The sequence below is a fragment of the Romboutsia sp. 1001713B170131_170501_G6 genome (assembly GCF_015668195.1).
Classification (GTDB): Bacteria; Bacillota; Clostridia; order Peptostreptococcales; family Peptostreptococcaceae; genus Romboutsia_C.
Genome location: NZ_JADPFC010000008.1, coordinates 1 through 57,671 on the forward strand (window position 1 = coordinate 1; position 57,671 = coordinate 57,671).

Below are 57,671 nucleotides of genomic sequence, written 5' to 3' on the forward strand. Positions count from 1 at the left end.
TTATCCCGTATTAGCATACCTTTCGGTATGTTATCCGTGTGTACAGGGCAGGTTACCCACGCGTTACTCACCCGTCCGCCGCTCTTCACCGAAGTGAATCGCTCGACTTGCATGTGTTAGGCACGCCGCCAGCGTTCATCCTGAGCCAGGATCAAACTCTCAAATAAAAGTTGTTACCTGCTCAGACTATCATTATTTGAATATCTGGCTTGGTTGTATTCGATTCTTTAAAGAATCATTTTAGTTATATAAATTAACCTACTGTTTAATTTTCAAAGTTCATTTTAAGCGACTGTGTCGGCGCTACTCTTTTTACAACTTCTTCAGTTTACCAAAGTAATTTTACTTTGTCAACTTTTTTCTGTTGTTTTTCTTTTTTGTTTGCCCTTTGCTCAAGGACAAGTATAACTATACCATCTCAAATTTATTTCGTCAATGCTTTTTTTATTTTTTTCTAATTTAATTTATCTTTTCATTTAAATTACTTTATATACTAATGTTTACATATATATTATCCACGATGTTGAATATTAATTCTTAAATTTCATAAAATATTAAATAAATACAACTTTATATACTTGTATAAACTCTAAGAAAGGAGATGCTATATATAATTATAGCTAACAAATTTTATGTCTACTTTCAACAAAATCAAAGATTTATATGAGGATGGTTACAGATGTATTTACCATAATTGTACAGATAATAATTATACTATATATCTTAAGAATTTTGATTCTGAGGACTCCCAAACCATTGAGATATCAGATGAAAATGAATTCAATCAATTCCAAGGATATATCAATGATTTAAAGATGTCATAACTAATTTTATTTTTCATTTTAAATTTTAAAATTAGTTATTAAACTACAAAAATAGAGAGTTTTCACACTCTCTATTTTGTAGTAACTAGCTTCTTTATAAGGTTTAATAATTCCACTCTATCTACTTCCATTTGTTTTTTATGCGCTTTATATTCATTGAAGTTAACAACTTTCCCTCTGTTTTTCTTCATAATAACCACTTCCTATTTTAATTATAAACTTAATATATTAATTCTATATTTAATTAATATTCCCTTCTATATAATATACAAAATTTCTTAAATATATTCATATTTTATATTTTAATTCTTTATAATATGTTATATTTTTACATTATATTTTCTTATAAATTTTAATTATATTTTTCATTAAAAAACAGGCACTTTTTATATTTTATGCCTGTTTTTATTGGTATATTCTATTTTATTTCCTTTTTCATCCAATCAATAGCTGCATCTAATTGCTTTTCAGTATCTTTGACTTCTATAGTTGGTTTTATTCCTTTTTCATTTATATAATCTCCATTAGGAGTAAAATATTGAGCAGTGGTTAATTTAAAACCTGTACCATCTTTAAGCTCTCTTACACTTTGTACTAAACCTTTACCAAAAGTTGTAGTTCCTATTGAAATACCAGCTTTATTATCTATAATAGCTCCTGTTAATATTTCTGATGCTGATGCACTATTCTCATTAGTTAAAATAGCTATTGGCAATCCTAGCTTATCTTTATCTGATTTTAAGTATTCTGTATTTCCTTTATTGTCTTTAGTATAAACTATAGTTCCTTCTCCTATTAACTCATCGGCTATATCTTTACATATATTTAATAGTCCTCCACCATTATCCCTTACATCTAATATTAAACCCTTCATTCCTTCTGATTTCAATCTATCTAGTGCAGTCTTAAATTCTTTATATGTATTTTCACTAAAAGAAGTTATTCTTACATATCCTATCTTATCTTCTAGCATCTTACCCTCTACGCTTTTTGAAACAATTTCTTCTCTTTTAACTTTAACATCAAATTCCTTACCATCTCTTTTTAAAGTTAATTCTACAGTTGTACCCTCTTTACCTTTTATCATACTAATTGCTTCATCTGAATTTTTAGCAAAAACATTCTTTCCATCTACCTTTACTATCTTGTCTCCCGCTTCTACTCCACTTTTTTCTGCCGGAGAACCTTGTATAGGAGATACTACTGTTAAGTAGTCATCATCTGGAGAAGGACTTATTATTACACCTATACCAACAAAGGACCCACTTGTTTGTTCCTTAAGCCTTTTAAACTCCTCTTTTGTGTAGTACTGAGAGTATGGATCATCTAATCCCGAAAACATTCCTTTTATAGCCCCATTAACTAATTTATCATCTTTAGTTTTTTGATAGAAGTCTTCTTTTATAGCTCCTTCTAGCCCTATCATCTTATTGTACTTACTATATTTTTCATATAAATCTTTCGACACTACAACCTTATTACCCAATCCTATTTGCAAGGTAGAGGTAAATAAAGCCGTTACTATTACTAAAACTATTCCATACACGATAGCTCTTTTCTTTGATATCATTCTAGGCATCTCCTTTATCTAATCTAGTATATATTATATGACTAGCTATTCTTTTTATTACCATTTCTATTTTTGTTGCTTAGTTTTTAGCTTATGTACTAAAATTTATAATGGGTACATATCCATATTATATCATAGTAAAAGGGGTAGATTTTATGAAAAAGGAATTTAGAAAGAAAGTTATTTCTGATAGAAATAACCAAAGTTATGAATCTTTATGTAAAAACTCATCGATAATAACTCAAAAAGTATTAGCTTTAGATTGTATAAAAACAGCTAAAAATATTATGCTTTATCTTGATTTTAATAATGAAGTTAAAACAGATGAACTTATAATTAAGCTTCTTTCTTTAGGTAAAACTGTCTCATCTCCTATAACGATTAAAGAAGAAAAAAAATTAATACCATCTCAAATAATTGATTTAAAAGATGGAGTAAAAATCGGTGCTTACGGAATAAGAGAACCAAAGCCTGAGTGCTCCCCAGAAGTAGAGGTTAAAGATATAGATGTAGTAATAGTTCCAGCTGTCGCTTATGATAAAGATTGCTATAGACTCGGATATGGCGGTGGCTTTTATGATAGATTTATAGAAAGGTTAAGAGAAGATGCTATCACAGTAGGAATTGCTTTTGATTTACAAATTTTTGATTCTGTTCCTAAGGAAGATCATGATGCTCAACTTGACTATATAATTACAGAAAGCCAAATACTTACACCTAATAGATTTTAAATAAAATTAATTTAAAAAAATACTAAGGGTTAAAACATTAATGTTTTAACCCTTAGTATTTTTTATTCCTTTTTATCATCTCCATCTTTTTTATCTATTTGTCTTAAACTCTCAAGCTTATCTTTAACTATATTATCTATTTCATCTATAGTCTTACCTGTAAGTATCTCTAAACCTTCTTCTATACTGCTTATTGCATATATACTAAAAGTTCCAGCTTTTACAGCTTCCACTATCTCATCTTTTAGTATTAAATTCTTAACATTTTGTATCGGAATCATAACACCTTGTTTTTGAGAGAAGCCTTTTAGCTTACATACATCAAAGAACCCTTCAATCTTTTGATTCACTCCACCTATAGGTTGTATCTCTCCTTTTTGACTAACAGAACCTGTTACTGCAATACTTTGTTTTATAGGTATATTAGCTATACTAGATATTATAGCGTATAATTCAGTACTAGATGCACTATCTCCATCTACACCACTATAGTTTTGTTCAAAAGTTATTGATGTAGTTATAGATAATGGTCTCTCTTTTCCATACCTTTCTCCTAAATATCCACTTAATATTAAAACTCCTTTATCATGAATACTTCCACTTTGCTTTATTTCTCTTTCAATATTTATTACACCTTGTCTTCCCCTATAAGTAGATGCTGTTATTTTTGACGGCTTCCCAAATGAATATTCACCTGTTCCCATGACAGCTAATCCATTAATTTGACCTATTTTCTCTCCTTCTATATCAATTAACAGAGTTTTGTCTTCAAACATCTCATTTAATTTTTCTTCATATTTATTATTTCTATATACTTTTTGCTCTATTGCATTTTGAACATCTTTTGCAGTGACATATAACTCACTATCGTCACTTATAGCCTCTGACTCATATACTAAATCTATTATATTACTAACTCTTGCTGTTAATTTATCCTTACTGTCACTTAACTTAATACTATATTCTATTACCTTTTCAACTGCATCCTTTTTGAAATGTTTTAATTTTTCATTGTTACAAGTATTAGCTATTAGCTCAATTGTCTTATATATATTTTCATCATTTTTATCTATTTCTATATCAAAGTCAGCCATTACTTTAAACAGATTTCTAAAATCTTCTTCATATGAGTATAAAAGTCCATAATAACGACTATCTCCTATTAATATGACTTTCACATCTAAATCTATTGGTTCTGGCTTTAATGTAGATGTTACTAAATATCCATATTGTTTATTAAGAGATTCTATTGATATCTTCCCTGTTTTTAAACTTCTCTTTAGGCAATCCCAAGAAAAAGGATTTGATAATAAATCTTTTACATTTATGATTAAGTATCCTCCATTTGCCTTATGTAAGGCTCCTGGCTTTATTTCCGTAAAACTGGTTGTTAAAGCTCCTATCTCATTTTTATACTCTATACACCCTATCAAATTATAGTATGTAGGATTACTTTCTATTATTATCTTACAATCTTCACACTCACTATTATCTATAAATAAATTTACTTTGTATTTATTAAAAAACTTATCATCATTTTTATGGCCCATCATATTAAATAATGCCATAGGATTTTGTTGATTATCTTCACTTTTATCCTTAAATTTATCTATATTATTAACTATATCATTACATAAATCATTTATATATCTTTGTGTTTTTTCTTCTTTTCCATACTTATCTAGTAAGTATTTACCGTAAAATCCAACTAAACTTCTTCCTACATTCTTATCTAAATCAATAGTTTTATTTTTATAATCATCTTCACAATTTTTTATCTTATCTATATAATCCTTGCTATCTTGATTTAGCTTAAGCCCCTCTTCTCTTAATTTATTGATTTCTGTAGGAGTTAATTTACCTAGTTCTTGTTCTTGCATTAACGTTCCATCTTCTTTTATTGGAATACTAACAAGTCCCCTTTCTGTAACTTCAAACTTAAATCCTCTAGGCTTGGCAAATTCATTTAACTCTGATATTATTACTTGAATATTATTTTCAAGTTCACTCATAAGTATTCTACTATGATATTCATATTCTTTTGAATTAAATAATTTAGGTATGTCACTCTTTAATTTTTGAATTATTTCTTCTATATCTTCTTTAAATATTTTTCCTACACCTGCTTTGAAAGATAAAGCTGTAGGTTCATTAAAGTTTTTGAAGTTATTTACATATACCCAATCTCTATTATCATTTTTTTTATTATTGCTAGCATACTTTTTTATAAGTTCACTAGTGTAATTAACCCTTCCTAAACCACTTGTACCTGAAACATATATGTTATATCCACTTTTTTTCATCTTAAGTCCAAATTCAATTGCCTTTACCGCTCTATCTTGACCTATTATTTCCCTTTTAGAATCTATCTCTTCTGTAGTACTAAATGATAGATTCTCTATCAATGAACTGGGCTTTAAGTCTTCTATTCTAACTTTATATTTATCTATATTCAACAATCATTCACCTCTTCATATTATGTTAAATTTTATTTTTCCCCGCTTATTGATAAATAATTAGTTAATACGCAATAATAATAATTTTTTTAATGAATACTTCTAATTTAATTATTTTATTTAAAATTAAAAAATATATTTTAGGTATAAAAAGTCACCTTAAAGTATTTTAAGGTGACTTTTATTAGTTTATGTACGTGTTTATTTTTCTAAATTTTATTAATATAATGTGTAATATGTTATTCCTCAGTTGCATTTAATTCAATATTATCAGGAAGGTCAGTTAAATTAGTTTCTACAACTATGTACGGATATGATTTTTCTTTTTCTTTATATGAAATTTTTACTTTCATTAAATTTTTATCATCCTCTTGAACCATTTCTATTTTATTCATCTCTATTCCCTTTTCATTATCTTTACCTCTAGTTACAATAACATATATCTTTTCGTTTAACTTTACAGCCAAAGCTCTTTCTTCATCTGTATATTTGTCCATCATGTCCAGTATCTTTTCTGGTATAGATTCTCTTTGTACTATAGTGTAATCTACTGGCTTTGATTTTTCCATGAACATATTTGGGATTACTATAAAACCACCTATTACTAGTATTAATAGAAGTACTCCATATATAACTCCCTTTACATTAAATTTTATATTCATTTATTTCACCCCCATATATTTTAATATATGAAATTTATACGAGCCTTAGAATATTATTTATTAGTATACTTCAAAAAGTCTCATAAAAATTCGCTTGCTCAATTTACGTATTGGCAAATATATTCATACCTCCAAAAGCCATATTTATTACTAAAATACAACATTTTAAAGTTTATTGAATTATTTAAGATACAAAACTAATTGGATTTTACCTTCTATTTTATAAGGAATGTTATTATATGATATGTATTTAGTGAAATATAACAAGAATATAAAATCTTTTATAGTAGATAAATTTGATAATATAAAAAGGATATAGCATATGCTATATCCTTTTTGTATTATTTCTTAGCTATCGCTTCCTTAGCAGCTTTAACTATATCATCAGATGTTAATCCGTATTTTTTTACTAATTCAGCAGGTGTACCTGATTCTCCGAAAGTATCATTTATACCTACTTTTTTAACTACAACTGGACATTCTTCAGTAACAACTTCACTTACTGCTGAACCTAGTCCACCTAATATACTATGCTCTTCAGCTGTTACTATTGCACCAGTTTCTTTAGCAGCAGTTATTATTAATTCTTTATCTATAGGTTTTATAGTAGACATGTTTATAACTCTAGCATTTATGCCTTCTGATTTTAAAACTTCTGATGCTATTATAGCTTCATTAACCATTATTCCACAAGCTATTATAGTTAAGTCATTACCCTCTCTAACTATTGTACCTTTTCCTATTTCAAATTTATAATTTTCATCAAATATTGTAGGAACTGCACTTCTTCCTAAACGAACATACATAGGCCCGTAAACTTTAGCTGCTTCAAATATCATTTGTTCTGCTTCTACACCGTCAGCTGGAACCATAACTGTCATATTAGGTATACTTCTCATTATAGCTATATCTTCTACACTTTGATGTGTTGCTCCATCTTCTCCTACTGTTATACCAGCATGAGTAGCACAAACCTTTACGTTTAACTTTGGATAACAAGCAGAGTTTCTTATAACTTCGAAAGCTCTTCCTGTAGCAAACATAGCAAAGCTACTTGCAAAAGGTATTTTACCAGCTGCAGCAAATCCACAAGCTGCACCTATTAGGTTTTGTTCAGCTATACCCATATTAAAGAATCTATCCGGGAATGTCTTGTAAAAATCATTTGTCTTAGTTGATTTTGATAAATCTGCATCTAATACTACAACATTATCATTTACTTGTCCTAATTTAACTAATGCTTTTCCATATGCTTCTCTAGTTGCTATCTTACTCATTATCTGCACCCCCTAATTCTTCTAAGGCTTTTTCTAAGTCACTATCACTTGGAGCTGTTCCATGCCATCCAGCTTCATTTTCCATAAAAGATACACCTTTACCTTTTATAGTCTTTGCAATTATCATTGTTGGCTTTCCTACTGTTTCTTTAGCCATATCTAAAGCTGCAAAAATTTGATCGAAATCATGTCCATCTATTTCTATTACATTCCATCCGAAAGCTTTAAACTTATCTACTATAGGACCTATGTTCATAACTTTCTCTACTGCTCCATCTATTTGAAGACCATTGTAATCTAAGAATGCTACCATATTATCAAGTTTATAGTGGGCTGCACTCATAGCAGCTTCCCAAACTATTCCTTCTTGAACCTCTCCATCCCCAAGTATAGTATACACTCTCCATGGTGCATTATCTAATTTAGATGCCATAGCCATACCACAAGCTGCTGAAAAACCTTGTCCTAATGAACCAGTTGACATATCAACTCCAGGTATTCCCTTCATATCAGGATGCCCTTGTAGCATACTATTTATTTTTCTCAGCTTCATTAATTCTTCTCTAGCAAAGTAACCCTTTTGAGCTAAAGTTGCATAAAGTACTGGTGCTGCATGCCCTTTAGATAAAACAAATCTATCTCTATCTTCCATCTTGCTATTATTAGGATCTATATTCATTTCATTAAAGTAAAGAGCTGTTAATATTTCTACAGCTGATAATGATCCTCCTGGATGTCCAGATTTAGATTCATGTATCATAGAGACTATATCTTTTCTGATAATACGTGCAATCTCATTTAATCCCTTATGGTCTCTCATGTAATTACCTCCCTGTTTTTTATAAAGTAAATATTACTTATGTAATATATTTTTGTAATCTCATATTATTATATCACTTTTATAGATTTTTTTTACTTTATTTTTTTAATTTGGATATATTACGTATACTTTTTATGCATTTTGATATATTTTTTAGATAATTATAATTATTATATATCAAATTTTATATGAAAAACTATTTATAGTACACTTTTTTAATTATTTAATATATAACATTTCATTTTTAGCAAAAAAAATTATTGATATTAAAAATAATACCAATAATTTTATAACGCAAATAGTCCTAGACTTATCTGAAGACTACTGTCAACTTTTACCATCATATTATCATCTAGACAACCAATTTTTTCTCTTAACCTTTTTTTGTCTATAGTCCGTATCTGTTCTAAGAGAATAACAGAATCTTTATTAAGCCCATATTCGTTCGCACTAATTTCTATATGTGTTGGTAATTTCGCCTTGTTAATCTGTGATGTTATAGCAGCTATTATTACCGTTGGACTATATTTATTTCCTATATCATTCTGTATAATTAAAACAGGACGAACTCCACCTTGTTCCGATCCGACAACAGGGCTTAAATCAGCGTAGTACAAATCTCCTCGCTTTATGTCTAGGTTAATACTCACCCTGGGCTATCTTCCCTTCCATACAATCCTCAGAAGATACTTCATCTGTCATACCTAGTTCAGCCAGCGATAGATTAATTTGCCCCATTTCTTTATAACCTTTGATCATAGACTCTTTTATGTCTATTTTTCTCTTTTGAGTTATATAAAATTGAAAGGCAGCCTTTGCAAAATCTTCTCTATTACTATTCTCCATCTCAACGATATGGTCTACCTCAGAAACGAGGGAATCCGGTAAAGTAAATACTATCTTTTCCTTACTTTTTTTGTGCACAAAATCGCCTCCCGGGGTATACTATCATTATTATTTTATCAAATAACTATCTGATTGTAAAATTGCATTTCTTTCCATATAGATTCTATCTACTCTTCTTGATACCATACATAAAACTTCATAGTTTATAGTCTCTAGGCTTTTTGCTACATCTTCTGCTGTCAATTTCTCTTCCCCAAATATTATAACCTCATCGCCAATTTTTATGTCTATATTCTTGTTAATTTTGACCATACACTGATCCATACATATTCTACCTATAACATCAAATATACTTCCTTTAATCATCACCTTAGGATTTTTTTGTATTCTAGAAAATCCATCTGCATATCCTATAGGTATAGTTGCGATTTTTTCTGTTTTATCACTTCTATACTTTAATCCATAACTTATCCCAGTACCTTTATCCACATCTTTTATATGAGCTACTCTCGTTTTTAAAGTCATTGCAGGCTTTAATTGAATAATTTCTCTATCTACTTCTTCTGATGGATAATGACCGTATAATATTATTCCACATCTTACCATATTAAGATTCAACTCTGGTATATCTATAATTGCAGCACTATTTGATACATGTTTTATAGGTATGTTTATATCTACAGCTTCTAACCCTTCAACCATATATTTAAATCTTTGTACTTGAAGTTTAGTGAATTCCTTACTTTTTTCATCTGCTGTAGCAAAGTGTGTAAAGATACCTTCAATATCTACAAACTCTAAATCATTTATCGATTTTATATCATTTATTGATTGGGAGTTAGATATAAATCCTATCCTTGACATACCTGTATCAATTTTAATATGGATTTTAGCATGTTTACCTATATTCTTGGCGATATCATTAAGTTTTTGAGCCATTTCTACTGAGTAAATAGTAATAGTTATATTATTGTTTATAGCAGTTGCTAATGCTTCTTTAGGAATATATCCTAGACAAAGTATAGGAAGCATTATTTTGTTTTGTCTTAATTCTATCCCTTCTTCTAATCTAGCTACTGCTATATAATCAACATTTTCTTTCTCTAATAATTTTGCAATCGGTACTGAACCGTGCCCATAGGCATTAGCCTTTAGCACACCACAAATTTTTGTATTTTCCTTTAAGGATTTTTTTATATTATCAAGGTTAAATTTGATATTGTCTAGATTTATCTCTGCCCATGTTGGCGCTGTTATTTTGTTCATTTCTTTAGTTCCCCCTTACTTTTCATATTGAAAGTCTTGGTAAGTAATAGTGAATCTAATCATTCCTTTAGAATCTATTATTTCCATTTTTTCTGGTTGTTTAGTCTTAATATTAATATACAATATTTGTTTATTAAAATATTCATCTTCACCTGGTATGTACGTTTCTAAGGCAAGACTACCATCAGATAATTTTATATCAACTTCTTCACTTTGCAGGTAATTTTTTATAAAATCCCCAATAAACATATTTTGATCATTTTCACCTACATTAGGTAGTTCAATTTCATCTTTTATTCCGGGGTTTTTTACTATTATTTTATCTGATTTGTATTCAATAGTTTTACCTTTTAAATGTTCTGGTGATACTAACTCTAATTTATAATTATCTGGCTTATTATAATTATGAATAAATACGTAATTATGTGAACTCTTATTGCCAACTACTTCTACTTCAGCCCTACATGTGTATGAATCAATTTCAGCTATTACCTTTTGAAATTCTTCATAGGCCTCTTCTTTAGTTAATTGCCTTTTTTGGCAACCTACAATAATAACTAGCATACTTATCATAAGCACTGCTAGTAGCGTTAGCTTACTTCTCACAAAATCCTCCTATATTAATTCTTATTCATTATACATAGCTCTGATTATATCGTATCTACATATAATTCCTTTTAATTTATGTTCTTTATCTACTACTGGAACTCTATTTACCGATTTCTTTATCATAATGTTAGCTACATCATCAAAGTTATCTTCTTCATTTACAGTTACTATATCAGTTGACATTAAGTCCTTTACTTTGTATGCTGCTACTTCTTTAAATTCTTCTTCCATTTTTTTGTAATCATCTAAAAATATTAACCCTTGGAAAAAGTTAATTATATGAGGAGCTTCTACATGCTGTTCTTTCTTCATTATATCTGTCTCAGAAATAATACCTACTACCTTATTATCTTCATCTACTACAGGTACCCCTCCTATTCTTTCTTTAATTAGTAACTTTGCAACATTAACTATACTTTCTTCTCTATTTACTACTATTACATCTGTTGTCATTATGTCCTTAGCTATTTTATTGTTCATAATATCACTCCTTAATTATAGTTATAGCATTAGCTACCGCATATTCTTTACAATGAGATATAGATACTTTTATTTCTAAAACATTATAGTCTATGCATATCTTCTCTAAATTATTATAGGTTTTAACTATAGGCTTTCCTATTTCATTCCTTAATATTTCTATATCTTTAAAATTAAAATTTCTTATCCCTGTCCCTAAAGACTTGCTTATAGCTTCTTTTGCTGAAAAATTCCCTGCTATACTTTCAACTCTAAAATTATTAGATTTAAAATACTCTATTTCATTTTCCGTAAATATTTTTTCTAAAAATCTATTATTTTTATTTATAGCTTCTTTTATTCTTCCTATCTCCACTATATCTATACCAATATCTAATATATTCATAGATGCCTCCGGTTCCTATTATAGTATTATTTTATTGCGTATATATAAATATATTCAACTCAACATTATAAAATCCTGTCATATGCCTATTATAATACTACAGTAGAATTATTTTTAATAGATTTATTAGAATTTTCTATTAGTACTGATGTTTTTCAAAATAAAAAGACTAGAGTTTAACTCTAGTCTTTTTTTATAACCACTCTGCAGATTCAGTTAAAATAACAGCTTGTTCTTTTTCAACTTGCATGAATCCCCCAGATATTTTTGCTTCTTTAAATTTACCTTCTTTTTTTAGACGTAGAGTTCCATCAGATAATCCTGCAACTAAAGGTCTATGGTTTTTTAATATACCTCTGTCTCCTTCAGTAGTTCTAACTATTATCATCTCTGTTTTATCTTCATAGAAGATTTTATCAGGAGTAACAATTTTAACCGCAAATTCGCTTGCCATTATTATCTACTCTCCTTCGCTTTTGCAACTGCCTCTTCTATACTTCCTACGAATAAGAATGCTGATTCTGGTAAGTTATCATGCTTACCTTCTAATATTTCTTTGAAACTTCTTACAGTTTCTTTAACAGGTACATACTTACCTTCAAATCCTGTGAATTGCTCAGCAACTGTGAAAGGTTGAGATAAGAATCTCTCTATCTTTCTAGCTCTTTGTACTGTTATCTTATCTTCATCAGATAATTCATCCATACCAAGTATAGCTATTATATCTTGAAGTTCTTTATACTTTTGAAGTATAGATTGAACAGCTACTGCAACTTCATAATGTTCTTTTCCAACTACAGCTGGATCAAGTACTCTAGATGTAGACTCTAATGGGTCAACAGCTGGGAATATACCTAGAGACGCCTTTTGTCTAGATAAAACTGTTTTAGCATCTAAGTGTGTGAATGTTGTAGCTGGTGCTGGGTCAGTTAAGTCATCGGCAGGTACGTATACAGCCTGAACTGATGTTATAGACCCTTTATTTGTAGATGTTATTCTCTCTTGTAATTTACCCATCTCAGTAGCTAGTGTTGGTTGGTATCCAACTGCTGATGGAGTACGTCCAAGTAATGCTGAAACCTCAGATCCTGCTTGAGTGAAACGGAATATATTATCTACGAATAATAAAACGTCTTGTCCTTCTTGATCTCTGAAGTGCTCAGCCATTGTAAGACCAGTTAAAGCAACTCTCATTCTTGCTCCAGGTGGCTCGTTCATTTGTCCGAATACTAGAGCAGTCTTGTTTATAACTCCAGATTCGCTCATCTCACCGTAAAGGTCATTACCTTCTCTTGTTCTTTCCCCAACACCTGCGAATACTGATATACCACCGTGTTGAGTAGCTATGTTGTTTATAAGCTCTTGTATAAGAACTGTCTTACCAACTCCGGCTCCACCGAATAGACCGATTTTACCACCTTTTAAGTATGGTGCTAGTAAGTCAACAACTTTTATTCCTGTTTCTAGTATTTCAACACCTGGCTTTAATTCGTCAAATGCTGGAGCTTCTCTATGTATAGGACTCTTAGGAGCATTTTTTGGTGCTTCCTTACCATCAACTGGTTCACCTAATACATTGAATATTCTTCCTAAAGTTTCGTCTCCTACAGGTACACTTATTGCAGCTCCTGTATCAACAACTTCCATACCTCTTACAAGTCCATCAGTAGAACTCATCGATATACATCTAACTGTGTCATCACCAACATGTTGTGCAACTTCTATAACTATTTTTTTATCTCCGTGCTTTATCTCTAATGCATTTAATAGATTAGGTAAGCTTTTTTCATCATCGAACTTTACGTCAACAACTGGACCGATAACCTGAACTATTTTACCTACATTTGCCATGTCCTAACCTCCTTATTATTGAGCTGAAGAAGCTCCCGCAACTATCTCAGATATTTCCTGAGTAACTGCCGCTTGTCTTGCTCTATTGTATTGTAACTCTAAATTAGATATCATTTCATTAGCATTGTCTGTAGCTGATTCCATAGCAGTTCTTCTTGCTGCTTGTTCTGAAGCATAAGCTTCAGCTATACCTCCATATATTCTTCCTGAAACATACTTAGGTACTATAAAACCAAGTACAGCATCTGGAGAAGGTAAATATTGAACAGAAGCTCTACTATTCTTCTCTTCTTTATCTTTATCTACTGCTATTGGTAACAATCTAGTTACTCTTGGCTCTTGACTTAATGCTGAGACAAATTCTGTATATATTAACTTAACTTCATCTATATCTCCGTTTTGATAAGAATCCATTATAGTATTAGATATTTCGATTATATCTTCATACTTAACATCTTCAACAGAATCTATTGATCCGACTAAATCAAAAGATCTCTTGCTAACAAATTCTTTTGCTTTTTTTCCTATAGCTACAACCTTAACATTATTAGAACCTTGAGTTTCTGCAACTAATGCTTTAAATACATTCGAGTTGTATCCTCCTGCAAGTCCTCTATCTCCTGCTATAACTATATAACATTTATTTTTAACTTCTCTTTCTTTGAGAAATTCACTTTTAACTCCACTCGTATTCTTAGCTATATTTTGAACAGCTTCTTGTAAAGTATTAAAATATGGCTTAGAACTTTCTGCTCTTTCCTTAGCTTTTCTAAACTTTGAAGAAGCAACTAATTCCATAGCTTTAGTTATTTGCTTAGTATTTTCAACACTGGCAATACGAGTTTTAATTTCTTTCATTCCAGCTCCTGCCAATTGGGTTACCTCCTTTTTTAAAAAGGATTACGCTTCTATAACAAATTTCTTCTTGAAATCGTTTATAGCGTTTGTTAATTCTTGAGTGAAATCTCCATTCGCAAGAATTTTTTCTCCTATTTGTGGATAATTAGCATCTATGAATTCAATTAATTCTGCTTCAAATCTCTTTACATTGTTTACAGGTATATCTGCTAATAAGTCGTTTACAACTGCAAATATAGCTATTACTTGGTCTTTAACGTCCATAGGTTGATGTTCACCTTGTTTTAGAACCTCAACTATTCTTTCCCCTTGAGCAAGTCTCTTCTTAGTATCTTCATCTAAATCAGATCCAAATTGAGAGAATGCTGCAAGTTCTTTATATTGAGAGTAAAGAAGTTTTAATGGTCCTGCAACTTTTTTCATTGATTTTATTTGAGCAGATCCACCAACTCTTGATACTGATATACCAGGGTCAACTGCCGGTCTTATTCCTGAGTAGAATAATTCTGGTACAAGGTATATTTGTCCATCTGTTATTGATATAACGTTAGTTGGTATATAAGCAGAAACGTCTCCACCTTGAGTTTCTATTATAGGTAATGCAGTTATAGATCCTGCACCTAACTCATCAGATAATTTAGCTGCTCTTTCAAGTAATCTTGAGTGTAAGTAGAATACATCCCCAGGATAAGCTTCACGTCCTGGTGGTCTCTTAAGTAATAATGACATTTCTCTGTATGCAACTGCATGCTTAGTTAAGTCATCGTATACTATTAATACATGTTTTCCGTTGAACATGAATTCTTCACCCATAGCAACTCCTGCATATGGTGCTAAGAATTGAAGTGGTGCAGATTCAGATGCTGTAGCAGATACTACTATTGTATAGTCCATAGCTCCGCCTTTTTCTAATGTATTAACAACTTGTGCAACTGTTGAACGCTTTTGTCCTATTGCAACGTATATACATATAACATCTTTACCTTTTTGGTTAAGTATTGTATCTATACATATAGATGTTTTACCTGTTTGTCTGTCACCTATTACAAGCTCTCTTTGTCCTTTACCTATTGGTATCATGGCATCGATAGCTTTTATTCCTGTTTGTAGAGGCTCATGAACTGACTTTCTAGCCATTATTCCTGTAGCTTCTGATTCAACTGGTCTAAATTTATTAGTGTTTATAGGTCCTTTTCCATCAACTGGTTGCCCTAGTGAGTTTACAACTCTACCTATCATAGCATCACCAACTGGAACTTGAACTATATTACCAGTTCTCTTAACGATATCTCCTTCTTTTATTCCAGAGTCGTTACCTAATATAACTGCCCCAACCATGTCTTCTTCAAGGTTAAGAGCCATTCCGTATACTTCTCCTGGGAACTCTAATAATTCACCAGCCATAGCTTTCTCTAGCCCGTAAACACTAGCTATACCGTCCCCAACTTTTAAAACACTACCTGTATCTGTTAATTCAACTTTATTCTCATAATTTTTTATTTGCTCTTTAATTATAGAACTTATTTCTTCAGGTCTTAAGTTCATGGGTTCACCACCATTCTAAGATATTACTTGAGATAGTATATTTTTCATTCCTGCTAAACGAGTTTTAACAGTTCCGTCTATCTCTTCGTTTCCAAGTCTAACTAGAACTCCTCCTAGTATAGATTCATCAACGTTGTTTTCTAAAGTAACATTTTTGTTGTATTTTTTTGAAAGTTTTAACTCAAGTTCTTTAATTTCTTCTTGAGACATAGGTACTGCAGTTATTGCAGTTCCTTCTAAAACATTGTTCTTTTCATTTAATAATGCTTTAAATGAGTTTTGTACAGCTTCTATAGCTGAAACTCTATCTTTATCTATTATTAATTTTAAGAAATTGCTTAAATTTTCACTCAACTGATTTTGAAAAACTTTATCTAATAAGTCTTTCTTTTCTCCTTTTCCTACAAGAGGAGATTTTAAAACATTATAAAAATCTTCGTTAGATTTTAATATGTTCACAACTGCCACTAATTCTTCGTTTAAGCTAGCAGTTGTGTTAGTTTCTTCTCCTACTTGAAATAAGGCTTCAGCATATCTACTCGCGACTACATTCATCATTTAGCTTCGCCTACCTCTTTTATAAAGTTATCTATTAAATCCTTGTGCTTAGATTTATCTATATCTTTCTCAATAACTTTAGATGCTGCTAATAATGCTATATCAGATATATCGTTTTTGATTTCATTCATAGCTTTTTGTCTTTCTTGTTCTATATCTTTATTAGCTTTTTCTCTTATATTTTGTGCTTCATTTTTAGCATTAGCTATCATTTCAGATTCTTTTTGCTCTGCTCTTAATGTAGCTTGTTTTATTATTTCTTGACCTTCATTTTTAGCTGAGATTATCTTTTCTTCATATTCTTTCTTTAAAGATAAACCTTCTGTCTTAGCAACTTCTCCTTGTGCTAAGTTTTCTCTGATGTCTTTTTCTCTAGCTTCGATTATTCCTAATACCGGTTTGAATAAAAGTTTCTTTAATATTACAAATACTAGGAATGTATTTATAAGCTGGAATATTAATTCATATGATATGCCTATAAGTGGCTTAAATTCCATATGTTATCCTCCTTCCTACTAATCACAATTCGTAAGTAGGAGATGGCTCTCCCCATCTCCTATTTACAAAATTTCTTAATATTCATTCATAATTTCCTTACATTAATGGATTAGCAAATAGAAGGATTATTGCTATAACTAGTCCGTATATTGCTGAAGACTCTGCTACTGCTGCTCCAAGTAACATTGTTTTTATTATATCACCTTGTGCTTCTGGTTGGTTTCCAACTGCTTCTGCACCTTTACCTGCTGCGAATCCTTGTCCTATTCCTGCTCCTATACCTGTTGCAACTGCGATACCTGCTCCTATAGCTGAAGCTGCTGCTATTATAGCTGTTTCCATAATTACTTCCTCCTTAGAAATTCTAATTTTTTAAAATTTTGACTATTTAATATTTTTTTATTCTGTTGCTGCACTTCCTACGAATACCATCGTTAACATTATGAATATAAATGACTGTAATAATCCAGCAAATATATCAAAATATAAGTGCAGTGGTACTGGTATTATTAACTGACCAAAAGGTATTGTAACACCTGGGATTAATGTTGATAGATATCCCAAGAAGTCATATAGTAAAGCCATTATAACGGCTCCACCAAGTATATTACCAAATGGACGGAAACTTAGTGAAACTGGTTTCGCTAATTCTCCTATTAAGTTAAGTGGTAATAACAGTGGGTTTGGTTCTAATAATCCTTTGAAGTATCCTGGACCATTAAATTTAACACCTGCATAATAAATCATAACGAATGTTATTAATGACCATGCTAATGTAGTATCTAAATCTGTTGTAGGTGATCTAAATCCTAATAATCCTATTAAGTTAGAAACCGCAAAGAATAAAAATAAACTTCCTATGTACGGAACCACATTTGGCATTCTTTTTACAGTTTCCTTACCCATAGTATCTTCTACTAATTTAGCAAGCCCACCTATAGCAAATTCTAAGAATATTTGCAATTTACTTGTTGGAACTTTCTTTAGGTTTCTTGTCATTAAGTAAGAAGCTAAAGCAAGCCCTGCAAGTATTAACCAACTTGTTACTACGGTTTCACTTAATTTAAAGTTACCGAAAAATATAACCCATTTTGCTTGGCTCATACTTACGCCTCCTTTCTTTTGAGTTTGTCTATTAAGAATGTTTTTGTTAATATAACAAACTTAGGACTTAATAACCCTATTGCAACCCCTAATACATGTATGTATGGGGCTTTTACAGAGACAAATAGCACTACTCCTGTCACAGTCATCCTCAGCAAATATTGACCAGCTGAGTATATTTGAGCCTTAGAAACAGGCATAGTTACCGATTTTTCTATTGTTATAGCTAACAATCTAAAATTAAGTACAGCTATTATTGTACCAAATATCAACCCTAAAAGCATTTCTTTGCTAAATGTTGAAGTTATCAACAATAATATAATAGCTATAAGATCGTAAACTATAACTCCCTTTGTTACGTAGTTTATTTCATCTTGTAGTTTTGTATGCATATAATCACTTCCTTTTTGTGTATACTATTAAAGTTTTATAAACTCCCATAAATGCTCCACCAACTCCTAATAATAAAAATACTATCATAAATATTGGTTCTGTATTGAATTTGGAATCAAAAAACTTTCCTAAAAAGGTACACCCAAATATAGGAATTAATATCATCAATCCTACTTGACTTATCAAAGAAAGCATCTTAGCTATTTCCATGTATATCTTGTGTTTACTCATACATTAGATACCTCTCTATGAATAGTTTCTTATATATTCATTAATTTTACTTATGTACATGATTTATGAGACCCACTTAGAGCCCTTTATATAAAAAACCATATACCCTATATTACCACTTTTTCAGCAATTTTTAAACATTTTTTTATTAAATTTGATTTTTTTTGAATTCATTTGAAGTTTTGTGAAAGCACCAATTTAAGCCATTATAGGTATATAACTTGAATAAAATGTTTTCATAAATATATTATTCAAACTAAACAATTTCTATCCTATTAAAATAATATTTAATATATTTTTATAATATTATAATTGTTTTTGTATATTATTCTACCTATTCACTCATTTATGCATGTTTCAAGATTAATAATTAAATATTCTGATTCTCAATAATAATTTAAACTTACTAACATAATTTATAAAATTTTTCATTCAAAAGTTAACATTGTTATTTTTTATTTTTCTTTTAATAGATATCCTTTTCCTTACTCGTTATTAAAAAGGCATCTATAAATTTTATAGATACCTTTCCATGTTGTCTTATTACTTTGTACCGTATAATCTATCTCCTGCATCTCCTAAACCTGGAACTATATAACCATGCTCATTTAATTTTTCATCTACTGATGCAACATATATATCTACATCTGGATGATATTTTTGAACTTCTGCTATACCTTCTGGAGCAGCAACTAAGTTAACTAATCTTATAAACTTAGCTCCTCTTGCTTTAAGTACATCTATAGCTGCAACTGCAGACCCACCTGTAGCAAGCATTGGATCTACAACTATCATTTCTCTTTCTTCTATATCTTGTGGTAATTTACAGTAGTATTCTACTGGTTGTAATGTTTCTGGATCTCTGTATAAACCTACATGCCCAACCTTTGCAGCTGGTGTTAAACTTATAAGTCCATCTACCATTCCTAAACCTGCTCTTAGTATTGGTACTATTCCTAACTTTTTACCTGCTATAACCTTAGATGCAGTTTTTACTACTGGTGTTTCTATCTCCACCTCTTCTAATTGTAAGTCTCTTGTTATTTCATATCCCATTAACATACTTATTTCTGTTAAAAGTTGTCTGAAATCCTTTGACCCAGTGTTTTTATCTCTCATTAATGTTAACTTGTGTTGTATTAATGGATGATCTGTTACTATTACTTTACCCATTATGACTACCTCCTATTTGCTGTGTTTTTTTTCTATTTCTTTTATCATATCAACTCTTTTTGAGTGTCTACCGCCTTCAAATTCTGTATTTATCCACGCATCTACTATTTCTAAAGCTAATCCTCTTCCTAAAACTCTCTCACCTAAAGATAACATGTTTGCATCATTATGAGCTTTAGACATCTTAGCTGAGAAAACATCAGATACTACAGCACATCTAATTCCTTTAACTTTATTAGCTGCTAAAGATATACCTATTCCTGTTCCACAGCAAATTATTCCATAATCAATCTCTTTATTTACTACTGAATTGGCAACTGTCTCCCCATATATAGGATAGTCCACTGATTCTAAGTTATTATTTGGTCCAAAATCTACACACTCTATGCCTTTAGCTTCTAAGTGCTTTTTTATTTCTTCCTTAAGTTTATATCCTCCATGATCACTACCTAGTCCTATTTTCATCTGCCTAGTCCTCCAATTTATATTATTATAATATATTTTAACCTACTTTTGCCATAATTTTATACTTTTATTACTTTATATCCTGCCGATTTAAGTAGTCTATTCATTATAGCTTGACCTACACCAGTCATTTCAAAGGCTTCAGAATAAACTATATCTACATTTCTTTTGTCCATTTCTCTTAGTACATCAAATAAATTGCTTCCTACTTCTTCTAAAGTATTCCCCAAGGAAATAACTTCTCCTTCATATACTTCTTTATTTTTTTCTACACACATCACTCCAGATTTAATACCATTTTCGGAGTTTTCACGTATAATTTGATTTATTTTGTTCATAACATCTTTATCGCTTCCTGACACTATATATACATCTGCATCAGGAGAATAATGTGTGTACTTCATACCAGGTGCCTTTGCTTTTTTGTTATCTTCTTTTTTTAATAGAGAAGGGTCAACCAAAACTTCTCCTAAAACTTCTTCTAAATTTTCTTTTGTTATACTTCCAGGTCTAAGTATCATAGGTACCTCACCTGTAAGATCTAACACTGTAGACTCTAGTCCAAAATCACAATTTCCACCTAAAACAATACCACTAACTCTTCCATCCATTTCTTCTTTTACATGGTTCCCTTTAGTTGGAGATGGTCTACCTGATATATTAGCAGATGGTGCTGCAATAGGTAACCCTGATTGTTTTATAAGTTCTCTTGCTATTTTGTGAGATGGCATCCTTATAGCTACAGTATCTAATCCTCCACTAGTCGTGTTAGGAACTATATCTTTTTTATTTAGTATTATAGTTATTGGTCCTGGCCAAAACTTATCCATAACTATTTCAGCTTTATCACTTATATCTTTAGCCAAATCTCTAACTTCTTCTCTATCATATATATGTACTATAAGTGGATTATCGCTAGGTCTACCTTTAGCTTCATATATTTTCTTTACAGCATTTTCATCTAGAGCATTTGCTCCTAGACCATATACTGTTTCAGTCGGGAATATTACAGTCTTTCCTTCTTTTAATAATTCTGCTTGTTTTTTTAATTCTTCTACATTTATGTTATTAACATCTATTTTGCTTATTATTGTTTTCATTTTTTGTATGCCTACTTTCATTTTTAGCTTAAATACACTTTACAATTATTGTACCTACTAAAAAACCAATTATACAATGTAATGTTGTTGACTTTGGAAATATTTCTTCTAAAACTACATATATCATAGTTCCTGCAGCTAAAGAAAGAAAAATACCCATTAAAGAATTAAATACTATCCCAAAACAACCACCTAAAAAACTACCCACACCCATAGGAACTCCTGCTAACAGTGTAAATCCAATTACTTTTGGAATTTTTATTTTAGACCCTACTAAGCTAAGAGCCATAGCTAATCCTTCTGGAATATTGTGAATTCCAATTATTATTGCTAAAGTTATACCAAAGGATTCCTCCGATATAAAAGACGATCCAATCGCTAACCCCTCCGGTAGATTGTGAAGTAATATACTAATAAAAACAAGGTATCCAGATTTTAAGTCACTAGGTATATCGAGTTTATTTTTTATATACATGGTGATAAGTACACCAATTAATACAAATAAGGAAGTATAAGCTATTCCCATTTCCTCCATTGACTCATTCATCAAATCGAAAACTACTACAGCTAACATTATACCCCCAGATATCCCCATAAAAAAACTAAGATATTTGTCCACATTTTTCTTGAAAACTGCGGATATAACACCTCCCATACCAGTTCCTATTACACCTGCTAAAAGTCCTATTAATGTTATTTTAAGTATCATATGCTCCTCCTTTAAATTTAATATATTAATGTATACTTAAAGAAGGAACATATTTATTCATGTTATATAAAAATCCCTAAATTAATAGGGATTAATAGAAAGATTAGATTTAATCAAATTATATTGATGCCATTTTTTCAGTTTGATCTACAGTTATTAAAGCATCTATCATTTCATCTATATCTCCATCTAAGAATGAATCTAACTTATATAATGTTAAGTTTATTCTATGATCACTTACTCTTCCTTGAGGGAAGTTGTAAGTTCTTATTCTTTCAGATCTGTCTCCAGTACCAACCTGACTCTTTCTTTCTGCTGCTATATCTTTATTTTGTTCAGCTATAGCTTTATCATTAAGTCTTGCTACTAGTATTTTTAATGCTTGCTCTTTATTTTTTAACTGTGATTTACCATCTTGACAAGATACTACCTCTCCTGTAGGTATATGAGTTATTCTTACCGCAGAGTCAGTAGTATTAACACTTTGACCACCATTTCCTGAAGAACGGAAAACATCTATTCTTAAGTCATTTGGGTTTATATTTACTTCTACTGTTTCAACTTCTGGTAAAACTGCAACTGTTGCAGTAGATGTATGAATTCTTCCTCCTGATTCAGTAGATGGTATTCTTTGAACTCTATGAACTCCTGACTCATATTTAAGTCTTGAGTAAGCTCCCTTACCTTTTATTAAGAATGATACCTCTTTATATCCACCAACACCAGTATCACTTGCACTTAATAATTCCATTTTCCATCTTCTTCTTTCAGCGTATCTTGAATACATTCTGAATAGGTCCCCTGCGAATAGAGCTGCTTCATCTCCACCAGCTCCTCCTCTTATCTCAACGATTACGTTCTTTTCATCGTTAGGGTCCTTTGGTAATAATAATATCTTTAATTCCGCTTCTAGAGGTTCTACTTGCTCTTCTAACTCAGATAATTCCATCTTAGCTAATTCTCTTAACTCTTCATCTGATTCTTCTTGTAGTATTTCCTTTGAATCAGCTATGCTAGTTAAAACATTTTTATATTCTCTATACTTCATTACTATCGGCTCTAAGTCAGCATGTTCTTTCATATACTTTTGCCAAGTTTTTTGATCATTTATTATTTCCGGATCACTTATTTTTTCTGTTAAATCTTTGTATTTATCTTCTAATACATCTAATTTTTTTAGCATCCTTTTTCACCTCGTTTATTGTAACATATCAATTTTTCATTATATCATAGTTTATAGCCTATAACAACTCTATCAATACCTTGTATATCCTTCTTTGTATATATATTTGTGTATCCATTAGCTTCCATAATTTGCTTTACATCTTCTGCTTGATCATGCCCAACCTCATATGCCAATATTCCATTTTCTTTAATATATCTTACTGATTGCTTTGTTATATTTCTATAAAAATCAAGTCCATCTTCTCCACCTTCTAAGGCATTGTATGGCTCATAATCTTTAACTTGCGTATGAAGTGTTTCTATGTCTCTTTTAGGTATATATGGTGGATTTGAAACTATAACATCAAATTTAGTTTCTGTATTTTCAATGGCTGAAAATAAATCTGATTTCTTAAATACAATCTTATCATCTACACCATTGTTTATTGCATTTATTTTTCCCACTTCTAAAGGTATATCCGATATATCTAAGGATATAACTCTAGATTTTTCTATATACTTAGCTAGACTTACAGTTATAGCTCCTGAACCTGTTCCTATATCTACTATATTAACTTCTTTATCTTTACAAAGTTCAATAATTTCTTCCACTAAAGGTTCTGTATCAGGTCTAGGTATTAAAACACCTTCTTTTACAAAGAAATCAAGTCCCATAAATTCTCTATTACCTACTATATAAGCTATTGGTCTTCCATTTATTCTCTCTGATATTAAATTTAAAAACATTTCATATTGTTCTTTATTTAATTCTTTATTTAAATTTAAATGGATATAAATTCTATCCACATCTCCAAGTACTTTTTGTAAAATAATTTCCGTGTCTAACCTTGGAGTGTCACTTATTTCTTTTAGTTCCTCCATATACTTTATAAGTATGTCTCTTATTGTCATATTATCACCTTTATTTTTCTTCTATTACAGCTTTTAATGCTGTTAGTGCTACTTCTAATTGCTCATCATCAGGTTCTTTAGTTGTAAAGTTTTGTAAAAACATCCCTGGATATGCGACAATTTTAGTAAGACTATTATTATATTTCCCAAGAAATCTTATTATTTCATAAGATATTCCAGCAACTACAGGAATACATATTATTCTCATAACTACTCTTAATATAGGATTAGGCCATCCAAAGAAAGAGAATAATATAATAGACGTAAACATAACTATAAATAAAAAATTAGTACCACACCTTGGGTGTAATCTAGTAAATTTCCTAGCATTTTCTACGGTAAGCTCTTCTCCACTTTCATAGCAGTATATAGATTTATGCTCAGCACCATGATATTGAAATACCCTTTCTATATCTTTACTCTTAGATATGCATACTATGTATATAAATAAAATAGCTATTCTAGCAAAACCTTCTATTAGATTTAATACGAAATCGCTTTGTATATATTTTGAAAATAAACCTCCTACTACAGTAGGAATTAGCACAAATAATCCTATTGATAAAATAATAGATATTATCATAGTCAAACCTATCATCACATCATTGGCTTTATCTTTAAATATACTCTTGAAAAATCTATCAAAGGCGTCCTCTTCTTCTTCATCTATAAAAAATTCTGATGAAAAGTTTAGACTTTTAATACCTTCTACCATTGTCTCGATTAATACAAATGAACCTCTTAAAAATGGTATCTTATCTATATTCTTGTCTTTTATCCAACTTTTTACTTTATTTTTCTTTACAACAATCTCCCCATTGCTTTTCCTCACTGCAACGGCTCTCTTTTCTTTGGACTGCATCATAACCCCTTCGATTACAGCCTGACCACCTACAGATTGCTTCTTCATTAATTCACCTCTTTATTTTATACTTTACTTATTACTTTATTATAATATAAGAGTATGCATTAAAATAGACTTTTTATATTATAAAAGGGAGTATCCTCTAGTGATTGACATCATTTTAAGAAACTCCCTTTATTTTCAATTATTTTTTATCTTTATAAACCACATGACATTTTCTGCATCTAGCTTCATAGCTTTCAACAGCCCCTACTTGTATTATAGGATCATCATATCTTGCAGGTTCTCCATTTATTAATCTTTGAGATCTATTAGCTGGTTGTCCACATACTGAACATATAGCTTGTATCTTATCAACAAATTCTGCAACAGCTAATAACTTTGGTGTTGGACCAAAAGGCTCTCCTTTAAAGTCCATATCAAGACCAGCAGCAATAACTCTTATACCTTTATCAGCTAAATTCATAGCTATTTCAACTATTTCTTCATCAAAGAATTGAACTTCATCAATTCCTACCACCTGAGTCTTATTATCTATATGATTATATATCTCTCTTGCACTACTTATAGGTATTGCATTTATACTGTCTCCATTATGTGAAACAACATCCTCTTTACTATATCTATTATCTATTTGAGGCTTAAATACTACTACATTTTGTTTTGCTATTTTAGCTCTTCTCAATCTTCTTATAAGCTCTTCACTTTTACCACTGTACATAGGTCCTATGACAACCTCTATATACCCGTGATTTACAGGTCTATACATATTTCGTACCCCCTATGATTGTTAGATTACATTAAAATAGGAGTTGGCTGCCCAACTCCATTTTTGTAAAGATTAGTCCATTTTGAATCTCTTCTTGAACTTGTCTATTCTTCCACCTGCTTCTATATTCTTTTGCTTTCCAGTATAGAAAGGATGGCACTCAGAACATATTTCTATCTTTATCTCGTCCTTAACAGAACCAGCTTTGAAAGTGTTCCCACAAGCACAACGTACTTCTACAGCTTCGTATTTTGGTTGTATATCTTTTTGCATTATATTCACCTCTTCTCAAATTTTATAAATTAACTATATTAATTTTTTCGTTTTGCATTATCAACTACACCATTATAACATAAGTTTTTTATTGGTACAAGCAGTTTTTCTTTAGATTAAATTCCTTTTATCGATTTGATAAACTCTTCATTATTCTTTGTTCTTTTTAATAATTCTATAACTTTATCTGTAACTTCTAATACAGAATTATTACTCATTTCTCTTCTTAATTTATATAAAGCTGACTTCTCTTCTTCTGTAAGTAATAGATCTTCTCTTCTTGTTCCTGACTTATATATATCTACAGCTGGGAATATTCTTTTTTCAGCTAGCTTTCTATCTAAATTAAGCTCCATATTTCCAGTTCCTTTGAATTCTTCAAATATTACATCATCCATTCTAGAACCTGTTTCCACTAAAGCAGTTGCAAGTATAGTTAATGAACCACCTTGTCTAATATTTCTAGCTGCACCAAAGAATTTCTTAGGCCCATGTAATGCTCCTGGATCAAGTCCTCCAGATAAAGTTCTTCCTGTTGGAGATATTGTTAAGTTATAAGCTCTCGCAAGTCTAGTTATACTATCTAATAATATAACTACATCCTTTCCATGTTCAACTAATCTTTGGGCTCTGTTTAATACCATTTCAGCTACTTTAACATGGTGGCTAGATACTTGGTCAAATGTTGAGTATATAACATCTCCATTAATAGATTCTCTCATATCAGTAACTTCTTCTGGTCTTTCATCTATAAGAAGTACTATAAGTTCTACATTAGGATGGTTTTTAGCTATACTATTGGCTACATTTTTTAATAAACTTGTCTTACCTGCTTTAGGAGGTGCAACTATTAATCCTCTTTGACCTTTTCCTATAGGAGATATTAAATCTATTAATCTAGTCGCTATATCATTTTGATGTCTTTCTAATGTAAGTCTTTCTTCTGGGTATATTGGAGTTAATAATTCAAAAGCCTTTCTTTGTATTGCTGTTTCAGGCTTCTCGTCATTTATTTTTTGAACATATAAAAGAGCCCTGAACTTTTCTCCTGTTTTAGGGTGTCTAGTTATTCCTTTTATCTTGTCTCCTGTTTTCATATTGAATCTTCTTATTTGAGAAGGTGATACATAAACATCGCCTTCTGTAGATAAGTAATTTGACCCTCTTAAGAATCCAAACCCATCTGGAAGTATTTCAAGAACCCCTACTACCTCATCATCTTTTGATGTGTTAAATTCATCTATTATTTTAGATTCATCTACTACCTTTTGAGTATAGTGTCCTTTATTATTTCTAGTATTATTATTTTCTATATGGTTTCTATGATTATTTTCTGTATTATTTCTTTGATATCTATTTTCTGTATTACGATTATTTCTATTTTCTTCGTTTCTTTGTTGACTATTTCTCTCTTCTTTAACTTCTATTTGTTTAACTTTCTGTTCTTTCTCTACACTGTCTTTTTCTAAACTTTCTTTTATTATATCTATTAATTCATTCTTTTTATACTTACTTATAGACTTTATGCCTATTTCTTTTGCTATCTCTTTTAACTGAAGTAGAGTCTTGTCGTCTAATTCAGATACTTTTATGTTATCTATATTCAAAAGAATCCTCCTCATCTATATCTCTTTATTATATCTTCCATTTAATCTATGGGATTTAAAGGTGTGAAAAAGAAAAGATTTACTTATAATTAATTTTTATAATATCACTTATCTTCTATACTGGTCAACATACAAACATGGCTATATAATAATTATTCTATATATTATATATTATACTATTTTTTAAAACTTTAAACTATCTATGCATATTTATATTTCCTCGATAAAAAAATATAGGCTTATTTGGGCAATAAACCTATATTTATTATACTTCTATTCCATATTATATTTTTTCATTAAATCTATTAATATATCATTTTTATCTAAATTATGTATTGCATCAACAAATCTTATAGTCCCTGTTTTTGCTCTCATAACTACAGACTGCGTCTTAGCCTTATTGTTGCCTATTTGTATTACTCCCTTTAATAAATCACCTTCTGTAATTCCTGTAGCAGCAAAGAATAATTCATCTCCTTTTGCTAAGTCATCAATAGTTAAAACTTTTTGTAAGTCCTCATCAGAGAATCCCATTTCATGGCATCTTTCTCTCTCTTGTTCACTTAAAGGATATATTTGACCTTCCATATCTCCTCCCATACATTTTATGGCAGCAGCAGTTATTACACCCTCTGGTCCTCCACCTATTCCCATAAGCATATCTATTCCTGTTTCTTCGAAGCAAGTAGCTATAGCAGCTGCTACATCCCCATCTCCAAACATTTTTATTCTAGCTCCTAGTTTTCTTGCAGCTTCTATTATATCATTATGTCTTTCTCTATCTTGAACTATTATAGTCATTTGAGTTGTTTTTTTACCTAAAGCCTTAGCAACATTTTTTATATTCTCTTCATGAGATTTATTTAGATCTATACTTCCCTTCGCCTTTGGTCCTACTATTATTTTTTTCATATAAGTATCTGGTGCATTTAATAAGCTTCCCTTAGCTCCCATGGCTATTACCGATATAGCATTTGGAAGTCCTTTAGCTATTAATGTAGTCCCATCTAATGGGTCAACTGCTATATCAACTTCCATACTCCCCTTAGTTCTCATACCAACTTTTTCACCAATATAAAGCATTGGTGCTTCATCTAGTTCACCTTCACCTATAACAACCTCACCATTTATTTTTATTGATTCAAAAGCTCTTCTCATAGCTTCTACTGCTGCTCCATCTGCTCCATTTTTGTCTCCTTTACCCATGAATTTAGAAGATACTAATGCAGCTGATTCCGTTACCCTAACAAGTTCTAGTGCCAAATTTCTATCCATAATATACTCCATCTCCTTAGTTAGTTTTACTAAGAAAAATTATATATTATATTCGTTAATTAGTAAACATGTGTATCACTTTTTATTATATAGTGTATTATAATAACCCTATACACATTAGTATGCTGTATTTTAAATATATTTTTCTTAATTTATCAGATAATAAATCAATATAATTATATATTTTTAATATCTTATAAAAATTTTATATAGAAATATAATTTAATTTCTTTAAAATAAAAAACTAACCAAAAGGTTAGTTTCTTACATCATAGCTGCTAATAATCCAAATAATGTCGTCATGCTAGTAGCAACAAGTACCACTACTACTGATATTGCTATAATTTTATTTTTTTTCTTTTGATCTTTTTTCGCCATTTATTCCACCTCAAATAAATTATTTATTATATTCTCTACAAATCAAATTAATGTATTATAAAAGTTATTCTTTAAAATCTGTCTTCTATATTCTTAGCTGCTATTATACCATATTTGTAAGTATCTTTTAAAACTACTTTTTTAATTCAATTATATCCGTTTTGTCTTAATCATATTAGATATGCTTTTAATAGCCTTAAAAAATCATTTTATATTTTTTATATAACTTTCTTTCCATTAATAATTAATTATATATAAAAAGCCCTACTTATAATAAATAGGACTTTTTATATAATTATATCACTAATAACCTATATTATTTAACTATAATCCTTTCTAACTCTTTAACTAATGAGTCAAATTTGTTTATTGTATTTTCTATAGGTTGTGTACTCGTTAAATCTACTCCTGCTTTTTTCAAAAGATTTGTAGGCGAATCCGAACTTCCTTTCTTTAGAAAATTAATATAATTATCTGATCCATTTTTTAAGATATCTTGTGCAAATGCAACACCTGCACTACATCCTGTAGCATATTTATACACATAAAAACTATTATAGAAGTGCGGTATTCTAGACCACCCTACTTTTGCTAATTGATCTAATTCATAATCTTTTCCATAATATTTTTGAAGTAATTTTCCCCAAGTATCATCTAATACTAGTGTATTTACAACCTCTCCATTTTCCATCATCTCATGTATAATTTTTTCAAACTCAGCATACATAGTCTGAATGAATACTGTGTCTTTTATTAAGTCTAAATATTGAGTTATATAATATGCCTTTTCTTTATCATTTGTAGCATTCTTTATTAACCCTTCATATAATAAGGCTTCATTAGTTGTTGATGCTACCTCATGAGTGAATATTGATGGACTTGAATTATAATAATTTTGATTTTTAGAGCTCATATAAGAGTATACTCCATGCCCAAGTTCATGAGCTAATGTAGATACTGAGCTTAAATTCCCTCCATAATTTAATAATATATATGGATGAGCATCATAAACAGATAAACAATATGCACCAGTTACCTTTTCATCTTTAGAATATACATCAATCCATCTTTCATTAAAAGCTTTATATACTATATCACTATATTCTTTACCTAAAGGTGCTAATGCTGAATATATAATTCCTTGTGCTTTTTCATACCCTATACTATTGTCAACACTATCTACTATAGGAACAAACATATCATAATAATATACCTTATCTAAATTAAGAGCCTTTTTTCTCAAAGATATATATTTATGCAAACTAGATGTATTATCACTTACAGTTTTGATTAGTCTATCATATACTTTGGTATCTATCCCATCACCTTTTAAATACATATCTAAAGAGGACTTATATCCTCTTTGAGTAGAATAAAATATATTCTTATTCACTTGTCCTACTAATAGCCCTGCTAAAGTATTTATATTATCATTATAAGATACAAATTCATTTTGATAGGCTACTTTTCTTTCATTTCTATCAAAAGATTCTAAGGCTTGACTATACTCAGATGGATTTAAATTTGTTTTTTTGTCCATATTTCTAAAAAGTTCATATATATACCCTGGTAATGATGTTATTTTCGATACATCTGCAAGTATATTTTCTGAGGTTTGGTCTAGATAATAATCTTTAGAACTTCTGATGCTTGATAAATATCTATTATATTTATTTTTTATTTTCTTACTAGATGAGATTTCTTTAAATTCTTTATCTGATAATTTTAGAACTTCTAATTCTAAACTTGAACATACCATTCTATAGTCTTTATACACATTATCTAATTTTTCATCCATCGCTAAGTATTTATACGAATTTTTACTTATATCTTTTTTTAATTTTACATATCCTCCAAGCTTATTTAATTTTATATCTAATTTTTCTTTTATTTCTAGTGCAAAATCCAAATGAGTCTTAGACTTTGTAACTTTACCTATATAATTTTTTAATTCCTTTATGTCTTTTGTAAATTTTTTTAAATCTTTTTCCCATTCAGCATCATTTTTATATAATACTTGTAGATTCCAACACATCTTATTATAGTCAATAGGTTTCCTATTTTCTTGTTTAGTTTCTTCTTGATTATCTATTGCTATAATACTTTTATTGTACAAAAAATCATTACCATAAGATGTTTTTGGCATAGCTCCTATACAAAAAACAGATATAGACAAAATCATAATTGCTTTATAATATATTTTATTGCTCATAATAAGCCATCCTTTCAATAAAATCTACTTACTTATAGGATGGCTTTTTTGTTCCTTATTATTCAACTATTACCATTTTAAATATTTATACATAAATACTTTATCCACATACTTATCAACATATTAACAATCTATATTACGACAAATATTTAGTTTTTCCAATATTCTTATTCTATCAATTTTTTTTTGATTTTAGTTTTAGATATACTTATTAACAATTATTTAATACTTATCAACAAGTTTTTGTAAGTTATTCACTTATATTGTTAATAAATATCTTTAGTTTATTTGTATACAATTTCATTGTATCAAAAAAATATTTTTTTACTTATTGTTTTACTTTGTCGAACTTTGTGTTTTCAATATATATAGACTAATATTGTTCAATCCTAAACTTATCCACATTTTAATAACATATTATTAACAATATGTTGATAAGTTAATTTTTATATATCTTGGTAACTAATACTGTCATATCATCCTCTATAGTTTCTCCTTGCATTTCAAGAGATTTATCTAGTATTAAACTAGCTATTTCTTTTGGATTGGTAGTTTGTATATCTTTTATGAAATATATTAACCAGTTATCACCCATATTGTTATTCTTACCAGCATCTAATATTCCATCAGATACCATAACTATATAATCACCATCTTTAACCTTTGTAGTCTTTCTATCTAAGTTTATATCACATAAAATCCCCACCGGTAATGATGATGATGATATTAAATCTATATCTTTATTATCTCTCATTATATATGTAGGGCATGCCCCCATCTTTATAGTTTCTAGTATTCCTCTTTTTAAATCAACTATTCCTAAATCCAATGTAGAAAACATCTCATCTGACGATTTTAATAATAACATGTTATTAATTGTGTTAATAACTATTTCATCCTCAATTTTGGCATCCATCATTTTTTCTAATATGTCTATAGTTATAGATGATTCTTCATATGCTTTTCGACCTTTACCCATTCCATCACTTATGGCCATCATATATTTACTATCTCTTATCTCCATATGTGTATAATTATCCCCACATAATATATGTCCATCTTTTGACATTGATATCACTTCAGTTATAGCTTTATATTTTTGACTTCTGCTAAAAGTTATTTTACATTCTTGACCTAAAGATCTACATCCAACCTTTTGAGCAGATACACTAGTTCCCATATAATCCGATATAATATGCGTTAGCTTTTTATCGCATAAACATCCATCTACACAATTATTTTTATTTATTACTATTTCAAAGTCATCATCACTCTTTGTTATATAATTTATCTTGTTTACTGTTATATAATTTCTTTCTAATTCATCTTTTAAATCATTTTCTTTCTCTAAATCTAGTACAATATTATTTTCTAAGTCATAAGATATAGATTTCATAGACTTAGATATACTTCTTATTTGGTTTGCTATTAATTTTCTACTTTCTGAAAATCTTACTGTCCAGTTATAATCTACTAAAAATAACTTATAATAATTATTTATTGTTTTTATTACTCCCTCTGGAGTTATGCACTCTTTTATGAAATCCTCTGGTACACTGTCTATTTTAAGCTCCCCTTCTTCCTCTATACTTTGTAATATTTCATTCATAAGAGTATATGTATAATTAAATTTTAAATCCCAGCATCTTCTTTTCATTCCACAGTTTTTACATTGATCAATATAAATCATATCTATTATACTTGCTATGTCCTTTTGATCTACAACTTTTTCTTTTTCTCTAATCTTATCAAAAGTATCTGCTATACTATCATAAGCTTTGCTCATATTTAATAATCTATTGTTAGTTAAGCTTTTCATTCTATCTATATAGTCATTAACCACTTCATTAGAATTCATATTAACTCTTATTCTATTTTCTATTCTATCAAAAGCTTTCTTTGGTAATAGTAATACTATTAAACACCCTATTAACATATCTCTCACTTGTTGAATATCCAATCCAATACCTAAACTATAACCATACATCATAAACCAAGATAATATATATCCTATTATACAAATATATTTATTTAACCTGTTAAAAGCCCCACTTATTAATCCCGATACAGAGAACACCCCCATATATATAGCATTAGTTATATTGCTTATCATAAATGCTATTCCAACTATGACCCCAGAAGTAGCTCCCATGGCTGCACCCCCAATAATAGATGCCATGAGAATAAGTATTGTAGACAAGACTGTTTTTAAAGATACTCCTAAAATATACATATCTCCAATTCCCATAATACTTAAAGTAACTATTATACTTAAAGATATAATTTCTTCTACATTCATAGTTATTTTCTTATTAGAATTACTCAGTAAATCAATGCCATAAGAGAAAATATATATTCCGATAAATACTATAGATGATTCCATAATTGCTATAAAAATATCATATATATATCTATTAGATAAAAGAGCTTGTCCAATAGATATAGGTAATATAATAAAAGTTCCCACAAGAGCTATCTTCCAGGTTGAATTAATAACTTTAATTTTCTTATTTATTGACATATATATAATTAAGCATAAAATATACTTCAAAATATAAGGCATAGTATTTCCAGATAAGACTATTCCTAATAATGTTGCCATAAAGGCAGGAAGTCTGTATTTTTCTATCTTAGATACATATATGAAAAATGCTAACCCCAAAGGTGCTATAGTATCCATCAAAATAGTCCTACTTAGCAAAAATGCCATAGATATAAATACAATTGTGTTTAATTCCATATATCTATTAAATTTTCTATAATTAACTTTAATAGTTTTATCTTTTAATTTTACTGAACTCTTCTCCATAAAAAATCCCCCTCTTTTGTTTATAATGAGATTGTAACAAAAGGGGGGTAATGTTTTTGTCATAATGAGTTCTTCATAATAAAAACATTAAGACATATTTTTTGATTTTTGACAGATTAATCCTTCCAAATTATCGTATTCACTTACAATTATTTTTTGACTTTCTAGTTTTTCCATTATTTTATCTAGTATTTTTACACCAGCAGTTATAATATCTGCTCTTTTGGGCTGTAATCCTTTTAATCTTTTTTTATCATTTAGTGTCATATTCTTTAAACTTTGTAGAACTATATCTATATCTTTTTTGCATACTTCACTATTATGTATTTTTTCCATAGAATATACTTCTAATTCCTGGTTCATCGCTGATAAAGATGTTATGGTTCCACCTATACCTACAAGACAACTTATATTGCAACTTTTTATATACTCTAATGTGTCTTTTAATGTATTTTCTATAAACTCTTCCATATCTTCAAATTCTTTATTATCTATTGGATCCTTTTTTAAGAATTTCTCTGTCATCCTTAAAGCTCCTACATTCTCACTTTTAGCAAAACTTATTCCTTCTCGGTTTCCAATTATAAACTCTGTTGATCCTCCACCAATATCTATTACTAATATATTATCTTTTTCATTTAGACCTTCTAATGCACCCTTAAATCCTAAATTTGACTCTTCTACTCCACTTATTATTTCTATCTCTATGCCTGTTTTTTCTTTAGCTAAGTCTATAAATTCATTTTTATTCTTGCTGTCTCTTAATGCAGAAGTTCCCATTGCATATATTTTTTCACAGCCTTCTTCTTTACATATATCAGAGAATGTTGCTAGTGCTTTTATATTTCTATCTATAGCTTCTTTGTTTATATATCCTTCTTTATCTACACCTTGTCCTATTCGTGTAGTATTTATAAACTTTTTCCTATTTTCTATCTTACCATTTATATAATCGGCCACTAAAAGTCTCATTGAGTTTGTTCCAATATCAATTGCTCCTATTTTCATTAGTATATCTCCTTTGTCTTTTTTATTTAGTAATAAAGTTCAACTGATTTTTTAACTATATATGTTAATTATCTCATATTATATGCATTCACATAACTTAAATATTTTTCACCTAAAAAGAAGGTAACTTAGTTACCTTCTTTTATATCAATATATATGATTTCCCCTGGCTTAACCATATTTAAGCGTTCCCTAGCCATAGACTCTAAGTCGTTATTACTCTTTACTTTTTCAGCCTCTTTTATTTCTAACTTGGTCTCTTTTATTTGTTCATTAAGGCTATAAATTTCTTCTTTATATTCCTTATACTTTTTTAGTTGAAATATAAATCCACTCATCATGCCTACTATTATGACCCCTAAAAATAATGTTAATACTATAAATTGGCTCGAAAATTTTTTCCTTAAGTTCATATTGACCTACACCTTTTTTCTTATTTTTATCTTACCTAATGTTTTTCTCTTTACTCCCCTATTTATAAGTACAATCATATTAGGTATATAAAATATCATATCAAATAAAAAGTGTAGTGTGTATATCATAACGTAATACAAATTCTTCAAAATACTGACTATGTACTTTATAGTATTTTTGATTAAAGTTGTTAAAATATATAATATCTTATTCATTATTGTTAAAACAAATTTACTTATGGTGTTGTAATATAAAATAAAACCAAGAAATAAAGCTACAAAATGATAATATCTAAGTTCAAAAGATTCTATTGCATTTACGGTTATAAAAACTGTTATTGTAGTTAAAATCCAAAATAATGCATCAAAAACTAAAGAGCAATATTTTATAAATTTAAAATTTGATTTTATGACTTTATAAATATCAAATAACATGCCTACAACTATCCCACCGTAAATAGTTGCAAAAAAATAACTAGCATCTTGAGTAAACGGAGTCATCTACTTAAACACCTTCTTAAAGAAGCTTTCTTGTGTCTTTCTTTCCTTAGAGTAAATTATAGCATTTATAGTTCCATCTATATTTATAACTTTCTCGTCTATGCTCAGTTTACTCATATCTAGGTTTTCACCTTCTATTACCATTTGACCTGCACTTGTTTTAACTTCTACCTTTTTATCACTAAAGGAGTAGATGTGCTCTACACCAGAAACAATTAAATTGCTCCTATCCTTTAAGGTTATATTATGTTCCATAGTATCCCCCCAGTAAATTTTCAATTAATACTACTATAAATATACTGAGGATATCCTATTTTTATTCTACTATTTCATACATTTCTTTTGCATCATTTTTTAATACATGCTCTCTTATTTCACTTATCTTTACCTTCATAACTTTTTCTCCAAAAGTTATTTCTAATAAATCTCCTACATTAACTTCTGATGAAGATTTTGCAACTTTCCCATTTATAGTAACTATCCCCTTATCACAAGCCTCTTTAGCTACCGTTCTTCTCTTTATTATTCTAGACACTTTTAAAAATTTATCTAATCTCATTATCTAAATTCACTTCCTTAAAAAATAAAATTATGTTTATACAAGTATATAGAAAAAGTGTGGTATAAAATTCCACACTTTTTAATTTAATAATTATCCATTTATTATATCTTTAAGACCTTTTCCAGCTTTGAATACTGGAGCTTTAGAAGCTGGTATTTCTATAACTTCTTCTGGGTTTCTTGGGTTTCTTCCTTGTCTAGCAGCTCTCTCTCTAGTTTCGAATGTTCCAAATCCTACTAATTGAACTTTTTCTCCACCTACTAATGCTTCTTCTACTGACTTCATAAAAGCATTTAATGCTGCTTCTGCTTCCTTCTTAGTTAATTCACTCTTTTCTGCCATTTTTGCAACTAATTCAGCTTTATTCACGATACTTACCTCCTAAAAAATTTATATAATAATAGAATTCTTATTTTTAAATTCTAGTTTTTAGCTAAAAATTATAACTTATTAGCTTTTGCTTCATTCCAAAGATTGTCCATTTCTTCAAGACTCATATCTTCTAATCTTTTGTTTAATTTTCTTGAGCCTTCCTCAACAAATTCAAATCTATTTATGAATTTTTGACTTGTAAGGTTTAATGCTTCTTCTGGATTTATACCTAAAAATCTGGATAAATTTACTATTGAAAATAATAAATCTCCTAGTTCTTCCTTTATGTATTTTATATTTCCTTGTTTGTGTTCGTCAAGTAATTCTTTGTATTCTTCCTCAACTTTTTTTAATACATCATCAATATTGTCCCAGTCAAATCCTACTAAAGATGCTTTATATTGTATTTTTTCAGCCTTTGTAAGTGCAGGTAAATATTTAGGTATTCTTTTTAATCCTTCTGTTACGGTGTCTTCACCTTTTTCTTCTTTTTTTAACTCTTCCCATGTTTTATCAAATGTATTCATATCAATTTCTTCATTTTTGAAAACATGAGGATGTCTATGTATAAGTTTTTTGCATATACCAGCTACAACTTCTTTTAAATCAAATAATCCTTCTTCTTGTCCTATTTGGCAGTGGAATATAACTTGTAAAAGGATATCTCCTAGCTCTTCTATCATTTCATCTATATCATCATTATCTATAGCTTGACAAAGCTCATACGCCTCTTCTATGACATATTTTTTTAATGATTCATGAGTCTGCTTTTTATCCCAATCGCAACCACCTGGCCCTCTTAAAGTATCCATTATTTGATATAAGTCATTTACTGTATTATACACTTTTTTAGAGCTTTTTGGTATATATAAACTCGTTAAATAATCAAATTTATTTTCCATTCTATCTAGCTCGAATAAAGGTACATATTTCTTACTTTCTAGATTTTTGACACCTGCACCACTTACTATACATACTTCTTGATCATAATCATAATACTCCATTAATTGTAGCTTAATATTTGAGGCTATAAAGCTATCATATATTTGAGTTATTATCATTGCAGTATTTGTATCTATATAAGAATTTTGTATTTCAAATGCATCTATCAACTTAAATCCATCTGCAGGGTCTACTGCTAAGTAGTTAAACATAGCGTCTACAAAACTCATAGATGCAATTGTTTCTACTTCTATGCCTTTTTCTCTTGCCATAGATTCTATTATACCCACAGACTTTTCTGCAACCCTTGGATGCCCTGGGACAGCATATACTAAATCTCCTTCTTTAGATGTTTCTATTATAAATTCTGAAATCTTTGTATATACGTCTTCAAAGTTTTCTTCTTTTTCATAAAAATAATCTAGAGAAGTATATTTTATAGATTCTTTTAGCTTGTCCACTGTTGGATGTTTCTCTGTTCTTAAGAATATCTTTTGAGCTGACTGTAAGACTTCTAATGCTCCCTGACTAATTAAAGAATAATCTCCTGGGCCAAGTCCTACAATACTTATCTTACCCATAATACCACTCCTCTTAATTTATTTCAATTATTAGTTATCTTATAAAGATATACTAACAAATTCATAAATATTATGTTCATGAATTTGCCTTTTTATTTAATTTTAAGGAAATTATGCCTAATACTAATAAGAATTAGGCATAATTTTTTAACTATATTTAACAACAACTATAATTATTTTAGCATAATATGTACTATAGTAGTGTGTTTCTATTTCATAAGTTTAAATTTTTTAAGTATTCTATAAAGTTTATCACCTTTTGGAATAGTTAATAATTCATCTTTCTTAATTCCACCTATGAATATAAGTACTAATCCATAAATAACAGCACCTATACATATTGAGATTGCTGTAGATAATGTATTGCCTAATATTCCAAATAAGAATCCATAGCTTAGCTTAACAACTATAAACATACTTATAACTGTTATTAATGGCTTTATAATAAATTCTGTTGGTGAGAATCTTACTTTCATCACGTTTCTTATGTAAATAATTTCGATTAGTGCTGCTACTAGATATGCAGTAACTGTACCTAAAGCTGAACCTAATACATTTATTTCATATATACCTGTTAATGTATAACTTATTACTACCTTAAATAGCATACCCATTAATAAAGCTATTACAGGTACCATTGGTTTACCCATACCTTGAAGTATACCATTCATTGTTTGTATTAATCCTAAGAATACCACACATGGTGTAAGTACTAATAATATAGTTCCTACGTATGCTGGCTCTTTAGGATATAATAAATGCATTATCGGACCTGCTAATGATGCCATACCAAATGCCGCTGGTAAAACTATTAGTAAAGTTACTTTTATAGCTGTCTTTGTATCTTTTCTTGCCTTAATTTTGTTGTTAATAGCATATGATTCTGATATAGATGGAACTAAACTCATACTCATAGATATTGTAACAACTGATGGTAAGTTAATTATAGACATAGCTAATCCTGTTAATTGCCCAAATAAAGCTAATGCTTGATTAGGAGTATATCCTGCCTCTGTAAGTCTTCTAATAACTATTACGCTATCTATCATGTTTACTAAAGGCATAACAGATGCACCTATTGTTATAGGTATAGCTACTACCAGAAGATTTTTTATTATCTTAGATACTGCTTCATCTTTGAAATGAGCACTAGCTTCTTTCTCATATTTACGTTGTTTTCTTTGTCCTAAATAAACTAGTATTAAATAACCTATAGATGCTAGTGAACCTATTGTAGCTCCCATTATAGCCCCTGCAGCTCCTAGCTTTGATCCAAAGTTTTCCATTAAGTAATAAGCTAATCCTATTCCTAATACAACTCTAAATAATTGTTCAAGGATTTGAGATATAGCTATCTTTGTCATTTCTCTTTTCCCTTGGAAATATCCTCTATAAGATGACATCATTGGTACGAATAAAAGCGCTGGTGATATAGCCATCATAGCGTAGTATGCACCTGGATTTTCCATTATGTCATTTACTATGTAATCTGCTCCGAAGAAGAATATACAGAATGCCACTAAACCAGTTATAAATAAAACTGTATAGGACACTTTAAAAATTTTATGAGCACCCTTATGGTCTCCAATCGCGTTCTTTTCTGAAACTAACTTTGCAAGTGCAGTTGGAAATCCTGCTGTTGCTAGTGTTAAAAATAAAGTATATACAGGATATACAGCTTGGTAATATCCCATCCCCTCTGCCCCAATGAAGTTACCAAGAGGTATTCTGAAGAATGCCCCCATTATTTTTACAATTATACCTGCTAATCCAAGTATAAGGGCACCTTTTAAGAACGAGTCTTTGTTCTTGTTATTATTCATAACACGACCTCCATATTTTTTGTATAACAAACTTTAATATATCATATATTCAATAGTATGTTCAATATATTACTATAACTTTAAATAATTAGCTTTATTCATGTCCTAAACGATTTTGTATCTTAATCAAAATCACTTTTTTGCATATGTAAATCAATTGATATTACTTAAACTTATAGCTCCCTGCAATTAAAAAATATAGTTTAATATTCTCTATAAAAAAGACCCAAATTTATTTGGGTCTTTGACTTTATATCTGTTACTGAACTTGCTTTCCTAAGAAATTTGCTGCTATTTTTAATATTTTTTCTTCGGCTTCTGACATATCATCTGATTCTTTTGATACTAGTGCTATTGATCCTATACAGTCTCCTGATGAGCTTATTATAGGTATTATAATTTGTTTTTTATAATCCATGCTGTCATCTTTATGTAAAGGTATCAGCTTAGTATCCTTACTAGTTTTTGTTTCTCTATTTTCTATTAATTGTTCTAATTCATCACTTATACTTTTTTCTTTATATTCTTTTTTAGGCAATTTAGAAACAGCTATTATAGAATCTAAGTCTGTAACAACAACACCTAGACCAAGTGTTTCTCCTAAAGTTTCTGTGTATTCTTGAGAAAACTCATTTAACTCTCCAATTGGTGAGTATTTTTTTAGGATTACCTCTCCATCTTTAGCTGTGAATATTTCTAGAGGATCTCCTTCTCTTATTCTTAAAGTTTTTCTTATTTCTTTAGGAATAACAACTCTTCCTAAATCATCTATTCTTCTAACAATTCCTGTCGCTCTCATGTTTAGTTTATCCCTCCATAAATAACTTTAAGCTTATTTTTACCAATGATAAGAAAAATATACAAAAAAGACTATGCATAATTTGCATAGCCTTTATATTTATATTCTTATTTTGTCTAATACATCTTTATTTTTCTCTATTTTTGCTTCTTTTGTAAGTTTAGTTACTTGCTCAGTGAATTTTTCATTAAGTAGTATAGTTTTTATTGAGTCTTTTACATCATCATATGGAGTTTGTTCATTTACTTTATCTGTAACTTTTATTATATGGTATCCAAAACTACTCTCTACTATGTCTGATATTTCACCTGGCTTAAGATTAAATGCTGCTTTTTCAAATTCAGGAACCATCATTCCTTTGCTAAAGTATCCTAAATCTCCACCTTGTGCTGCCGAACCTGGATCATCAGAATTTTCTTTTGCAAGTTCTGAGAATTCTTCTCCTGATTTAGCTCTCTTAAGTAGATCTTCTGCTTTTTTCTTAGCTTCTTTTTTCTTTTCATCAGAAAGTGGTTTTCCATTTTTATCTTGTGTTGAAACTAATATATGTGATGCTTTAACTTCATCCTTGTAATAGTCTTTTTTATGGTCTTCATAGTACTTTTTCATTTCTTCATCAGATATTTTAGTATTCTTATCAAAATTTTCTTTGTAATTTTGAACAGCTAAGTCTTGTTCTTGTTGAGTTCTTAGAAATTCATCATTAGCTCCTATTTTTTCCATATCTTTCTTATACTCTTTATCTGAATCTATATTTTTCTTTAATTCATTATATTTTTTATCTACTTCTTCTTTAGTAGGTAGTAAATTATCTTTTTTTGCTTGTTCATATACTACTTCTACATTTATCATTTGGTCTAATATATTTTCTTTAAACTTATCTTTATATTTAACGCCTTTTTCAACTTCTGTATCCCATACATTTTTTCCATACATAGCCTCTACTGATTGCTTGTATAGAGCTAGAGTTGTTTCGTATTCGCTAACAGTTATCTTTTGGCCATTAACTGTAGCTACTGTACCATCACCTTTAGGTGAGTTTGAGCAAGCTGTGACAGATAACCCTACCATCATAGCCACTGCAACTGACATTAGTTTTTTCATTTGAACACCTCATTTAATTTTATTTTATACTACACATCTTTTCTAATAGTTCTTCCAACTCAACCACTATATTATACCCTATTTTTTCACTTGTTTTGTATCTTGTTATTGGAGCAAGTATTATTTCATCTTTTAACTGTCTAACTTTTTCTATCTTTAGCTTTTTACACAGTGTTTTTATATATGCTATTCTTAATAAACATTTAACAGATTTAGGTATATCAGAGAATCTATCCTCTAACTCCTCTTCTACTTCCTTCATATCTTCTTTATCTTCTATAGATGCAATTTTTTTATACATTTCTATTTTCATTAGCTCATCACTTATATAACTATCTGGTATATAAGCATTTACACTTAAATCTATTTCTACATCTATTTCTTCGATAATAGCCTCACCTTTAACCTTTTTAATAGCTTCATTTAACATCTTGACGTATAAATCATATCCTATTACAGCCATATGCCCATGTTGTTGAGATCCAAGTATATTTCCTGCACCTCTTATTTCAAGGTCCCTCATAGCTATTTTAAACCCAGAACCAAATTCTGTAAACTCCCTTATAGCTTTAAGTCTTTTCTCTGCTACTTCGCTTAGTACTTTATCCTTTTCATACATAAGATAAGCATAGCCTTGTCTTGAGCTTCTTCCTACCCTACCTCTTAACTGATAAAGTTGTGCAAGACCCATCTTATCCGCATCATATACTATCATAGTATTAGCATTAGATATATCCATACCAGTTTCTATTATAGTTGTACAAACCAATACATTATAATCTTTATTTAAGAAGCCTAATATTATATCTTCTAAAGCTTTAGAAGTCATTCTACCATGAGCTACGGCTACTTGAGCATCTGGTACTAAACGTTGTATCATACTAGCCATTTCTTCGATTCTTTCTACTCTGTTATATACAAAGAATACTTGACCTCCCCTTGCTAGCTCTCTCTCTATTTCATCTTGTATAACACTTTCTTTTGCTTCTGTAACATAAGTTATTACAGGATGTCTTTCTTGAGGTGGTTCTTCTATAACACTCATATCTCTTATTCCACTTAGAGACATATGTAGTGTTCTAGGTATAGGTGTTGCTGATAAAGTTAATACATCTACTGTTGATTTTATCTTTTTAAGAGCCTCTTTATGTCTTACTCCAAATCTTTGTTCTTCATCTATAACAACTAATCCTAGGTTAGGTAAGTTTATGTCCTTAGAAACTATTCTATGAGTACCTATAAGTACATCCACCAAACCTTTCTTAGCATCTTCAATTATTTGCTTTTGTTGCTTAGGAGTTTTAAATCTACTTAATACTTCTACTCTTATTGGGTAGTTATCAAAACGCTCCCTAAAAGTATTGTAATGCTGTTGAGCTAGTATTGTAGTCGGAACTAATACTGCAACCTGTTTTTGCTCCATACAGGCTTTAAAAATAGCTCTTATAGCTACTTCTGTTTTACCATATCCAACGTCTCCACAAACAAGTCTATCCATAACTTTATCTGATTCCATATCTTTTTTAGTGTCTTCTATGGCTTTTAATTGGTCATCTGTTTCTTGATGTGGGAATAATGATTCAAACTCTGACTGCCAAGGAGTGTCTTCAGAGAATTTATAACCTTTTACTTTTTCACGTTTAGCATATAGCTCTATAAGGTCTTTTGTCATATCCTCTATTTCTTTTTTAACCTTAGCTTTAGCCTTAGTCCATTCATTTGTTCCTAATTTATTAAGCTTTACTTTCTCTTCCTCTACTCCAATATACTTTTGGACTTTGTCCATTTGGTCTATTGGTACATATAAATTGTCTCCACCTTGATAGACTATTTTCATATAGTCTTTTTTTACGGCATTCACAGTTATTTGCTCTATTCCTGTGTATCTACCAACTCCATTATTTTCGTGTACAACATAATCTCCTACACTTAACTCTAAGAAAGATTCTATTTTTTTACCTTTTTTAGACTTTTTAGATTTAGATGACGAAGTTCTTTTATGTACACCTATCATTTCATTATCAGTTATAACCGCGTACTTTATAGATTTATACTCAAATCCACTACTTATACGAGCTGGTATTATTATTATTTGAGACGATTTTATCTCTATATCTCTACTTTCTGAGATAGTTGATTCAAGTCCTAAATCCAATAAATCTGAATTTAGTTTCTTAGCCCTATCAAGAGTATTAGTAGCTAAAATTATTTTATACCCGTTGTATTTTAATCTATTTAATTCTTCTACTAATACATCTACCTTAGCATTAAAGGTTGGTATTTCCCTAGCCTCAAAGTTTACAATTGATTTTATATTAAAATCATTTATAGGCTTTGGTAGTAAAGTGTTTATTACAAACTTTTTATTAGATGCAATAAATTCTAAATCTGAATAATGATATAAAAGTTTTCCTTGATTTTTAAGTGCCAATCCTCTTTCAAGATTTACCTTATAATTTTCTTTGAAAGTATGTATATAATTTTCACATCTTTCCTTAAGCCTACTTATATCACTTACAAATATTATTGCATCATCACTTAAATAATTAAAAATACTCTTATTTTCATCTGTATATATATAATCTATATAATTTTCTATCCCTTCAAAGTAAGTCTTATTGGATATCTTATCTATATTACCTAAAACATCATCATCTGTATGCTTACTAACTTCTTTTTTCATTCTAGCCACAGATTCATCTATTTTTTTAGGATATATAAACTCCCTAGACGGAGTTATAGAAAATTCTTGTATCTTTTCAATAGATTTTTGTGTAAAAACATCAAAAGTTCGTATAGATTCTATTTCATCATCAAATAGCTCAATACGAATTGGGTTTGTGTATTCTAGAGAGAATATATCTATTATTCCTCCCCTTATACTAAACTGACCAAAACCTTCTATCTTAGAAACTCTTTCATATCCTAACTCAACTAATCTTTCACTTAATGATTCTACATTTAGAATATCACCTATCTTATGCGTTGATATATTTTCTAAAAGAACGTCTTTAGGTATATATTTTTTTAAAGCAGCTTCAATAGATGTTACCAAAATTATATCCTCACCTTTAGCCAATTTTAGCAACACCTTTAATTTTCTAGCTTCTTCATTTCTATCCTTTGCATCTAAATGGTAGAAGTAAATATCTTGAAAACCTAAATACTCCACCTTATCCTTAATATAAAAGTTTAAATCATCATATACTTTTTTAGCCTCTAAATCACTACTTGTTATAATTATCATTTGTCTAGATAAGTCCTTGTATAGTGAATATGCTATATGAGGTTTTTGTACAGGTAAAAGCCCATTAATAAGTAATGAGCCTTTGTTTTTCTGTATAGAGTTTATAACTTCTTTATATTCTTTGGAATTTTGCAAAGGGTATACAAATACATCATTCATATTAATTCCCCCTCACTATCCATTATATTTATTCATAGATAAATCTATATCTTCCTTTATTATAGTCTCAACAGCATGATATGCTTTTTCAAGACCTCTTTCTAAATCATCGACTTCTTCTTTTCTAAATCTTGAAAGAACGAAATCTGCTAAATCTTGGCCTGGCATAGGCTTAGATACTCCAACTCTAACCCTTGGAAATTCTGTTGAACCTAAGCACTTAACGATTGATCTCATACCATTATGAGTTCCACCACTACCTTTTTTCCTTATTCTTAGTTTACCCACATCTAAGTCAATATCATCATATATTACTATTATATTGCTCAGATCTACCTTATAGTATTTATATATATCTATTAAAGTTTCACCACTTAAATTCATGTATGTTTGCGGCTTAACTAATAGAACTTTTTCAGAACCTATTCTTCCTTCTCCTATTAAGGCCTTATGCTTTATTTTCGTCACTGATATGTTATATTCCTTTGCAAGAATATCTATAACATCAAAACCAACATTATGTCTAGTTTTTTCATATTTCTTGCCTGGATTACCTAACCCTACTACTACGTACATATTTTGTCCTCCTCTATTTACTTATTATGCCAAAATATAAATTTAATATATCATAATTTGTTATTATTATTGTTATTGTTGCTAAAGATATAAATGGTGCAAATGGTATTTTTCTCATTTTATCACTTCTATATAAAAGTATCTATACTGAATACGGACAAGCTAAAATAAATGATATAGCAATTAAATACATTGAATAGTTATGCCCTAACACAAAACAACATAAGCAGTATACGCCTATGTCTCCTTGTCCCAATGATTTTGTTGTCGTGGCTAATATATATGGTACAATAAATCCTATTAATAGTGCAACTATGTGACTCATTGTATTAGTGTCATATTTTATCGTAATTAGAAAAACTACACCTTGAATTATTATACCACTAAGTACAGTTATATCATATATATATGTAGTGTGATAATCTATTATTGATATAACTATTATAAATGGTATTAGCGATATGTACTTTATTGACTCTGCGTTTATTCCATATTTATAGTAGATTAAAGACATTGATGACAGGTTTAATACGTAAATTATTATTGTATTTAGCTTATTTTGATTAAGTTCATCACATATTTTATATATTCTTTGATTGCATATATATGATGCTATTATTGAAATTAATACTATATATATCATAATCTAAACATAGTAATAGGGTCAATTTAATTATTGACCTTATTTATATTCTCTAATCATAAAAACAAATTCGTATACTAATCTATTATAGATGTTCCACATAGAACGGTAATTAATGCTCCTATGGATATGAATGGTCCATAAGGTATCATTGAATTATATTCTTTGTTTTTTATCTTGCTATATATTATAGTATAAACTCCGTAAATTGATCCTACATATACGCTTAATAATACTGTTAGTAGTCCGTATTTAACTCCTAAAAATAGTCCTACCATAACAAAAAGTTTGATGTCTCCTCCACCCATTACTTCTTTTTTTACTAATAGCTCTATTATGTAAATTAGTGCTAATGCACCACCTCCACAGATTAGCCCCCCTAATAAACTTTCCTTTAATCCTACTCCTTGTCCTAGGGTGTTAAAAGTCAGCACTCCTACAGCACCAAAGATTATTAACCTATCTGGTATTATATAGTGATCTATATCTATGAAGGTTATTATTACTAGTAGTGATACTAGTAATAAGTAGTATAATGTTATTGTGTTTAATCCGTATACTTTATATACTAATACAAATAATATCCCTGTTAGAAGTTCTACTAATGCATATCTTGGTGATATTTTTTGCTTACAATATCTGCATTTTCCTCCTAGAAAAGTCCAGCTTAGTACAGGTACTAAATCTAGTGGTTTTAGTCGTGTGTTGCAATTATAACAATGCGATGGTGGATTAGATATTGATTGTTTGTTTGGTATTCTATATATACATACGTTAAAGAAGCTACCAAAGATTATTCCAAAGATAAAAAATATAAATATATAATACACTTCCATCTGTAAATTTATCTCCTTTCCTAATTTTTTTATTATATTATAAATAGTTTACATACCATAAGTCGCATTTTAATTCTAGTATCAAATCTATATCATTCACTAAAGATTTTATTTTTTCCTCATCATATTTACCAATTTTATGTACATATTTAAATAACTCTATAGTTTTTATTTGAATATTAGCCACTTTATCTATAATTTTATTTTTAACCAATTTACCACTACTTGACTTTAATCTAACTATATCATCTCTAACATCCTCTAGAATGGATATAGTTCGTTACTTGGTTAATAATTAACCCCTCCAACTAATCTAGATGTGTATTCGTAGTCAGAACACCTACTTAATACACTATCTCTTGAGATTTTTCCTTGTCTGTATAAATTTACTAGCTCTTGATCCATTGACTTCATACCTAACTTAGAATTTGTTTGTATAATGTTTTGTATTTGGTATGTTTTATTTTCTCTTATTAAGTTTCTTATTGCTGGTGTAGTCACCATAACTTCTAATGCTACAACTCTATTTCTTCCATCTATAGTTTTTATTAGTTGCTGTGATATAATTCCTTCGCATACTGTTGATAATTGAGTTCTAATTTGTTGTTGCTGTTCCGCTGGGAACATATCAACTATTCTATCTATTGTCTTAGCTGAACCTACTGTATGTAAAGTTGAAAAAACTAAATGTCCTGTTTCTGCAGCAGTTAAAGCTATTGAAACAGTTTCAGTATCTCTCATTTCTCCTACTAAAATAACATCTGGATCTTGTCTAAGTGATGCTCTAAGTGCTGAGTTAAAGTTTTCTGTATCACTACCAATTTCTCTTTGGTTTACTATTCCTTTTTTGTGATGATGAACATATTCTATAGGATCTTCTAGTGTTATTATATGTTTTTCTTGAGCTGAATTTATTATATCTATTAAACTAGCTAAGGTTGTACTTTTACCACTTCCGGTTGGTCCTGTTACAAGCACTAACCCTTTATTCTTTTCTGCGAAAGTAACTATAACATCAGGTAACCCCAATGTTTTAAACGACGGTATTTGAGATGTTATAGTCCTTACGGCTATTGCATATTTCCCTTTTTGCTTATATGCATTTACTCTAAGTCTATCTCCACATTCAAGAGATATGGATAAGTCCACCTCTCCATGTTCTTCTAGAGTTTTAAATTTTTTATTTCCTGTTATTTCCCTGGCCATAATTTCAGTATCTTGTTCTGTTAAACTTTCTTCATTCAACTTTACGAAGCTTCCTTTTATCCTAGCTATCGGAGGACTATCTACTGTTATGTGTATATCTGAGGCTCCTAACTCTACTCCTATTTCTAATAAACTAAATATATTCATGGTTTCCTCCTCATATATTATGATTTTTTAATGTGTATTGGAATGGATTATACTCTTCTGATTTCTAGTCTTGAGACTTACCTGTATCAAACTTAAGAATATCTCTTTTTCAGTTATATGCTATAAATTGGATTTTAGCTAAAATATCTCCTTTTATATCTGTATAGATATCATATAAGTTCTCTATTCCTGAAATAACATCACTGATAAACAATCTTTTAAAATTTTGTATTATTTCTTCATTATGCTCATAATTTCCTGTAGTTAGTACATTATCTACTATCTTACCGAAATTTATTGAAGAGTAGTAATTCATAAAACCATTTACCTTATATAATCATCATATTTAGCATACTTAGATAATCGTACTAGAATATTTTCATATATGTTGAATTTTCTTCTTTCTATATTTCCATTTTATTACTTTAGAAATCATTTAAGCTAATATACATATTATCAATATCCTAAGTCTTTTTTTGCTTAATATTACCTGAATCATTTATTTAATCTGAAATTCTATATTAAACTTTATCAGATATTCTTTTATATCCATTTTCATTGCAACAAAACAAAAGGATACCTATATAGGTATCCTTTATCTATTTAACTAGAATAACTTACTAACTGACTCGTTAGCAAATATTTTCTTTATAGCATCTCCGAATAATGGAGCAACTGTTTCTATTTGAACTTTATCTATTTTCTTTTCTTCTGGAAGTTGTATAGTATCTAAAACTATTAATTCTTTTATTGCAGAGTTTTCTATTCTTTCCATAGCTGGTCCTGATAATACTCCGTGAGTACAACAAGCATATACATCTTTAACACCAAATTCTTTTAAAGCATTTGCTGCATTTGTTATAGTTCCCGCTGTATCTATCATGTCATCTAATAATATAACATTCTTACCTTGTACATCACCTATTATGTTCATTACTTCACATACGTTAGCTTTAGGTCTTCTCTTATCTATTATAGCTATTGGAACATCTCCGTTTAAGTTGTTAGCAAAGTTTCTTGATCTTGTTACACTTCCTAAATCAGGTGAAACTACTACTAAATCTTCTATATTCTTTTTGTTGAAGTAATCAGCTAGTATGCTTCCTCCTTGTAAATGATCTAGTGGTATATCAAAGTAACCTTGTATTTGTGCAGCATGTAAGTCCATAGTTAATACTCTGTCTGCACCTGCTGCTGTTATTAAGTTTGCAACTAATTTAGCTGTGATTGGATCTCTTGCCTTAGCTTTTCTGTCTTGTCTTGCATATCCGTAGTAAGGTATAACTGCTGTTATTCTTCCTGCTGATGCTCTTCTTAATGCATCTATTATTATTAATAATTCCATTAAGTTGTCATTAACTGGACTATTAGTTGATTGAACTACGAAAACATCACAACCTCTTACTGTTTCATTTATGTTTACGCTTATTTCACCATCACTGAATGTACCTACTTGACAGTCACATAATTCTACACCTATATGATCTGCTATTTTCTTAGCTAATTCATTAGATGCATTTCCTGATATTATTTTTATTTCGCTTCCGCTAGTGTTCATGTAAATCCTCCCAAAATTTTTGAAACTTTGTTTAATTTATTTAAAATCTAGGCTTTTGCCTAAAAAAAATAATAAGCTGTTTAGTTGCTATTTTTTATCCTTTTGATCTTTCTTCTCTACCCAACCTTCTTTGTTCACTTGTCTTTGTCTTGCTACTGCAAGTGCTCCTTGTGGAACATCATCTGTTATAGTTGAACCTGTTGCTACATATCCTTTTGCTTCTACTGTTACTGGTGCCACTAGGTTAGAGTTTGAACCTATGAATGCTCCATCTTTTACTATAGATTTTGCTTTGTTTTTACCATCATAGTTTACAAATACTACTCCACATCCTATGTTTACACCCTTTCCAACATGAGCATCTCCAATATATGCTAGGTGAGATGCTTTAGAATTATCTTCTATTGTAGCATTCTTAACTTCTACGAAGTCTCCTATCTTTACATTGTTACCTATATTACTCTTCGGTCTTAAATATGCATATGGCCCTACTGTAGTGTTTTCTCCTACTACACTATCAACTATAGTTGAATTTTTCACCTCTGTATAATCGCCAATTTCTGAATTTGTTATACTACAATTCATTCCAATTATACAGCTTGAACCTATTTTTGTGCTTCCCATTAACATAGTTCCTGGGTATATTACTGTATCATTTCCTATTTCAACTCCAGCTTCTATATATGTTGAATTAGTATCTATGATTGTTACTCCATTTACCATGTGAGATTCATTTATTCTTTGTCTCATTATTTGCTCTGCTCTAGATAACTCTACTCTTGAGTTTACTCCCATTAGTTCTTCTATTGTAGAACCATTGAAAGCTCCTACTTTAAGACCCTTATTTCTCATTATTTGTATAGTGTCTGTTAAGTAGTACTCTCCTTGTGCATTGTTGTTATCTAATAAATCTAAAGATTCTCTTAAACTCTTTCCATTGAAGCAGTATATTCCTGAGTTTATCTCTTTAGCTAACTTTTCTTCTTCTGAAGCATCTTTTTGCTCTACTATTTTTAGTAAATCTGAATTTTCATCTCTGATTATTCTTCCATACCCTGTTGGATTGTCTACTACTGTTGTAAGCACTGTTGTGTGATACTCATTTTCTATGTGATAATCGAATAGTTTTTTAAGTGTTTCTTCTTTTACTAAAGGTGTGTCTCCGCATAATACTACAATTATATCTTCATCATTTATGTATTCTTTAGCCATCATAACAGCATGACCAGTACCTAATTGCTCTGTTTGCATTGCTATCATTGTATGTTCTGGTAGTTTTGATTTTACTACTTCGCTTTCGTGGCCTAATATTGCTACTATATCGTTAACCCCTGAATTTTTACATACATCTATTACGTGGTTAACCATTTCTTTTCCACATACTTTATGAATTACTTTTGGAAATTTAGACTTCATTCTTGTTCCTTTTCCTGCTGCAAGGATTATAGATTTAAAGTTCATTTCTCCACTCCATTCTTTATAACTATTTTATCTATGTTATTATATTATGTATATAATATAGTTTGTATACAATACTTTGTTACTACTAATTAATATAACACCTTTTGTCAAAAAAGTATACATTTAAACAAAAATTTTAAATATAAAAAAGAGTCGAATAGTTCGACTCTTTATAATAAACAATAAAAAAATTCTATATAATTATTCAGCTGCAACTTCTAATTGAGCAACTGCTTCATGATATGCATTTAATACTGCATCTTCTAATACTTGTCTCATCTCTGCATTTATTGGATGAGCTATATCCCTGAAATTACCTTCCCCTATTTTTCTACTTGGCATAGCGATGAATAATCCATTATGTCCTTCTATAACCTTTATATCATGCACAACAAATAAGTTGTTAAAAGTTATAGATACTATACACTTCATTTTTCCTTCGTCAGTTATTTTTCTTATTCTTACGTCAGTTATCTTCATCCTTTTATATCCCCCTTTTGAATTTGACAAATTAATGTATTTATAAATTTTATATATATATTTTCTTATAGTTTAGTATTCTATTAAATATTTGAATATCCTTTTTTATTTTTTGAAAATTTATAGTTTTTGTAAATTTATTATTTACCTAATCTTCTATGATTTCTTCTATATCACAGTCCCCTTCGACAAATTCTTTTTGGTATTCGTCTTTAAATGTCTTTAAATTTGGTTCTACTATTATATTATCTCCATTTACATCTAATTGAATTAAAGATATATAATCTTTTACCATTTTTTCTTCTGGCTTCATTGTAGATATAAATACTCCCGTTCCTATAACTTCCGCTCCAAATTCACTCATAAGATCTGTCATACCTTTGATTGTACCTCCACCTCTCATGAAGTCATCTATTAATATAACTTTACTATTTGGCTTAACTGCTCTTCTTGGTAAGCTCATACTTTCCACTTTAGAAGTATTTCCACTAACATAAGTCATACTTAGTGTAGGTCCTTCTGACACTTTTATATCTTTTCTTATTATAACAAGTGGTAAATTCATTGCTTTAGCTGTCATAAGAGCCATTGGAATTCCCTTAGTTTCCATTGTAACTACACAGTCAGCTTCTGCATAATCTATATTTGATGCAAATATCTTACCTATTTTTGATGCTATAGTAGGATCATATATTAAGTCTATTAAATATAAAAATCCTCCTGATAATACTCTAGATTCGTCACTTATTTTTTGACATAATTCCATTAAAAATTCTTCATTTTCTGCTTTTGATGTTTTTGGTATATATTTTACTCCACCAGCCGCTCCTGATATTGTTATTACTTTCCCTAGTTCTAATTTTTCAAAAACATTTTTTACTACTATTAGATCTTCACTTATTGTAGATTTAGCAGCATTAAATTTATTTGTAAAATAGCCTAATGTAAATATCTTATTTGGATTGTCCGACAATATCTTTACTATGGCACCAATTCTTTCCGTTCTTTTAAATTTCATGCATTTAACCTCCTACGATTGCAGCTTCTTCTATATAAACTAAATAATGCATAACCATGTTTATTATGGTATAATAATGGTTATGTTTTAAGCAATTTTTTAATATATTGTATATGTAATATAGTATATGTATATTAATCATAAAATATTGAACATTATACTATTATACCACAAACATAGTTCATATTGTAGGGCTTAATTAAAAGAAAGGTGGTTTTCTTATGAAGATACATTTCATTGGAATCGGTGGCATAAGCATGAGTGCTTTAGCTGAAATATGCCTTAATAAAGGATATAAAGTTTCTGGTTCAGATTCAAACGAATCTTACCTATTAGATAAACTTAGATCTCAAGGCGCTAATATATTTATAGGACATGAAAAGGAACATTTAGCAGATGATGTAGATATGGTTGTTTACACTGCGGCAGTTCATGATGATAATGCTGAGCTTATTGCAGCTAGAGAAAAGAATAAACTTGTTGTAAACAGAGCTACTTTCTTAGGTCAAATAATGAGAGAGTACAAAAACTCTATAGCAATTTCTGGTACTCATGGTAAAACTTCAACTACTTCTATGTTATCTACTATATTCCAATACGCAGATTTAGATCCAACTATACTAGTTGGTGGAAATTTAAGTAGTATAGGTGGTAATGTTAAAATAGGTAACTCTGATCATTTCATAACAGAGGCATGTGAATATGTTGATAGTTTCCTAAACTTTAACCCTAAGATATCAACAGTTTTAAATATAGAGGAAGACCATTTAGACTACTTCTCAGGTTTAGATGAAATAAAAGCATCTTTTAATAAGTTTGGTAAATTACTTCCTAAAGATGGTTATTTCATAATAAACGGAGATGATGAAAATACAAATGATATATTACACGATGTAAAAGCTACTGTTATAAAGTATGGTACAAATTTAGGTAACGATGCTTTAATTAAAAATATAAGCTTCAGTGAAAAAGGTCATGGTATATTCGAATTAGAATTAAATGGTAAAAATTTAGGTGTATTTGAACTTTCTGTTCCAGGACTTCATAACATCTACAATGCTACTGCTGCTATATTAGTTGCTTATGTTTCTAATATAGAATTAGAACTTATAAGAGAAAATATAAAATCTTATTCTGGTGTTGGAAGAAGATTTGAGGTTAAGGGTAGATATAATGATGCATTAATAGTTGATGATTATGCTCATCATCCTACTGAATTAAAGGCTACTTTATCTGCTGCTAAAAAGATGAAGAAGTCTAAGTTATGGTGTATATTCCAACCTCATACTTACACTAGAACTAAGTCTCTTTTAAATGAGTTCGCTGAAGCATTTTATTCTGCTGATAAAGTTATCATAACTGACATCTATGCTGCTAGAGAAAATGACCCAGGAGATATTCATTCTAAAGATTTAGTTGAAAAATTATATCAAAATCATGTTGATGTTGCTTATATAAGTAAATTTGAAGATATAGTTGACTATCTTCGTGATAATGTTTCTTCTAATGATTTAGTAATAACTGCTGGTGCAGGACCTATATACAAGGTAGCTGAAGAATTAGTTGAAAATTAATAAATAAAAAGGATATACTAATTAGTATATCCTTTTTATTTATTAAAATACTTATTCCTCTAATTTAAATATATCTTTTACAAGATAATCATATAAACCAGTGTGAACCTCATAATATGCCTGGATTTTATTCTTTCCTTCACCTTGTGTTATTTTTACATAATCTTTACCCATTGTTTCTACCTTAGCATCATAGTTCTCGCCTTGAATATTTATAGTAAAGTTATACTTACTTCTTTCTTTACTCTTTTCTGGCTGAACTTTACCAACCATTCTCTTTTGAACCATTTTAAGTGCTAGCTCTTTAAAATTCCAGCCAAATATTTTCTTAGTTTCATCTTTATAAGTTATTTTTACAGTATCCCAGCTCTTATACTGCTTTATAAAGTCAAATGACAAATATATACTCTCACTTAAAAGCTTACTAAGTTCTTTTTTTGTAGCAACCGGAACTTTATAGTACTCTTCTTTGCTGACAGTGTATACTCTAAAGTAATTCAAGTCTGTTGAAAATCTAATTCCATCATCTGAGTTACCATTGTATATAGGAGTGTATGATTGTGGCTTTCTTATTTTTGTAAATTCTGTAAATAACACAGTTATATTATCCCAATAATCCTTTTCTATTCTAACACTTTCTACTTTTGAGTCTGATAAGTATATTTTACTTTTAGAGCTCAATTGTTTTATTAATGGTCTTGTGTCATCTTCTAGTGCCTCTGTCGTTTGTTGTCCTGGTTCTTTGTCTTTTGTATCTTTAAACAAGGTAAATCCTAAAAAATAGCATACAAAGAATAACACTACAGTAAGAGCTACTAAAACCTTTTTTTTGATTTTTTTCTTTTTAGCCATCTTCACGCCTCCTTTATCCATATAATCATAAGATAATTATATTACTTTTATGTAGTTTTTGTAAGACATAATTACTTATTATACTTATTTCCAGGGAAATTACTACACCCTTCTACATAAATACTTGTACATTTTTTAATTTTTATACATTTTTTTCTTATCTTTTAACATAAAAATAGTATCTAAAAGCAATTTAGATACTATTTCTAATTAGTTTTAAATTTTTAATTTATGCTTCTTTTATTAACTCAGTTACCATTTTAGCAGAATTTTCTATATCCTTTATAGCTATATATTCTTCTAATGTATGAGCATTCTTCATACCTATACCTAGGTTAACTGCTTTTATTCCATTTTTATTTAATATATTAGTATCACTACCTCCACCTGTAGATGTTGTGTGACCTTCTATATTCATATTAGCAAAAGCTTTTTTAGCTAGCACTACTATTTCATCATCTTCAGATATACTAAATGGTGCATAAGCTCTTGTAGTTTCTATTTCTATTTTAGCTCCAAATTCTTTAGCTGCTTTTTTGAATACATCTACCATATGATTTGTTTGAGCATCTAATTTTTCTTCGCTTAAGCTTCTAGCTTCTGCTGCTATTTCTAATTCTGGCATAACTATATTTGTTGCTATTCCACCATTTATTATACCTATATTAGCAGTAGTTTCTTCATCTATTCTTAATAAATTCATATTTTCTATAGCTCTTGCAGCAACCATTACTGAACTTACTCCATTTTCTGGCTCAAGACCTGCATGAGCTGGTTTTCCTATTATTTTGACCTTTATAGCATCTTGTGCTGGCGCTTGAATTATTATTTCTCCTGGAGCTCCACCACTATCTAAAACAAATGCATAGTCTGCATTTACTTTAGAATAATCTAAGTACTTAGCACCATATAATCCGCCTTCTTCCCATATTGAGAATACAACTTGTATATCTGCATGTTGGATATCATTTTCCTTAACTGTTCTTAATGCCTCTAATATAGCAGCTATACCAGCTTTATCATCAGACCCTAGTACTGTTGTTCCATCACTTTTTATTATGCCATTAGCTTCGTCTATTATAGGTTTTACTCCTATACCAGGACTAACTGTATCCATATGTGAAGTGAAAAGTA

General features: G+C 29.5%; 59 protein-coding genes and 1 rRNA gene (1 of these 60 running past the window's edge). 2 read left to right on the forward strand and 58 right to left on the reverse strand.

Annotated features, from left to right (window positions below; genetic code table 11):
* Together I4U89_RS13065 and I4U89_RS13070 are read right to left on the reverse strand one after the other, a co-directional pair.
* A 16S ribosomal RNA gene (locus tag I4U89_RS13065) occupies positions 1-167 on the reverse strand; the annotation flags it as partial.
* A gap of 1,075 nt (positions 168-1,242) precedes the next feature.
* Positions 1,243-2,394 carry a S41 family peptidase gene (locus I4U89_RS13070; RefSeq protein ID WP_195940784.1) on the reverse strand — a complete coding sequence of 384 codons (1,152 nt, stop codon included), beginning with the start codon at positions 2,392-2,394 and terminating at the stop codon, positions 1,243-1,245.
* Positions 2,395-2,549: 155 nt separating this feature from the next.
* Here I4U89_RS13070 and I4U89_RS13075 point away from each other — a divergent pair, with 155 nt between their 5' ends.
* Entirely contained in the window at positions 2,550-3,125 is a 576-nt protein-coding gene (locus I4U89_RS13075; protein ID WP_195940785.1) for a 5-formyltetrahydrofolate cyclo-ligase, read from the forward strand.
* A gap of 62 nt (positions 3,126-3,187) precedes the next feature.
* On the opposite strand, the gene I4U89_RS13080 is transcribed toward I4U89_RS13075, so the two are convergent.
* The 54 genes from I4U89_RS13080 to purR form a co-directional block, all read right to left on the reverse strand.
* Entirely contained in the window at positions 3,188-5,581 is a 2,394-nt protein-coding gene (locus tag I4U89_RS13080) for a Lon protease family protein (RefSeq protein ID WP_195940786.1), read from the reverse strand.
* Positions 5,582-5,820: 239 nt separating this feature from the next.
* Positions 5,821-6,243 carry a hypothetical protein gene (locus I4U89_RS13085; protein ID WP_195940787.1) on the reverse strand — a complete coding sequence of 141 codons (423 nt, stop codon included), beginning with the start codon at positions 6,241-6,243 and terminating at the stop codon, positions 5,821-5,823.
* 341 nt (positions 6,244-6,584) lie between these two features.
* Positions 6,585-7,520: a transketolase family protein gene (locus I4U89_RS13090; protein WP_195940788.1), complete on the reverse strand. Its 936-nt coding sequence runs from the start codon at positions 7,518-7,520 to the stop codon at positions 6,585-6,587.
* Positions 7,513-8,340 carry a transketolase gene (locus tag I4U89_RS13095; protein WP_195940789.1) on the reverse strand — a complete coding sequence of 276 codons (828 nt, stop codon included), beginning with the start codon at positions 8,338-8,340 and terminating at the stop codon, positions 7,513-7,515. Before I4U89_RS13095 ends, I4U89_RS13090 begins: the two co-directional genes overlap by 8 nt.
* Positions 8,341-8,627: 287 nt before the next feature.
* Positions 8,628-8,990 (reverse strand): type II toxin-antitoxin system PemK/MazF family toxin, encoded by a 363-nt coding sequence (locus tag I4U89_RS13100; RefSeq protein ID WP_092921385.1) that lies wholly within the window; start codon positions 8,988-8,990, stop codon positions 8,628-8,630.
* Positions 8,980-9,264: a ribbon-helix-helix protein, CopG family gene (locus tag I4U89_RS13105; protein WP_195940790.1), complete on the reverse strand. Its 285-nt coding sequence runs from the start codon at positions 9,262-9,264 to the stop codon at positions 8,980-8,982. Before I4U89_RS13105 ends, I4U89_RS13100 begins: the two co-directional genes overlap by 11 nt.
* 30 nt (positions 9,265-9,294) lie before the next feature.
* A complete protein-coding gene (gene alr, locus I4U89_RS13110) occupies positions 9,295-10,452 on the reverse strand; it encodes an alanine racemase (protein WP_195940791.1) in 1,158 nt (385 codons plus the stop codon).
* Positions 10,453-10,467: 15 nt separating this feature from the next.
* The gene (gene gerS, locus I4U89_RS13115; protein WP_195940792.1) at positions 10,468-11,058 is read right to left on the reverse strand and encodes a germination lipoprotein GerS; all 591 of its coding nucleotides are present in this window, start codon (positions 11,056-11,058) and stop codon (positions 10,468-10,470) included.
* A 21-nt stretch (positions 11,059-11,079) separates the two neighbouring features.
* A complete protein-coding gene (locus tag I4U89_RS13120) occupies positions 11,080-11,541 on the reverse strand; it encodes a CBS domain-containing protein (protein ID WP_195940793.1) in 462 nt (153 codons plus the stop codon).
* Between the two features lie 4 nt (positions 11,542-11,545).
* On the reverse strand, positions 11,546-11,926 hold the full coding sequence (gene acpS, locus I4U89_RS13125; protein WP_092921394.1) for a holo-ACP synthase: 381 nt from the start codon (positions 11,924-11,926) through the stop codon (positions 11,546-11,548).
* Between the two features lie 193 nt (positions 11,927-12,119).
* Positions 12,120-12,380, reverse strand: coding sequence for an ATP synthase F1 subunit epsilon (gene atpC, locus I4U89_RS13130; protein ID WP_092921396.1), 261 nt, complete (start codon positions 12,378-12,380; stop codon positions 12,120-12,122).
* 2 nt (positions 12,381-12,382) lie between these two features.
* Positions 12,383-13,777 (reverse strand): F0F1 ATP synthase subunit beta, encoded by a 1,395-nt coding sequence (gene atpD, locus I4U89_RS13135; RefSeq protein WP_195940794.1) that lies wholly within the window; start codon positions 13,775-13,777, stop codon positions 12,383-12,385.
* A gap of 15 nt (positions 13,778-13,792) precedes the next feature.
* Positions 13,793-14,650, reverse strand: a complete 858-nt coding sequence (gene atpG, locus I4U89_RS13140; RefSeq protein WP_195940795.1) for an ATP synthase F1 subunit gamma — start codon at positions 14,648-14,650, stop codon at positions 13,793-13,795.
* 27 nt (positions 14,651-14,677) lie between these two features.
* Positions 14,678-16,180 carry a F0F1 ATP synthase subunit alpha gene (gene atpA, locus I4U89_RS13145; protein ID WP_195940796.1) on the reverse strand — a complete coding sequence of 501 codons (1,503 nt, stop codon included), beginning with the start codon at positions 16,178-16,180 and terminating at the stop codon, positions 14,678-14,680.
* A 15-nt stretch (positions 16,181-16,195) separates the two neighbouring features.
* Complete coding sequence (locus tag I4U89_RS13150) at positions 16,196-16,738, reverse strand: F0F1 ATP synthase subunit delta (protein ID WP_092921400.1); 543 nt, start codon at positions 16,736-16,738, stop codon at positions 16,196-16,198.
* A complete protein-coding gene (atpF, locus tag I4U89_RS13155) occupies positions 16,735-17,235 on the reverse strand; it encodes a F0F1 ATP synthase subunit B (protein WP_092921401.1) in 501 nt (166 codons plus the stop codon). Before atpF ends, I4U89_RS13150 begins: the two co-directional genes overlap by 4 nt.
* Before the next feature lie 97 nt (positions 17,236-17,332).
* Complete coding sequence (gene atpE, locus I4U89_RS13160) at positions 17,333-17,578, reverse strand: ATP synthase F0 subunit C (protein WP_092921403.1); 246 nt, start codon at positions 17,576-17,578, stop codon at positions 17,333-17,335.
* A gap of 57 nt (positions 17,579-17,635) precedes the next feature.
* Positions 17,636-18,340, reverse strand: a complete 705-nt coding sequence (gene atpB, locus I4U89_RS13165) for a F0F1 ATP synthase subunit A (RefSeq protein WP_092921405.1) — start codon at positions 18,338-18,340, stop codon at positions 17,636-17,638.
* Positions 18,341-18,342: 2 nt separating this feature from the next.
* Positions 18,343-18,732 (reverse strand): ATP synthase subunit I, encoded by a 390-nt coding sequence (locus I4U89_RS13170; RefSeq protein WP_092921407.1) that lies wholly within the window; start codon positions 18,730-18,732, stop codon positions 18,343-18,345.
* A gap of 4 nt (positions 18,733-18,736) precedes the next feature.
* Positions 18,737-18,964, reverse strand: coding sequence for an AtpZ/AtpI family protein (locus I4U89_RS13175; protein WP_092921409.1), 228 nt, complete (start codon positions 18,962-18,964; stop codon positions 18,737-18,739).
* 543 nt (positions 18,965-19,507) lie between these two features.
* Entirely contained in the window at positions 19,508-20,137 is a 630-nt protein-coding gene (gene upp / locus I4U89_RS13180; protein WP_092921411.1) for a uracil phosphoribosyltransferase, read from the reverse strand.
* A gap of 12 nt (positions 20,138-20,149) precedes the next feature.
* Complete coding sequence (gene rpiB / locus I4U89_RS13185) at positions 20,150-20,602, reverse strand: ribose 5-phosphate isomerase B (RefSeq protein WP_195940797.1); 453 nt, start codon at positions 20,600-20,602, stop codon at positions 20,150-20,152.
* A gap of 59 nt (positions 20,603-20,661) precedes the next feature.
* On the reverse strand, positions 20,662-21,702 hold the full coding sequence (locus I4U89_RS13190) for an L-threonylcarbamoyladenylate synthase (RefSeq protein ID WP_195940798.1): 1,041 nt from the start codon (positions 21,700-21,702) through the stop codon (positions 20,662-20,664).
* Positions 21,703-21,730: 28 nt separating this feature from the next.
* Complete coding sequence (locus I4U89_RS13195; RefSeq protein WP_092921417.1) at positions 21,731-22,411, reverse strand: ZIP family metal transporter; 681 nt, start codon at positions 22,409-22,411, stop codon at positions 21,731-21,733.
* Between the two features lie 118 nt (positions 22,412-22,529).
* Positions 22,530-23,594 (reverse strand): peptide chain release factor 1, encoded by a 1,065-nt coding sequence (prfA, locus tag I4U89_RS13200; RefSeq protein WP_195940799.1) that lies wholly within the window; start codon positions 23,592-23,594, stop codon positions 22,530-22,532.
* Between the two features lie 44 nt (positions 23,595-23,638).
* The gene (gene prmC / locus I4U89_RS13205) at positions 23,639-24,487 is read right to left on the reverse strand and encodes a peptide chain release factor N(5)-glutamine methyltransferase (protein WP_195940800.1); all 849 of its coding nucleotides are present in this window, start codon (positions 24,485-24,487) and stop codon (positions 23,639-23,641) included.
* A gap of 10 nt (positions 24,488-24,497) precedes the next feature.
* Entirely contained in the window at positions 24,498-25,397 is a 900-nt protein-coding gene (locus I4U89_RS13210) for a DUF1385 domain-containing protein (RefSeq protein ID WP_195940801.1), read from the reverse strand.
* A gap of 139 nt (positions 25,398-25,536) precedes the next feature.
* Positions 25,537-26,121: a thymidine kinase gene (locus I4U89_RS13215; RefSeq protein WP_195940802.1), complete on the reverse strand. Its 585-nt coding sequence runs from the start codon at positions 26,119-26,121 to the stop codon at positions 25,537-25,539.
* A gap of 72 nt (positions 26,122-26,193) precedes the next feature.
* Entirely contained in the window at positions 26,194-26,394 is a 201-nt protein-coding gene (gene rpmE / locus I4U89_RS13220; protein ID WP_092727659.1) for a 50S ribosomal protein L31, read from the reverse strand.
* A 116-nt stretch (positions 26,395-26,510) separates the two neighbouring features.
* Complete coding sequence (rho, locus tag I4U89_RS13225) at positions 26,511-28,016, reverse strand: transcription termination factor Rho (RefSeq protein ID WP_195940803.1); 1,506 nt, start codon at positions 28,014-28,016, stop codon at positions 26,511-26,513.
* Between the two features lie 258 nt (positions 28,017-28,274).
* Entirely contained in the window at positions 28,275-29,276 is a 1,002-nt protein-coding gene (gene glpX, locus I4U89_RS13230; protein WP_195940804.1) for a class II fructose-bisphosphatase, read from the reverse strand.
* A gap of 694 nt (positions 29,277-29,970) precedes the next feature.
* On the reverse strand, positions 29,971-31,689 hold the full coding sequence (pepF, locus tag I4U89_RS13235) for an oligoendopeptidase F (RefSeq protein ID WP_442971138.1): 1,719 nt from the start codon (positions 31,687-31,689) through the stop codon (positions 29,971-29,973).
* A 616-nt stretch (positions 31,690-32,305) separates the two neighbouring features.
* Positions 32,306-34,675, reverse strand: coding sequence for a stage II sporulation protein E (gene spoIIE / locus I4U89_RS13240; protein WP_195940806.1), 2,370 nt, complete (start codon positions 34,673-34,675; stop codon positions 32,306-32,308).
* 87 nt (positions 34,676-34,762) lie between these two features.
* Positions 34,763-35,683, reverse strand: coding sequence for a Ppx/GppA phosphatase family protein (locus I4U89_RS13245; protein ID WP_195940807.1), 921 nt, complete (start codon positions 35,681-35,683; stop codon positions 34,763-34,765).
* A 128-nt stretch (positions 35,684-35,811) separates the two neighbouring features.
* Positions 35,812-36,096, reverse strand: a complete 285-nt coding sequence (locus tag I4U89_RS13250) for an FtsB family cell division protein (protein WP_195940808.1) — start codon at positions 36,094-36,096, stop codon at positions 35,812-35,814.
* A gap of 6 nt (positions 36,097-36,102) precedes the next feature.
* Positions 36,103-36,597, reverse strand: a complete 495-nt coding sequence (yabQ, locus tag I4U89_RS13255) for a spore cortex biosynthesis protein YabQ (RefSeq protein WP_195940809.1) — start codon at positions 36,595-36,597, stop codon at positions 36,103-36,105.
* On the reverse strand, positions 36,598-36,852 hold the full coding sequence (locus tag I4U89_RS13260; protein WP_195940810.1) for a YabP/YqfC family sporulation protein: 255 nt from the start codon (positions 36,850-36,852) through the stop codon (positions 36,598-36,600).
* A 61-nt stretch (positions 36,853-36,913) separates the two neighbouring features.
* Complete coding sequence (locus I4U89_RS13265; RefSeq protein WP_195940811.1) at positions 36,914-37,156, reverse strand: RNA-binding S4 domain-containing protein; 243 nt, start codon at positions 37,154-37,156, stop codon at positions 36,914-36,916.
* Between the two features lie 93 nt (positions 37,157-37,249).
* The gene (locus I4U89_RS13270) at positions 37,250-37,528 is read right to left on the reverse strand and encodes an HU family DNA-binding protein (protein ID WP_092921443.1); all 279 of its coding nucleotides are present in this window, start codon (positions 37,526-37,528) and stop codon (positions 37,250-37,252) included.
* Positions 37,529-37,599: 71 nt separating this feature from the next.
* Positions 37,600-39,054 carry a nucleoside triphosphate pyrophosphohydrolase gene (mazG, locus tag I4U89_RS13275; protein WP_195940812.1) on the reverse strand — a complete coding sequence of 485 codons (1,455 nt, stop codon included), beginning with the start codon at positions 39,052-39,054 and terminating at the stop codon, positions 37,600-37,602.
* Between the two features lie 209 nt (positions 39,055-39,263).
* The gene (locus tag I4U89_RS13280; protein ID WP_195940813.1) at positions 39,264-40,877 is read right to left on the reverse strand and encodes a putative polysaccharide biosynthesis protein; all 1,614 of its coding nucleotides are present in this window, start codon (positions 40,875-40,877) and stop codon (positions 39,264-39,266) included.
* 259 nt (positions 40,878-41,136) lie between these two features.
* The gene (locus I4U89_RS13285; RefSeq protein WP_195940814.1) at positions 41,137-41,676 is read right to left on the reverse strand and encodes a stage V sporulation T C-terminal domain-containing protein; all 540 of its coding nucleotides are present in this window, start codon (positions 41,674-41,676) and stop codon (positions 41,137-41,139) included.
* Positions 41,677-41,775: 99 nt separating this feature from the next.
* Complete coding sequence (locus I4U89_RS13290) at positions 41,776-42,780, reverse strand: peptidylprolyl isomerase (RefSeq protein WP_195940815.1); 1,005 nt, start codon at positions 42,778-42,780, stop codon at positions 41,776-41,778.
* A 19-nt stretch (positions 42,781-42,799) separates the two neighbouring features.
* On the reverse strand, positions 42,800-46,186 hold the full coding sequence (gene mfd / locus I4U89_RS13295) for a transcription-repair coupling factor (RefSeq protein ID WP_195940816.1): 3,387 nt from the start codon (positions 46,184-46,186) through the stop codon (positions 42,800-42,802).
* A gap of 15 nt (positions 46,187-46,201) precedes the next feature.
* Complete coding sequence (pth, locus tag I4U89_RS13300; protein ID WP_092921454.1) at positions 46,202-46,762, reverse strand: aminoacyl-tRNA hydrolase; 561 nt, start codon at positions 46,760-46,762, stop codon at positions 46,202-46,204.
* A 142-nt stretch (positions 46,763-46,904) separates the two neighbouring features.
* Positions 46,905-47,405, reverse strand: a complete 501-nt coding sequence (locus I4U89_RS13305) for a prepilin peptidase (RefSeq protein ID WP_195940817.1) — start codon at positions 47,403-47,405, stop codon at positions 46,905-46,907.
* A gap of 77 nt (positions 47,406-47,482) precedes the next feature.
* Positions 47,483-48,241 (reverse strand): prepilin peptidase, encoded by a 759-nt coding sequence (locus I4U89_RS13310; protein WP_195940818.1) that lies wholly within the window; start codon positions 48,239-48,241, stop codon positions 47,483-47,485.
* 37 nt (positions 48,242-48,278) lie between these two features.
* Positions 48,279-48,455 (reverse strand): hypothetical protein, encoded by a 177-nt coding sequence (locus I4U89_RS13315; RefSeq protein WP_195940819.1) that lies wholly within the window; start codon positions 48,453-48,455, stop codon positions 48,279-48,281.
* 74 nt (positions 48,456-48,529) lie between these two features.
* A complete protein-coding gene (locus I4U89_RS13320; RefSeq protein ID WP_195940820.1) occupies positions 48,530-49,594 on the reverse strand; it encodes a type IV pilus twitching motility protein PilT in 1,065 nt (354 codons plus the stop codon).
* A gap of 109 nt (positions 49,595-49,703) precedes the next feature.
* Positions 49,704-49,910 (reverse strand): hypothetical protein, encoded by a 207-nt coding sequence (locus I4U89_RS13325; RefSeq protein WP_195940821.1) that lies wholly within the window; start codon positions 49,908-49,910, stop codon positions 49,704-49,706.
* Between the two features lie 291 nt (positions 49,911-50,201).
* Positions 50,202-51,152, reverse strand: a complete 951-nt coding sequence (locus I4U89_RS13330) for a ribose-phosphate diphosphokinase (RefSeq protein WP_195940822.1) — start codon at positions 51,150-51,152, stop codon at positions 50,202-50,204.
* Between the two features lie 87 nt (positions 51,153-51,239).
* Positions 51,240-52,613: a bifunctional UDP-N-acetylglucosamine diphosphorylase/glucosamine-1-phosphate N-acetyltransferase GlmU gene (gene glmU / locus I4U89_RS13335; RefSeq protein ID WP_195940823.1), complete on the reverse strand. Its 1,374-nt coding sequence runs from the start codon at positions 52,611-52,613 to the stop codon at positions 51,240-51,242.
* Positions 52,614-52,814: 201 nt separating this feature from the next.
* Positions 52,815-53,093 carry a septation regulator SpoVG gene (gene spoVG, locus I4U89_RS13340; protein WP_092921465.1) on the reverse strand — a complete coding sequence of 93 codons (279 nt, stop codon included), beginning with the start codon at positions 53,091-53,093 and terminating at the stop codon, positions 52,815-52,817.
* A gap of 148 nt (positions 53,094-53,241) precedes the next feature.
* Positions 53,242-54,111, reverse strand: coding sequence for a pur operon repressor (gene purR, locus I4U89_RS13345; RefSeq protein ID WP_195940824.1), 870 nt, complete (start codon positions 54,109-54,111; stop codon positions 53,242-53,244).
* 221 nt (positions 54,112-54,332) lie between these two features.
* Here purR and murC point away from each other — a divergent pair, with 221 nt between their 5' ends.
* On the forward strand, positions 54,333-55,685 hold the full coding sequence (gene murC / locus I4U89_RS13350; protein WP_195940825.1) for a UDP-N-acetylmuramate--L-alanine ligase: 1,353 nt from the start codon (positions 54,333-54,335) through the stop codon (positions 55,683-55,685).
* Between the two features lie 51 nt (positions 55,686-55,736).
* Here murC and I4U89_RS13355 read toward each other — a convergent pair whose 3' ends face one another.
* Positions 55,737-56,537, reverse strand: a complete 801-nt coding sequence (locus I4U89_RS13355; protein ID WP_195940826.1) for a hypothetical protein — start codon at positions 56,535-56,537, stop codon at positions 55,737-55,739.
* Positions 56,538-56,766: 229 nt separating this feature from the next.
* Positions 56,767-57,671, reverse strand: partial view of a M20/M25/M40 family metallo-hydrolase gene (locus I4U89_RS13360; RefSeq protein ID WP_195940827.1) — the 3' portion only. 211 nt of this gene lie beyond the right edge of the window; the window shows 905 of its 1,116 coding nt (coding positions 212-1,116); its start codon lies beyond the right edge, outside the window; the stop codon is at positions 56,767-56,769.

Coding starts and splice junctions, on each gene's coding strand:
- I4U89_RS13070 (WP_195940784.1), bottom strand. CDS start 2,394: ATGATATCAAAGAAAAGAGCTATCGTGTATGGAATAGTTTTAGTAATA.
- I4U89_RS13195 (WP_092921417.1), bottom strand. CDS start 22,411: ATGATACTTAAAATAACATTAATAGGACTTTTAGCAGGTGTAATAGGA.
- pth (WP_092921454.1), bottom strand. CDS start 46,762: ATGTACGTAGTAGTAGGGTTAGGTAATCCAGGCAAGAAATATGAAAAA.
- I4U89_RS13215 (WP_195940802.1), bottom strand. CDS start 26,121: ATGTATAGACCTGTAAATCACGGGTATATAGAGGTTGTCATAGGACCT.
- rpmE (WP_092727659.1), bottom strand. CDS start 26,394: ATGCAAAAAGATATACAACCAAAATACGAAGCTGTAGAAGTACGTTGT.
- purR (WP_195940824.1), bottom strand. CDS start 54,111: ATGAAATTTAAAAGAACGGAAAGAATTGGTGCCATAGTAAAGATATTG.
- atpD (WP_195940794.1), bottom strand. CDS start 13,777: ATGGCAAATGTAGGTAAAATAGTTCAGGTTATCGGTCCAGTTGTTGAC.
- I4U89_RS13120 (WP_195940793.1), bottom strand. CDS start 11,541: ATGAACAATAAAATAGCTAAGGACATAATGACAACAGATGTAATAGTA.
- I4U89_RS13325 (WP_195940821.1), bottom strand. CDS start 49,910: ATGAATTACTACTCTTCAATAAATTTCGGTAAGATAGTAGATAATGTA.
- spoIIE (WP_195940806.1), bottom strand. CDS start 34,675: ATGGAGAAGAGTTCAGTAAAATTAAAAGATAAAACTATTAAAGTTAAT.
- upp (WP_092921411.1), bottom strand. CDS start 20,137: ATGGGTAAAGTAATAGTAACAGATCATCCATTAATACAACACAAGTTA.
- I4U89_RS13250 (WP_195940808.1), bottom strand. CDS start 36,096: ATGAACTTAAGGAAAAAATTTTCGAGCCAATTTATAGTATTAACATTA.
- acpS (WP_092921394.1), bottom strand. CDS start 11,926: ATGAATATATTAGATATTGGTATAGATATAGTGGAGATAGGAAGAATA.
- alr (WP_195940791.1), bottom strand. CDS start 10,452: ATGAACAAAATAACAGCGCCAACATGGGCAGAGATAAATCTAGACAAT.
- I4U89_RS13170 (WP_092921407.1), bottom strand. CDS start 18,732: ATGCATACAAAACTACAAGATGAAATAAACTACGTAACAAAGGGAGTT.
- glpX (WP_195940804.1), bottom strand. CDS start 29,276: ATGGATAGAAATTTGGCACTAGAACTTGTTAGGGTAACGGAATCAGCT.
- I4U89_RS13305 (WP_195940817.1), bottom strand. CDS start 47,405: ATGATATATATAGTATTAATTTCAATAATAGCATCATATATATGCAAT.
- I4U89_RS13310 (WP_195940818.1), bottom strand. CDS start 48,241: ATGGAAGTGTATTATATATTTATATTTTTTATCTTTGGAATAATCTTT.
- atpF (WP_092921401.1), bottom strand. CDS start 17,235: ATGGAATTTAAGCCACTTATAGGCATATCATATGAATTAATATTCCAG.
- atpC (WP_092921396.1), bottom strand. CDS start 12,380: ATGGCAAGCGAATTTGCGGTTAAAATTGTTACTCCTGATAAAATCTTC.
- I4U89_RS13285 (WP_195940814.1), bottom strand. CDS start 41,676: ATGAGAGCGACAGGAATTGTTAGAAGAATAGATGATTTAGGAAGAGTT.
- I4U89_RS13090 (WP_195940788.1), bottom strand. CDS start 7,520: ATGAGTAAGATAGCAACTAGAGAAGCATATGGAAAAGCATTAGTTAAA.
- I4U89_RS13280 (WP_195940813.1), bottom strand. CDS start 40,877: ATGAATAATAACAAGAACAAAGACTCGTTCTTAAAAGGTGCCCTTATA.
- I4U89_RS13150 (WP_092921400.1), bottom strand. CDS start 16,738: ATGATGAATGTAGTCGCGAGTAGATATGCTGAAGCCTTATTTCAAGTA.
- I4U89_RS13355 (WP_195940826.1), bottom strand. CDS start 56,537: ATGGCTAAAAAGAAAAAAATCAAAAAAAAGGTTTTAGTAGCTCTTACT.
- I4U89_RS13290 (WP_195940815.1), bottom strand. CDS start 42,780: ATGAAAAAACTAATGTCAGTTGCAGTGGCTATGATGGTAGGGTTATCT.
- atpE (WP_092921403.1), bottom strand. CDS start 17,578: ATGGAAACAGCTATAATAGCAGCAGCTTCAGCTATAGGAGCAGGTATC.
- glmU (WP_195940823.1), bottom strand. CDS start 52,613: ATGAACTTTAAATCTATAATCCTTGCAGCAGGAAAAGGAACAAGAATG.
- I4U89_RS13085 (WP_195940787.1), bottom strand. CDS start 6,243: ATGAATATAAAATTTAATGTAAAGGGAGTTATATATGGAGTACTTCTA.
- I4U89_RS13075 (WP_195940785.1), top strand. CDS start 2,550: ATGAAAAAGGAATTTAGAAAGAAAGTTATTTCTGATAGAAATAACCAA.
- murC (WP_195940825.1), top strand. CDS start 54,333: ATGAAGATACATTTCATTGGAATCGGTGGCATAAGCATGAGTGCTTTA.
- prmC (WP_195940800.1), bottom strand. CDS start 24,487: ATGACAATAAGAGACATACTTATAAAGTATATGGAGGAACTAAAAGAA.
- atpA (WP_195940796.1), bottom strand. CDS start 16,180: ATGAACTTAAGACCTGAAGAAATAAGTTCTATAATTAAAGAGCAAATA.
- pepF (WP_442971138.1), bottom strand. CDS start 31,689: ATGTGTTGGAATCTACAAGTATTATATAAAAATGATGCTGAATGGGAA.
- I4U89_RS13265 (WP_195940811.1), bottom strand. CDS start 37,156: ATGAGATTAGATAAATTTTTAAAAGTGTCTAGAATAATAAAGAGAAGA.
- I4U89_RS13330 (WP_195940822.1), bottom strand. CDS start 51,152: ATGAACACTAGCGGAAGCGAAATAAAAATAATATCAGGAAATGCATCT.
- atpB (WP_092921405.1), bottom strand. CDS start 18,340: ATGAGCCAAGCAAAATGGGTTATATTTTTCGGTAACTTTAAATTAAGT.
- I4U89_RS13190 (WP_195940798.1), bottom strand. CDS start 21,702: ATGAAAACAATAATAAGCAAAATAGATGTTAATAACATAAATGTAGAA.
- I4U89_RS13095 (WP_195940789.1), bottom strand. CDS start 8,340: ATGAGAGACCATAAGGGATTAAATGAGATTGCACGTATTATCAGAAAA.
- mazG (WP_195940812.1), bottom strand. CDS start 39,054: ATGGGTAAGATAAGTATTGTAGGACTTGGCCCAGGAGATTATTCTTTA.
- I4U89_RS13245 (WP_195940807.1), bottom strand. CDS start 35,683: ATGAAAATAGGAGCAATTGATATTGGAACAAACTCAATGAGACTTTTA.
- rpiB (WP_195940797.1), bottom strand. CDS start 20,602: ATGAAAATAGGACTAGGTAGTGATCATGGAGGATATAAACTTAAGGAA.
- yabQ (WP_195940809.1), bottom strand. CDS start 36,597: ATGACTCCGTTTACTCAAGATGCTAGTTATTTTTTTGCAACTATTTAC.
- I4U89_RS13175 (WP_092921409.1), bottom strand. CDS start 18,964: ATGAGTAAACACAAGATATACATGGAAATAGCTAAGATGCTTTCTTTG.
- I4U89_RS13210 (WP_195940801.1), bottom strand. CDS start 25,397: ATGAAGAAGCAATCTGTAGGTGGTCAGGCTGTAATCGAAGGGGTTATG.
- prfA (WP_195940799.1), bottom strand. CDS start 23,594: ATGCTAAAAAAATTAGATGTATTAGAAGATAAATACAAAGATTTAACA.
- I4U89_RS13260 (WP_195940810.1), bottom strand. CDS start 36,852: ATGGAACATAATATAACCTTAAAGGATAGGAGCAATTTAATTGTTTCT.
- mfd (WP_195940816.1), bottom strand. CDS start 46,186: ATGAATGATGTATTTGTATACCCTTTGCAAAATTCCAAAGAATATAAA.
- I4U89_RS13320 (WP_195940820.1), bottom strand. CDS start 49,594: ATGAATATATTTAGTTTATTAGAAATAGGAGTAGAGTTAGGAGCCTCA.
- spoVG (WP_092921465.1), bottom strand. CDS start 53,093: ATGAAGATAACTGACGTAAGAATAAGAAAAATAACTGACGAAGGAAAA.
- rho (WP_195940803.1), bottom strand. CDS start 28,016: ATGAGGAGGATTCTTTTGAATATAGATAACATAAAAGTATCTGAATTA.